Origin of the sequence: Methylobacterium sp. E-066, from assembly GCF_022829635.1 — a bacterium.
Taxonomy (GTDB): domain Bacteria; phylum Pseudomonadota; class Alphaproteobacteria; order Rhizobiales; family Beijerinckiaceae; genus Methylobacterium.
Genome location: NZ_JAKSYO010000192.1, coordinates 1 through 55,601 on the forward strand (window position 1 = coordinate 1; position 55,601 = coordinate 55,601).

Consider the following 55,601-nt stretch of genomic DNA (forward strand, 5'->3'; position numbering starts at 1 on the left):
CCGCGGCACCCGCAACCAGGGTGTCCTGCTCGTCAACGCCGCCAACCTCGCCCCGGCCTATTCCAGCGCGATCGGTCGCCGCGACGACGAGTTCGCCGTCGTCCGCGCCGGCCTGAACTACAAGTTCGGCTCGTACTAAGAACAGCCGACACCGCTTGACCTAAGCATCCCCAGCCCGATCAGACTGGCCGCTTAGGCGAGGAGCGTCCCGGGATTACATCCCGGGACGTCTTTGTATGGGCCGGTCTAGGCGTGAACCGCCTGCGCCAGCTCGGCCTTCGACATCCGCGAGCGGCCGGACACGTTCTGCGCCCTGGCTTTGCGCATCAGCTCGGCCTTCGTCGGTCCCGTCTTTCCGCTCTCGCGCGCCGCCGCAGCCTTCTCGGCAGCGACCTTGGGCTGCTTCGAGAACTGCTTGCCCTTGCGCGTGTCGGCCCGCTTCTTGGCGGTGCTCGCCGCGTATTCCGCGTTGGTCAGGCTCGCGCGGGCCTTCTTGGGTAGGTAGCGCTCGCCGGTCTTGCCGCTCTCTGCGCCCGACTTCGTGCCCCATTCCTCCTCAGTCCATTGCTGGAGGTGGTTGTCGGGGTCCTTCTTGCCGGCGTAGCCGCCGCCGGCCTTCTTGTATTCGGCGGTCGCCATCTGCGCCTTCCGGGCCGACCATTGGCCGGGCTTGCCGCCCTTGTCGGACTGCGTGACCGCATGCTTGACCGTGTCCCACAGCTTCGGATCGGTCTTCTGGGCGGTTCCCGACATCGCTGCGCCTCGCGGATGGAGATGTGGCGATCAACCCGACGCCTGCCGCAGCGTTCCTGTGAGGCTCGTTCGGGCGGTGCGACCGAACGTCGGACGCCTGCCGGAGAGACAGTCCGACGGGCTTTCCCGTCATCCCGGCCGGATACCGCGGGCATCTCGCGCGGTTGTCCCTGAAAGGGAGCCTCCGCATGCCCGACGCGCCGACGACCAACACGCAAGACCTCGCCAACACCGAGTACGACGCCCAGCGCCGGGCACGGGCGGCCGCCACACCCCCAACCAGCCCGCCCGACGCTTCCCCAACCTCCTCGGACGAGCGCGCGGAGACGGGCCAGCCTGACGCGAAGGAAAAGCAGCATGGCTGACGTGCCGACCGACACGCAGGCGCAGCGGATGCCCCAGGGCAAGCCGAAGAGCGAGGGGCTGGCCAACGCGCCGCTGGACACGGCCACCGGTACGGTCAAGCCCCAGGACGGCCCGATGGACCGGGCCGGCACCGAGGCGGAGGAGGCGGCCCGGGGCGGCCGGAGCCTCGGGGCGGAGCGCGACAGGCCTGGCAAACCGTGAACGACGCCCCGGCGGCGGCAACTTTGTTTCTCGGCGGTTAAAGCCAAGGTCAGCCGCTATTCAGGCCGCAGGACCAATCTCCCCCGCGCCTTGCGCCGGGCGGATCCGGTGCAGGCTCGCACAGAGGGTCTGACCATGATGCACCTGAAGATGCTCGCGGCAGCCGCAGCCGTCGCCGGCGGTCTCGGCCTCGCCTCCGCCAGCGCCGCGCCCTTGGCACCGCCGGCCGCCGACACGATTACCGGCGCCGCGCCGGTCACAGACGTCGCCTATGGGTGCGGTCCCGGCTTCGCCCCCGGGCCCTACGGCCGTTGCCGTCCGATCTACCGCCGGCCGCGCTTCTACGGCCCCCGCTGCTTCTTCCGCCCGACGCCCTTCGGGCCGCGACGGGTCTGTCGCTACTGAAGCGGGCGCGCGCCGGGGCATCCCGCCCCGGCGCCTCGCGACGGCTCCGCGCCGCCGGCCAGCCGGATTTCGTTTCCGATCGCCGCCCCTCCGCGGCAACCCCTGCCCAGACCCCGCCGGCCGGCAGCGACGCAAGTCCGGCGCAAGGAAGCGCACCGAGCATACGGAGCTCTGGGCGATCTCCGGTCCAGACCGGTCCGTTGTCGAGGCTTGGCGCGTTTCTTCCATTGGGCGCCCGCCGGCCTCGAGACATGGACCGCGGCCCCTGACGGGGTCCCACGGCTGGAACGGGCAGAAAAATGTTTCTCAGCGTGTTCGACGTGTTCAAGCCGGGCATCGGGCCCTCCTCGTCCCACACGATGGGCCCGATGACGGCGGCCGCCGACTTTTTGGATCTCCTGCGCCGGCACGAGGCCCGCACCGCGGCCGCCGCACTCCGGGTGAGCCTGCACGGCTCGCTGGCCTTCACCGGCCGGGGACACGCCACCGACCGGGCGGTGGCGCTCGGTCTCCTCGGCTTCCGGCCGGGCGATGTCGCGATCGACGAGGCGGAGCGCGGGCTCGAAGCCCTGCGCATCGAGAAGCGGCTCGCCCTGGCGGATCTGCCAAGCCTCGTCTTCGATCCCGCGACCGCGATCGTGTTCGATTACGGGCCGCCGCTGCCCGGGCACGCGAACGGCCTGGTGATCAGCGCCCTCGACGCGGGCGGTGCGCCGATCCTGTCCGAGACCTACTACTCGATCGGCGGCGGCTTCGTGGTTACCGCGGCCCAGCGGGAGGCCGAGGTGCCGCCGCCCAGTGCGGCCGCGGATCTGCGGCTGTGGCCCTATCCGTTCGAGACCTCGGCCGCGATGCTGCGCATGGCGCGCGACAGCGGCCTGTCGGTGGCCGCGATGAAGCGCGCCAACGAGGTCGTCGGCCGCCCCGAGGCGGAGGTCGATGCGGGCCTCACCCGGATCTGGCGGGCCATGAACGCCTGCGTCGAGCGCGGCCTGTCCCGGGAGGGCGAATTGCCGGGCGGCCTGCGGGTCAAGCGCCGGGCCAAGCGCATCCGCGACCAGCTCGACCGCGAGCAGGGCTCCAACATCGCCCAGCCGCACGTCATGACGGATTGGCTGAGCGTCTACGCCATGGCGGTCAACGAGGAGAACGCGGCCGGCGGCCAGGTCGTGACCGCCCCGACCAACGGCGCCGCCGGGGTCGTTCCGGCGGTGATTCGGTACTACACCGACCATTGCATCGGGGCCGACCCCGCGCGGATCCCGGAATTTCTGCTGACGGCCGCGGCGATCGGCGGGCTGATCAAGCACAACGCCTCGATCTCCGGCGCGGAGGCCGGCTGCCAGGGGGAGGTCGGCTCGGCCAGCGCCATGGCGGCGGCCGGCCTCTGCGCCGTGCTCGGCGGAACGCCCGCCCAGGTCGAGAACGCCGCCGAGATCGCCCTGGAGCATCACTTGGGCATGACCTGCGATCCCGTCGGCGGACTGGTGCAGGTGCCCTGCATCGAGCGCAACGGGATCGGTGCCACCAAGGCGGTGGCGGCGGCCTCGCTGGCTTTGCGCGGCGACGGCTCGCATTTCATGCCGCTCGACAATTGCATCGCGGCGATGCGCCAGACCGGCGAGGAGATGAGCGCGAAATACAAGGAGACGAGCCTGGGCGGGCTCGCGGTGAACCTGCCGGAATGCTGACCGCGCCTCGCGTCAGGCGGGTCGCGCCGTCACCGGTCCGGGATCAGGATTTGAGGTCGGCCGTGACGCGGTCGGCACTGCGCACCGGGCTGTCCTGACCCGCGACCAGCGCGCGGAGCTCGGCCTCGGACAGGAGCTGCCCGTCCGGCCCGGTGATGCTGATGCTGTCATGGCCCGCGGCCTGGAAATCGCTCAGTTTCTTGAGCGCCCATTCCGGCGTCGGGCAATTGTAGGTCGCGGTCCCGTGCGGCTTCCGCGCCCGCACGACGAAGGGCGGCGCGGTCGTCATTCGAGCTCGATGCCCGCCGCGCCGAGGATGACGCGCTGCTTCAGGATGGCGATGCGATGGGTCCGGATCGTCTGCTCGATCTGCGTGACGCCCGGATCGCCGGTGGCGTTCAGGAGCACGAGCGCGTCCGACAGCGCCGCGATCGCGAACTCGTCCAACAGGATGTTGAACGCGAGGCGCTCCCGCAGGGTCGTGCAGGTGCAGTCAGGCTGGTCTTTCCGCTGCGACATGTTGGACAACGAGCGGGACCGCCGTTGGTTCTCCAGTCGCCGCCCACGCTCCGGTCGGCCGCGCGCGCCTGTCAGCCCGCCACGGGGCGGGCCGCAGGCGTCGCGGCTGATTCGGCGCGCCTCGGATCCAGGGATCGTGAGGCGCGGCCGCCGGGTTCAGGCGCTCAGCGACGGCCGCCGTCGGCGCCCGGCTTCATAGCGCGTTCGATGGCTTCCATGGCGCTCTCGAACGCCTTCGCCTCGCTGCGGTGCGGACGATCGGATCGCTCGATCAGCTTGCCACTCCGGCGGATGGCCCATTGGAAATGGCCCTCCGGCTTCGCGATGGGGGAGACCTCGATGGAGTAGGGGTGTGGTACGTCTGACATAAGTGCCCTATGCCAGCCTTGCCGCGCGGATGCCAGTCACCTGCGGGCATTCCGCGGCGCAATCTGTCATGGGCTGGGGGCGACGCACCGGCACGGCACCGCGGGCCCGGGCATCCGGACCGGCGCGTCCGGCCGTTGCCCGCCCCGGCGGCGGCCCCTTCGGACCCGTGTCGGTCGGGGCGGGCCACCGGGCGCCGTCCTGTGCTACACACCGTCGAAACCACGCCGGCGATCCGGCATCGAACACGTTCTAAGGAGAGTTGCAGTGGCGCGTCCGGACCTTGGTACAAAGCGGATCTGCCCGACGACGGGGAAGAAATTCTACGACCTCAACAAGGATCCCGTCGTCTCCCCCTACTCGGGCGAAGTCGTCCCGACCGCCGTCGCGACCTCGTTCGGCCGGGCGGCCCCTCCCGTCGTCGCCCGCAAGGAGGCGCCGGCCGAGGAGGAGGACGAGGCCGAGGGCCCCGAGCTCGTGTCGCTCGACGAGGTCGAGGCCGAGGAAGCCGACAAGGACACCGATACCGAGGGCGACGACGCCCTGGACATCGAGGACGACGGCGAGACCGTCGAGGACGACACCCTCGTGGTCGACGAGGACGACGACAACACCACGGACCTCGTCGAGGTCAGCGACGACGACGACGAGTAGGGCCGCCCGAGCGCGATGACGCCGGCATGGGCGTCATCGCGCGATCGGCCGCGCCATGAGCAGGGCCGACCGCACGGCCATGCGGCGCGCCGGCTCATCGGCCTCGGCATCGACCATCGCGGCGGACGCGAAGGCGTGCGCCGCGACGGAAGCGGCCAGGTCCAGGACGTGATCCGGACCGATGGCGTGCGTCCGCGTCGCGGGCTCCGCCAGATAGGCGTCGACCGCGGAGCCGACCGCCTCGATCGCGATGCGTTCGTCGGTCACGAGGTCCCAGAGCGTGGCGGTCTCGGGCATCGGCAGGGTCCTGCACCGCTGGCGGTGATCGCAACGTTGTAACAGCACGGATGGCCGCCCCGTGTGGCGTCCGCCCCTCACAGGATCGGCATCGATGACATCCTCGGTCGCGGCTCCCCGCGCTTGACGGCTTCCCACGCCGCAGGCGCTCTCGTTCCCGGCCGATCCTGCGGACCGTGTACGGCCTGTTGCCGGATCCTGGAGATCAAGGCCCTCGACAAGCCGGCGGGCACGCTGTGCCGGCACAGCACCGGCCGGGCCTGCGGGATCTATCCGGACCGTCCCGAGGCCTGCGCCCAATGGCACTGCCTGTGGCGCCGGATCGGGGCCCTGCCGGACGCGCTGCGGCCCGACCGATCGGGCGTGGTTTTCGGGCTGGAACGCCGCCCACCCGGTGCAGACACATCCGAGGGGGCCTGTATCGTGGGCCGCGCCCTGGACGACGAGCAGGCTTTCGAGCGCTGGGAGGCGGTCGAGGCCTTCGCCATGTTCGTTCGGGAGGGCTCCCTGCCGGTCTGGAAGGCGCATGACCAGCACGCGACCCTGATGAACCCAAGCCGGTAGATCCCCGGTCGCCGCGGTTCACGCTACGCGTGACGGGCCCCCGCGGCCCGATCCGATCACGGGCCAGCGGGGGAGGTCGTCGAGGTCACCGGCGCGAGCCGATACGCAACGTGGCTCGCGGGACCGGTGATAGCCGGCTCCGGTTAGCCAAAGCGCAAGCCAGCGCCCACGCTTCGGTCCCGGATCGGGAAAGCTCAGTCGGCCTTCAGGTTGGCCGCGCTCTCCTTGCCGCTGCGCCGATCGGCCTCGACGTCGTAGGAGATCTTCTGCCCCTCGATCAGGTTGCGCATGCCTGCGCGCTCGACAGCCGAGATATGGACGAACACGTCCTTGCCGCCATCATCGGGCTGGATGAAGCCGTAGCCCTTGGTCTCGTTGAACCGCTTGACGGTACCGGTAGCCATAGAGTTGTCCTAGTCGTCTCCGGCTCGCCAAAGCGACGTGCCGCAGGGGCCGAACGAGCCGCCTTGGCCGACTGTTCCCAAAGTTCCGCGCATGCGCAACCGCCAAGCCGTCCGAAAGCCGTCCGAAACCGCCCTTCACGGCAGCGCCCGCCGGCGCAGCCGGCCGCTGCGCGAGGTGCGCGACAGGCCGTGCGGGGTCTTGTTCCAGCGCACGGGAGCGCGGACCAGCTCGATCAGGGCCATCCAGGCGGCCAGGCTGACGAGGAGGAAATAGACCGGCATGCAGGGGGCCACCTGCGCGAGATCGCCCCAGCCGCGCCGGGCGCAGCCGACCAGGGCCGGCAGAGCCATGGCGGCGAGCCCGACGCCGAACAGGGTGATGGCGAGACCGGCGGCGAGATTATCTTGGAAGGACGGGGCGGCCTGGATCTCCAGGATTAGGAAGTTCCACACGGCGCCGGCCAGGCAGACGGGGTAGGCCAGCGCCGAGACCACCGTCCCGGGCACCAGCGCCACGGCACCGAGTGTCTCCAGGCCGCCGAGGCGACAGGCATTGGCCAGCGGGTGACGCCCATGGGCGAGGCTGGTCTGCATCAGGCCCTTCAGCCAGCGGGTGCGCTGGGCGAGCCAGGGCCCGAGCCGGGCCGGGGCCTCCTCGATCGTGGCGCTCGGCAGGTCGCCCACCGCGTAGCCCGCCAGCGCCAGCCGGATCCCGAGATCGGCATCCTCGGTGACGTTCCAGGGATCCCAGCCGCGCAGGTCCCGCAGCACCCGGGTGCGCAGGTGCATGGAGGTGCCGCCCAGCGGAATCGGCAGGTCGAGGCGTGCGAGCGCCGGATTCAGCACGTCGAACAGGCCCGCATATTCGAGCGCGAAGGCGCGGGCCAACAGGGAGTCGTCGGCATTGTCGATCACGAGGCGGCCCTGGAGGCAGGCCGTGCTCTCCGGCAGGCGCGCGAACAGCGATGCGGAGAGCCGCAATTGCCCGGGATCGGGCAAATCCTCGGCGTCGTAGACCGTCAGAAGGGCGCCGCGGGCGAGCGGCAGGGCCGCGTTGAGCGCCCGCGGCTTGGTGCGGGGCATCCCCGGCGGCACCGTGATCACCTCGAACCGGGCGGGCAGGGCGCTTCGCGCCACGGCCGCCGCGGTCTCCGGATCGTCCGCCTCGAGCAGGAGCTTGATGTCGAGCTTGGCCGCCGGATAATCGAGGGCCATGAGCGCTTCGATCAGGCTAGGCACCACCGCGGCTTCGCGGTGGAGGGCGACCAGCACCGTGTAGACCGGCAGGTCAAGGTCGGCGAGCAGGTCCACCGGGTCGGTCGCCACCGGCGCCGGGATGACCAGGGCGGTCAGCCGGAACGTCGTCATCGCCAGGAACAGGCCCTGACCCGCCAGGGTCACCGCACGGGCCAGCGGCGGCGGCAGCACCGCGAACAGGCACAGCGCCGCGATCGACGCGAGGACGAGGAGCAGCAGCCACCGGCTCGCGGGCTCACGCGGCACGGCCCGCTCGGGCGCGTGGCGCCGCAGATCCTGCGCGGCGTGATCCGCCACCGCCCCGGGGATCGCGGCGAACACCGCCTCGCGCAGATGCGTCGGGCTGATGATCGCCGGCATCGCGGCGCGGTGGGGGGCGTCGAGGAGCTCCGCGATCAGCCGGCCGCGGGGTGCCAGCACGCAGGGGGCGACCGACCCGGGCGCCAGGGGCGCGAGGCCGGCGACCAGGCTGTCGGGAAAGCGCAGGCCGAGGCCGAACGCGATCGGCCCGTCGAGATAGGGGGCGCCGAGTTTTCGGGCGAGGGCGCGGTAATACGCCGTCTCGTCCATCAGACCGGCACTCAGCAGCGCAGTCGCCGAATCGGTCCCGGCAGCGGCGGCCTCCCGGGCCGCCCGGATCAGCAGGCGGGCCTCGACCCCTTCGGCGAGCAGGAAGGCGATCTCCGGCGGCAGGGAGAGCGCGTGGGTGATGTCGGCCGTGGGCAGGCGCTGCACCGACACGCCGGCGCTCCCCCGGTGGCCCCAGGACGTGCTAGGGGAGGGGCGTGAGCCAGACCCCGTCCCCGCCCTCCGAAAGGAGCATCGCCGTCATCCGATCGTCAAGAGCGGGCGGCCGACGGGCTCGATCGTCCCTTGGGATGGCGGCGCTCGCCGCGATCCTGTGGTCCGGATCCGGACCCGCCTGGGCGGCGGCGCCCGCGGAGCCGCAGGCCGCGACGCCCGCCGTGACGGTCCCGAATTTCTGGAACCCCCGCAGCCGCGGCGAGCGGGTCGAGGCGCCCCAGACCGGCCGGGCGATTCGGTTCCTGACCGACGACGAGTTCCCGCCGCTGCACTTCGCCGGTCCGGACGGCAACCCCACCGGCTTCGCGGTCGAGCTCGCCCGCGCCGTCTGCGAGAAGCTGACGATCACCTGCACGGTGCAGGCGCGCCGGTTCGATACGCTGCTGGACGCCCTGGACGGCCGGCAGGGCGACGTGATCGCCGCCGCCATCCCGCTGACCGCGAATGTGCGCGAGAAGTTCCTGGCGACGCGGCCGTATTTCCGCTGGCCGGCGCGCTTCGCCGCCCGCACCGACAAGGGCCTGCCGGTCCCCTCGGCCGCGGCGCTGGCTGGCCGCAGCGTCGGCGTGATGGGCGGCAGCGCGCACGCCGCCTACCTCAAGGCCTTCTTCCCGAAGGCTGTCCCGAAGGAATTCCTCGACCTCGCGGCGGCCGAGGGCGCGCTCAAGCGCGGCGAGGTCGATTACCTGTTCGCCGACGGCCTCAACCTCGCCCTCTATGTCGGCGGCCAGGAGGCGGAGAATTGCTGCGCCCTGATCGGCGGCGACTATCTGGAGAACCGCTATTTCGGCGAGGGCATCGGGCTGATCACCCGCCAGGAGGACGCGGCCCTCTCCCGGGCGCTGGACGACGCGCTTCAGCGGGTCTGGGACGACGGGAAATACACCGAGCTGTACCTGCGGTTCTTCCCGGTGAGCCCGTTCTGAGGGGCTTTCTTCCCGACAGCGAATCGGGGATCCTGCACTGCACCGGGTCTCCCCGACAGGATCGAGGCATGACGGATCTTCTGGAAAAAGCGGTGGCCAAGGCGCGGGATCTCGCACCGGAGATGCAGGACGAGATCGCCCGCGTGATGCTGGCCTTCGTCCATGAGGACGCGCCCCTCTACCAGTTCACCCCGGAAGAGGAGGCGGAACTCGACGAATCCGAGGCCGCGGCCGCGCGGGGTGATTTCGCGACCGAAGCGGAGGTACGCGCCATTTGGGCCAAATATGGCCTGTGAAGCTGCGCCTGACCCGACCTGCGGCATCCCAGCTCGACAAGGTGCTCGCCTATCTTAACCGCCGGAACCCGCAGGGCGCGCGCAAGGTGCAACAGCGCCTTCAGGCGGCCATGGACCTTCTGCTGCACCACCCCTTTGCGGGCTCCATCACGGCCCGGCCCGGCATCCGGCGCCTCATGGCACGTCCCTACCCCTACGCGATCACGTATCAGGTCGCGGCGAACGAGATCGTCATCCTGGGTATCCGTCACACCGCGCGGCGGCCGCAGCCCTGAAAGCTCTGAGCCGCCCACACCGCCCCGGGACACCGGATTGCGCCCGCGGGCGTTCCGCTGGGGCTCGAACCGCTCTAGGGTGCGCGCTCCCAGCGTTCCGTCACCCACGAAATCATGCCCACCGCACCTGCCCTGATTCTTGACCCCGACCTGATCGAGGCCGCCGCCAATGCCGCCGCTTGGCCGTTCGAGGAGGCGCGCAAGCTCGTCGCGCGGCTGGAGAAATCCGGCAAGACCGAGGTGCTGTTCGAGACCGGCTACGGGCCGTCGGGGCTGCCGCATATCGGCACCTTCGGGGAGGTCGCCCGCACCTCCATGGTCCGCCACGCCTTCCGGGTGCTGACCCGGGACGCGGTGCCGACCCGGCTGCTCGCCTTCTCGGACGACATGGACGGGCTGCGCAAGGTCCCGGACAACGTGCCGAATCGCGAGATGCTGGCCGCCCATCTCGGCAAGCCGCTGTCGCGCATCCCGGACCCGTTCTCGAACGAGCATCCCTCCTTCGGGGCGGCCAACAACGCACGGCTGCGCGCCTTCCTCGACAGCTTCGGCTTCGACTACGAATTCGCCTCCGCCACCGACTACTACACGTCGGGCCGGTTCGACGCGGCGCTGCTGCGCGTGCTGGAGCGCTACGATGCCGTGATGGAGATCATGCTGCCGTCGCTGCGCGCCGAGCGCTCGGCCTCCTACTCGCCGTTCCTGCCGCTCCACCCGGTCACCGGCCACGTGATGCAGGTGCCGATCGACGAGGTGCGGGTCGAGACCGGCACCCTGGTCTGGCGCGACCCCGCCACGGGCGAGCGCTACGAGACCCCGGTGACCGGCGGCCATGCCAAGCTGCAATGGAAGCCCGACTGGGCGATGCGCTGGGTCGCCCTCGGCGTCGATTACGAGATGGCCGGCAAGGACCTGATCGACTCGGTCAAGCTGTCGGGCAAGATCGCCCGGGCGCTCGGCGGCGAGCCGCCGGAGGGCTTCAACTACGAGCTGTTCCTCGACGAGAAGGGCCAAAAGATCTCGAAGTCGAAGGGCAACGGCCTGACCATCGACGACTGGCTGAAATACGGCACGCCGGAATCCTTAGGCCTGTTCATGTACAACAAGCCGCGCGAGGCCAAGCGCCTGTTCTTCGACGTGATCCCCCGGCACGTCGACGAGTATATCGGCTTCCTCGACCGCTATGCCGGCCAGGACGCGAAGCTGCGCCTCGGCAACCCGGTCTGGCACCTGCATGCCGGCAACCCGCCGGAGCCCGAGCGGGTCGAGGGCGCGAGCCTGACCTTCGCGATGCTGCTCAACCTCGCGGCGGTGGCCAACACCGAGGATCCGGCGGTGTTGTGGGGCTTCATCCGCCGCTACGCGCCGCAGACCGGGCCGGAGACCCATCCGGGCCTCGACCGGCTGGTGGTCCACGCCCTGAAATATTTTTCGGATTTCGTGCGCCCGGCCAAGACCTACCGGGAGCCCACGTCCGAGGAGCGGGCGGCCCTCGAGGACCTGTCGGAGACGCTTGCGGCGCATGCCGGTTCCACCGACCCGGAGGCCCTGCAGGCGGCGGTCTACGAGGTCGGGCGGCGGCACTTCCCCGATACGTCCGGCAAGGCCAAGAGCCCGGACGGTCGCCCCGGCGTGTCGCAGGCGTGGTTCACGAGCCTGTACAATGTGCTGTTCGGCGAGGCGCGGGGGCCGCGCTTCGGCTCCTTCGTGGCCCTCTACGGGGTCGCGGAGACCCGGGCGCTGATCGCGGCGGCCCTGTCGGGCGCCCTGGTGGCCGAGCACGCCGCGTTCACGGCCGGTACCGCCAAGGTCGCGTGAGGCCGCGATGATCGTCGAGACCGAAGCGCAGCTGGAGGCGATCTACGCCGCGTCCCTGGCCCCGGCCTCCGTGGTCAAGGTCACGGCGACGATCACGCCGGACTACGCGGCGCTGATCGCCGCCTCGCCGTTCGCGGTGCTGGCCACATCCGGCCCCGAGGGGCTCGATTGCAGCCCGCGGGGCGACCGGCCGGGCTTCGTGCGGGTCGCCGACCCGCGCACGCTGATCCTGCCCGACCGGCGCGGCAACAACCGGATCGATTCCCTCCGCAACGTCGTGCGCGACCCGCGGGTGGCGCTGCTGTTCCTGATCCCGGGCTCGGGCACGACCTTCCGGGTGAACGGCAGGGCGGTGATCTCGGTTGATCCGGATCTCCTGGATTCGTTCCGGGTGGACGGCCACGCGCCGCGCACGGCCCTCGTGATCACGGTCGAGGCGGCGTATTTCCAATGCGCCCGGGCGATCGTCCGCGCCCGGCTGTGGGAGCCCGAGGCCCGGGTCGATCCGGCGGACCTGCCGAGCCCCGGCGCGATCCTGGCCGCGCTCACCGCGGGCGATGTCGGCGGCCAGGCCTACGACGCGGAATGGCCGGCCCGGGCCGCCAAGACGCTGTGGTGAGCCGCGTCAGCCCACCAGGGCGAGGCCGGGTTGGGCGAGATCCTGCGTCTCGGTCTCGGGGATCACGTCGACCTCGACCTTGAGACGCTGCCTGCCCGAGCCGCTGACGATGCCGTCCACCGGCGCCACGTCGCCGTAATCGCGGCCGCGGGCCACCACGATGTGGTCGTCCCGCACCGGCACGCCGTTGGTCGGGTCGAGGCCGAGCCAGCCCTCGCCGCACCAGACCGCTACCCAGGCGTGGCTCGCATCCGCCCCGCGCAGGCGCGGCCGGCCCGGCGGCGGCACGGTGCGCAGGTAGCCGCTGACATAGGCCGCCGGCAGGCCCATGCCGCGCAGGCCCGCGATCATCACGTGGGCGAAATCCTGGCAGACCCCGGCCCGCAGCGCGAAGGATTCGGCGAGCGGCGTGCGCACGTTCGTGGCCTTGGCATCGAACCTGAAATCGGCGCCGATGCGCAGCATCAGGTCGTGGGCCGCCCCGTAGGCGCTGCGGCCGGGCGAAAAGCTCGCCCGGGCATAGTCGGTCACCTCGGCGACGAGGGGCACCCGGCCGCTCGGGAACAGGAAATGGACCGGCGCCCGGCCGCCGAGGTCGCGCGAAGCCACAACGGCATCGCGGACCCGCTCCCAGGGCTGGCCGGCCTCGGGCTCTGGCGGGGTGCGGCGCTCGACCCGCACGGTGGACAGCGCCTCGACGCTGAAGGTGGTGTGGGGCGTATCCAAGGTGATGGCCACCGCCTCGATCCCGAAATAGTCCCGCCGCATCAGCGCAGTGGTCGGGCTCGGATCGATGGTCACGGCGCTCGCCAGCACGCTCTGGCCCTCGCCGTCCTGGGGTTTCAGCCGCAGGGAGCAGCGGGCGAAGCGCACCGGCTTGCCGTAGCGGTAGGTGGTGCGGTGGCGCAGCGTGTAGATCATCCCGGCGGCCGCGCGATTCTTTCTCTGTCGCACGCATCATAGGCCGAAAGGGTCACCGATTTTGCGGCGACCCTGATGCAGGAACAGGAATCCAGGCCGGATTGCGCGGTGCCCCTCATCACGCCAGGCCCGTCAGCTTTTCCGGGCGCAGCGCGTTCGGCCCGGCCGGGAAGTAGCGCACCGCGATGCCGTCGGCGAGGCGTTCGAGGTCGGTCTCCAGGGCGGTGAGGCGCACGGCGTCGAAATCGGCGGCCTCGCCGCTGCGCAGCTCCGCCAGGATCCGGGAGGCGATGCGGCGATGCGGCTCCGGGATGCCGTCGGCCGACAGGGCCGGCAGGTCGTCGAGATGCCGGGCGATCGCCTCCGCCTGGAAGGCGATCGAGCGCGGGTTGTAGGGGTCGAGCAGCACCATGTCGCGCACGGGGTCGAGGGCCGCGCCCTGCATATAGCGCCGGCCGTAGCTGATCTGCGAATCGCACAGCGACAGCATCACCCCGAGGCAGCCCGGCGTCGCCTCGTCGTTGGCGAAGGACAGCGCGAAGGTGCAGGTGTTGATCGCCCGCTCGACGCGCCGGCCGAGCTCGACGAAGTGCCAGCCCTCCGCCCGGCTCATGTTCTCGTGGGTGAGGCCGGAGAGCGCGGCCAGCTGGCTCAGCGCCCGCTCGGCGCGGCCGGCGAGCTGCGATTCGGTGAAGGTCCGCTCAGTGTCGAGCGACAGGAGCTCGATCAGGTCGGCCAGCACCCGCCAGGCTTCGCCGGACAGGCGGGCGCGCAGCGCGGCGGCGTTGCGCCGGGCCGAGACGATGTGGGCGCGGGCCGAGCCCGAGCGCTCGCGCCCGGTGAGCGCCTCCTGGGCGAGCCGGGCGGTGGGCAGGTCGGTGGCGCCGGTGGCGCCCCATTCGTGCAGCAGCGCCCGCAGGGCGAGGGCCGCCGGGGTGTCGAGGGCGCCGGAGATGTCGGCCCCGACCGCGTCGCCGACGCTGCGCAGATGGGCCAGGACCAGCCGGATCACCGCCTCGGCGCGCTCGAGGTAGCGGCCGAACCAGAACAGGCCGTCGGCCGCCCGGGAGGGCAGGTGACCGCCGACCCGGCGCACCCGCGGGGCCGCGTGGGAGCCGATCAGCGGCGCCTCGACCGGGCTCTCGGACAGCACCCACAGGTCGGCCGAGCGGATGCCGAGCCGCATCTCGATCGGGTCGACATCCTCGCCCTCCGAGACCCGGCAGAAGCCGCCCGGCATCACCTGCCAGCCTGACGGCGTCCGGGTGGCGAAGACGCGCACCACGAAGGGGCGGGGCACCAGGGTGAGGCCGGTCTCGCCGCGCTCCCAGCCGGGCATGGTCGAGAGCGGCGCGGCCTCCTGGGCGACGTAGTCGAACGGCCGGTCGCGCAGGGCCGCCACGACCCGCGCTCTCTCGGCCGCCAGGGCGTGCGGGGCCAGCATCGCGTCGCGGCCCGCCCCGCGCTGGGGGGTGGCCGCCGGGCGCAGGGTCAGGCTGTCGAGATTCGCCTGGGCATGGGCCAGGCCTTCGAGGTCGCCGCACCACCAGGCCCGGGGATGCCCGAGCCGCAGGGGCTCGCCCAGCAGCCTTCGGGCGATGCCGTCGAGATAGGGGGCGAGCGCCGCGGACTCGACCAGCCCCGAACCCGGCATGTTGGCCATCACCACGGAGCCGTTGCGCAGGGCCTCGATCACGCCGGGCACGCCCAGCCGCGAGGCCGGATTGAGTTCGAGGGGATCGAGATAGTCGGCATCGATCCGCCGCCACAGGGCGTCGGCCCGCTTCAGCCCCGAGACGGTGCGGACATGCAGGGCGCCGTCCCGCATGACGAGGTCGTCGCCCTCGACCAGCATCAGGCCGAGATAGCGGGCGAGCGCGGCCTGCTCGACATAGGTGCTGCTGTAGGGGCCGGAGGTCAGCAGGCAGATGCGCGGGTCGGCGCGCTCGGCCCCCAGCGCCAGGCCTTCGCGGAACGCCTGGAAGAAGGCCGGCAGGCGCTCGACATGGAGGTCCTGGAAGAAGTCCGGGAAGGTCCGGGCCAGGACCATCCGGTTCTCCAGCGCCCAGCCGAGGCCGGAGGGCGCCTGCGTCCGGTCGGCCAGGACCTGCCAGCGCCCGTCCGGCCCCCGGCCGATATCGGCGGCGTAGAGCTTCAGGTAGTGGCCCCCGGGGGGGGCGACCCCATGCAGGGGGTGGAGGAATTCGGGCGTCCCGGCCACGATCGCGGCGGGCAGCAGCCCATCCGCGACCAGCCGGCCCTCGCCGTAGGCATCGGCGAGGATCGCCTCCATCAGCTCGGCGCGCTGGACGATGCCAGCGCTGAGCTCCCGCCACTCGGCGGCCTCCACCACCAGGGGCAGGCAGCCGAGCGGCCAGGGATGCTCACGCTGGTCGCCGGAGATGCGGAAGGAGATGCCGGCATCGCGGATATGCCGCTCCGCCGAGACGAAGCGGGCGAGGATCTCCGGCTCGGTCAGCGCGCCGAGATGGTCGAGCAGGCGCGGCCACGCGCCGCGCGGGGCGCCGTCGTCACCCAGAAACTCGTCCGGCCGGCCGGGGACGGGCCGGTAACCCGCGGTCCAGCGCGCGATGCGCTCCCGCGGGCTTTCCGCCGCCTCGGCCCGGGCGGCGCCGGATGCGAGCGCCGCCTCCATCACCGAACCCCGGTCATGTCGGGGCCGGCGTGCGCAGGTCGAGGGTCAGCGGGAACTCGGCGCTCGTCTCCGCGCGGGGCATCTCGATCCGGCCCGGCGTGTGGCCGAGGGGCTCGAAGCGGGCGAGGCGGCGCCCCTCCGCCTCGTAGGCGTTGACCGGGTGGGTCTCGTAGTTCCGGCCGCCCGGATGAGCGACGTGGTAGCGGCAGCCGCCGAGCGAGCGCCCGCTCCAGACATCGAGGATGTCGAAGGTCAGCGGCGAGTGGGCCGGAATGGTCGGGTGCAGCGACGAGGCCGGCTGCCACGCCTTGAAGCGCAGGCCGGCCACGGCCTCGCCGGCCCGGCCGGTGCCGGTCATGGGCAGCCGGCGGCCGTTGCAGGCGATAACGTGCCGCTCGGGCACGAAGCCCTCGACCTTGATCTGAAGCCGCTCGACCGAGCTGTCGACGAAGCGCACCGTGCCCCCGCTCGTCCCTTCCTCGCCCATCACGTGCCAGGGCTCCAGCGCCTGGCGCAGTTCCATCCGGACCCCGCCCTGCTCGACCACGCCGAAGACCGGGAAGCGGAACTGGGCCTGCGCCTCGAAGGCGACCGGATCAAAAGCGTAGCCTGCCGCCCCGAGATCCTCCAGCACCCCGAGGAAGTCGGCCCAGAGGAAATGCGGCAGCATGAAGCGATCGTGGAGCGTCGTGCCCCAGCGGACACAACCGCCGGTCTGCGGCTCGCGCCACAGCCACGCCACCAGGGCCCGCAGCAGCAATTGCTGCGCGAGGCTCATGCGGGCATCCGGCGGCATCTCGAAGGCCCGGAACTCCAGGAGACCGAGGCGCCCGGTCGGGCCATCCGGCGAGTACAGCTTGTCGATGCAGATCTCGGCCCGGTGGGTGTTGCCGGTGACATCCACCAGGATGTTGCGGAACACCCGGTCGACCAGCCAGCGCGGGATGTTGGGGGCGTCGGCGGCCGGGATCTGGGCCAGCGCGATCTCCAGCTCGTAGAGCCCGTCATGGCGGGCCTCGTCCATGCGCGGGGCCTGGCTGGTCGGGCCGATATAGAGGCCGGAGAACAGGTAAGAGAGCGCCGGGTGGCGCTGCCAGTAGAGCACCAGGCTCTTGAGCAGGTCGGGCCGGCGCAGGAACGGCGAATCGTCCGGGGTGACGCCGCCCATGACCACGTGGTTGCCGCCGCCGGTGCCGGTATGGCGCCCGTCGACCATGAACTTTTCCGCGCCGAGCCGGGTCTGCCGGGCCTCGGCGTAGAGGTCGGTGGTGATCGCCACCGCCTCGCGCCAGGAGGCAGCCGGGTAGACGTTGACCTCGATCACGCCGGGATCGGGGGTGACCTTGATCAGGCCGATGCGCGCATCGTAGGGCGGCTCGTAGCCCTCGATATGGATCGGCAGCTTCAATTCGGCGGCGGCTGCCTCGAGATGGGCGGCGAGTTCGAGATACTCGTCGGCGCGCTGGGTCGGGGGCATGAACACCCGCACGATCCCGTCCCGGGGCTCGATGGCGAGCGCCGTGCGCACCGCGACGCCGGTGATGCCGGCGCCGTTGACGACGGTCTTGGCCATCGGGTCGTCGGGGAGGGGGCCGCGGGCCTCCAGCGGGTCCTGCGGCTGGTAATAGGGATAGTGCTCCGGCGGCACGTAGGGCAGGGACGACAGGGGCAGCCGGAAGCCGAGGGGCGAATCGCCCGGCACCAGGAAGGCCTGGCCCCGGCGGAAGTCCCACTTCTCCGAGATCCAGACCCGGTCGGCATCGCCGTCCTTGCCGGTGGGCAGGCTCGCGAGCGGCAGGACGTAGCCCGCGGCTTCCCCGAGCCCGCGGGCGTAGACGCGCCGGATCCGAGCGTCGAACTCCACCGAGCCGGACTTGGCCGCGGCCGGCGTGACGTTGACCGGCAGCTCCGCGGCTTTCTTCTCCCAGAGCTCGCCGTCCTCGAAGGCCGGGAAGACGTAGTCGGACAGGCCGAGCCGGCGGGCCAGGGTGTCGGCCAGTGCCTTGGCCTGGGCGATGGTGGCGGTCCCCTCAGACCCCTCGCCCGCCTCCGGGGCGATCAGCGCAGAGTCCTTCCAGATCGGCTTGCCGTCCTTGCGCCAGTACAGGGCGAAGGCCCAGCGCGGCAGGCTCTCGCCGGGATACCACTTGCCCTGGCCGTAATGCAGCAGGCCGCCCGGGCCGAAGCGGTCGCGCAGGCGCCGGATCAGCGTGTCGGCGAGCCGCCGCTTGGTCGGGCCGACGGCGGCGATGTTCCATTCCGGCGCCTCGAAATCGTCCACCGACACGAAGGTCGGCTCGCCGCCCATGGTCAGCCGGACGTCCTGGGCCACGAGGTCGGCGTCGACCCGCTCGCCGAGCGCATCCATGGCCGACCAGACCGCCTCGGAATAGGGCTTGGTGATCCGGGGCGTCTCGGCGACCCGGGTGATCCGCATCTCGAAGCCGAACTCGGTCTTGGCCGGCTCGGCCGCCCCCGAGATCGGCGCGGCCGAGCGGTAATGCGGGGTCGCGGCCAGGGGGATGTGGCCCTCGCCGGTGAGCAGGCCGGAGGTCGCGTCCATGCCGATCCAGCCGGCGCCCGGTAGGTAGACCTCGGCCCAGGCATGCAGGTCGGTGAAGTCCGCCGACGCGCCGGCGGGGCCGTCGACCGCAGTGGTGTCGGGCACGAGCTGGATCAGGTAGCCGGAGACGAACCGGGCGGCGAGACCGATCCGGCGCAGCACCTGCACCAGCAGCCAGGCCGAATCCCGGCAGGACCCGCTCTTGAGCCGCAGCGTCTCGGCGGGCGTCTGGACGCCCGGCTCCATGCGCACGCCGTAGGCGATCTCGCGGGCGATCATGCCGTTGAGCGCCACCAGGAACAGGACCGTGCTCTGCTCCTCGGGAAGCCGAGCGAGCAGCGCCTCGATCTCCGGCCCGTCCGCGTCGACCGCCACCAGGTAGGGGGCCAGCTCCTCCGACAGGTCAGGCTCGTACGCGAAGGTCCGGACCTGCGCATAATCCTCCACGAAGAAGTCGAACGGGTTGATCACCGCCATCTCGGCGGTGAGGTCGACCTCGATCTTCAGCTCGTCGGTCTTCTCCGGGAAGACGAGGCGGGCGAGCCAGTTGCCGCTCGGGTCCTGCTGCCAGTTGAGGAAGTGGTTGGCGGGCGTCACCGTCAGCGCGTAGGCCGGCACTTTGGTGCGCGCGTGCGGGGCCGGGCGCAGGCGCACCACCTGGGGACCGAGGCTGATCGGCCGGTCGTAGCGGTAATGCGTGACGTGGTGCAAAGCGGCTTTGATCGACACGATGGCTCCGTCTGAAGATCGAATGCGGTCTCGTAGCCGATACTGGGCGCTACAACGGGTCGATCGTCCCGGGCCCCAGCATGGTTATGTGCCAAGGATGGGGCCACAAGCAATTTCCGTGCGGCGGCCACGGCTTCCGTGGTTCGCCGCCGACCTTGGCCGGAACTTTGCCGGTCGCGCCTATTTGATCGAGAGGTGGGTCGGTAGCCGGCCCGGGACCGCGCGATGAAGCTCTTCCAGTGCCAAGCCTGCGATCAGCCGGTCACCTTCGAAGCGACCGCCTGCGAGAGCTGCGCGCGCAGGCTGGGCTATACCTGCATCGTGCACGAGGTCTCGGCCCTGGAGCCCGTGGCGCTCTCGGCCCATCCGGCCATGGGCGGGGCCCAGACCTTCCACGCCTACGCCGATTCGGGCCAGCGCTACCGCTACTGCAACAACGCGCTCTCGGGCGCCTGCAACTGGCTGGTGCCGGAGGACAGCCCCGACATCTTCTGTACCGCCTGCCGGCACAACCGGGTGGTGCCGGACCTGTCGCAAGCCTGGAACCTCACCCGCTGGCGCCAGATCGAGGCGGCCAAGCGCCGGCTGTTCTACTCGCTGCTGCGCCTCGAACTGCCCCTGGCGACCCGGGCCCAGTACACGGACGGGCTGGCCTTCGATTTTCTGGTCGATCCGTCGGAGAGCTTTTCCTACGGGACGCCGGTGCTGACGGGCCATATCAACGGCCTGATCACCATGAACATCGCCGAGGCCGACGACGTCGAGCGCGAGCGGCGCCGGATCCTGTTCGGCGAGCATTACCGGACCCTGCTCGGCCATTTCCGGCACGAGATCGGGCATTACTTCTGGTACATGCTGGTGATGAACGGGCCGCACATGGCCGAGTTCAGGGCGCTGTTCGGGGACGAGAGCCGGAACTACGTCCGGGCCCTGCAGGATCACTACGCCCACGGCGCCCCGGCCGACTGGGAGGATTCCTACGTCTCGGCCTACGCCACCGCCCACTCCTGGGAGGATTTCGCCGAGACCTTCGCGCATTACCTGCACATCGTCGACACGGTGGAGACCGCCTCGACCTTCGAGCTGCACGTGCGCCCGCGCCTGCGCAACGCCACGGCGGCGCCCACGGTGATCGACTTCGACCCCTACGACACCCAGGACCTCGACCGGCTGATCGAGGCGTGGCTGCCGCTGACCTACGCGATCAACTCCCTGTCCCACAGCATGGGCCAGCCGGCGCTCTACCCGTTCAAGCTGACGCCGACGGTGATCGCCAAGCTCGCCTTCGTGCACGAGCGGATCTACGCCTCCCGCTCCGGCACTCTGCCGGATCCCGGCGAGGCGGGGGCGGAGATGCTCCGCGCGGTGATTTTGGGTTTGCGGCAGAAGGTGGCGGCGCCGACCGTGTGAGTGCCGGACGGTCGGCCGAGGTTCTAGCGCCGAATTCTCTTCGCGGGCGGCGGGAGTACTTTACCGTCCGGCCGACCGTGAACCTCTGGCGTCGCCGCAAGCACGTCCCTCGCCTCTGGTGCCAACCAAGGGAGATCAGCGGCCATGAAAGCCGCCGCTGCCTGCTCGATGTCAGGCAGGCGTCGACGCTCCCGCCTGAGGATACGGCCGCGGGTTACCTTGCGGTTGGTCACCGTCGGTTCCGTCACGGGCGCAGCTTTCGGCACTGAGATCACCTCCGGACCATATGATGCGAGTCAGCCAGATCAGGCGCAAGCGCAAAGCCTTGCCTTTTGTACAAGGGGATAAGGTCCGGGTCGACGTGATGAAGCCGAAGCTCCGGCACACCGATCAGCTGCCTGTAGGCTTCCGCCATAGTCAGGGCGATCGCGATCACCTGCCCTTTGAGCGGATGCGTCGGATCCGGATTGCCCTCAAGGAAATCCAGGGCAACGAACCTGTCTTGGTTCACGGCACCGATCGCCAACCCACACAGCGTCCCGTCGTGCCAGATCGCAGCGTTGAAGCACTTTGGATGGTTGTTCTGGAAGTCGGCCGACAGCCCGGCCCAGTCCCAACCCACCGCTCGGCCTTGGTGCCCGAGCCAGGTATCCGTGAACGCGGATCGCGCTGCGCCAGCGATGATTTCACAGCGTACGTCCGGGCCAAGACCCAACTTGGCGACCGCCAGCGCACCGGCAAGCGTCAGGCGTTTCGCGTGGGCGGATCTGACCACAGGGCGTTGCATCAGGTGCCCTCAGTCACCCCTGCCGCCACCCGTCGATCCTGCCGAGCGCCATCGGCTCATCCGAATCAGCCCCGATAGGCGGCGGCACGTGCGACTTCGGAAGCCGAGCCCGCATGGGGCACACGGTGCTTCTCTGTCCCTCGGATGCAACGCGGTCCGTGGCCGATCACGTCTCCTGCCGCCCCTCCACGAAGGCGCGGAACGCCGCCAGGGTCTCGGCGCTGACATGGTGCTCGATCCCCTCGGCATCCCGCCGGGCGGTCTCGGGGCTGACGCCGAGGGTGCACAGGAAGCGCTCGACGATGCGGTGGCGCTCGCGGGCCTGGGTGGCGAGCCGGCGACCGGCCTCGGTCAGAAACACACCGCGATAGGGCCGCTGCTGGACGAAGCCGTCCTCGCACAGGCGCTTGAGCATCTTGGCGACGGTGGGCTGGGCCACACCGAGGCGCGCGGCGATGTCGACCTGGCGGGCCTCGCCGCCGTCGCCGATCAGGTCGTCGATCAGCTCAACGTAATCCTCGACGAGTTCGGAGCGGCGGGCCTCGCGGGCCTGACGGAAGCTCTCCACGTGCCGCTCGGGATCGACCAGCACGGTCTCCGATAAGCCTTGGGTTTCAGAGGCGCTCGGCTCGGACGGTTCCTGCATCGGCTCTCCCTCTCGCCGCCCCCGGCGCCGCCCGACCCCTGTTTAGCAAAGTCCGCCCCCGAGAGGGGAGTCCCGCGATGCCCCTTAAGTCCCCTCTTGAAACCCGCGGCCGATGCCCTGAATATAGCCCAAGCTATATCTTTGAGGGAAGGGTGAGGCATGGCAACGCCGGACGCGGCGACGGTCCCGGAGGGCCAGAGGCCCGGGGGAGGCGCGGCCCAAGGTCGTGCGCCTGGGGCGATGAGCCGGCGGACGGAGCAGGCCATCCGCGACGCCCTCGACGGGCGGCGGGGCGGCCGGGGCCGGTTCCTGCTGTTCGTCGGCCCCGCCGTGACGGCGTCGATCGCCTACATGGACCCCGGCAACTTCGCCACGAACATCCAGGCCGGCGCTCGCTACGGCTACGGCCTGCTCTGGGTGGTGCTGATCGCCAACCTCACCGCGATGCTGTTCCAGGCGCTCTCGGCCAAGCTCGGGATCGTCACGGGCAAGAACCTCGCCGAGCATTTTCGCGACACCGTTCCCCGGAGCGGGCGGTTCGCGGCCTGGGGCATCAGCGAGGTCGCCGCCATGGCCACCGACCTCGCGGAGTTCTTGGGCGGCGCGATCGGGCTGTCGCTGCTGACCGGCATGCCGCTGATGGCTGGCATGGCGATCACCGCGGTCGTCACCTACGCGATCCTGCTGCTGGAGCATGAGGGATTCCGGCCGCTCGAGATCGCGATCGGCGTCATGGTCGGCACCATTGGCCTCTGTTACGCGGTCGAGCTCGCCATCGCCCCGGTGGCCTGGGCGGACGCCGCCAAGGGTCTCGTCACCCCAAGAATCCCGGACGCGCAGGCGCTGACCATCGCGGTCGGGATCATCGGCGCCACCGTGATGCCGCACGCGCTGTTCCTGCATTCGGGTCTGACCCAGGGGCGGGGCAATCCCCGGACCGATGCCGACCGGCGCCTGCTGGTGCGGTACTCGAACCGCGAGGTGGTGGTGGCGCTGCTGCTCGCCGGCCTCGTCAACATCGCGATGGTGATCATGGCGGCGGCCGCCTTCCATGCCGGCCACAGCGAGGTCGCCGAGATCGACCAGGCCTACCGCACCCTGACGCCGCTGCTCGGGCCGGCGGCCGGGGCCGCCTTCCTGGTGTCGCTCCTCGCCTCGGGGATCTCCTCCTCGGTGGTGGGGACGCTCGCCGGGCAGATGGTGATGCAGGGCTTCACCGGCTGGCGCATCCCGCTCCTGGTCCGCCGGCTGGTGACCATGCTGCCGGCCTTCGTCGTGGTGGCGATCGGCATCGATCCGACCCGGGCGCTGGTCCTGTCCCAGGTGGTGCTGTCGCTCGCCCTGCCGGTGCCGATGGTGGGCCTAGTGGTGTTCACCCGCCGCCGCAGCGTGATGGGGGCCTTCGCCAACGGCCCGTTGACCCAGGCGGCGGCCATGGCGGGGGCGGCCGTGGTGCTCGCCCTCAACATGGTGCTGCTGGCTGCCGCCTTCGGGCTGCCGGTCCCGGGGTTGGAGTGAACCCATCCGGTTCACACAGCCTCGGCCGAAAGCAGCCCTCAGCACAACGCCAGGGCGGGCGTGTCGACTCTTATCCCGCCACGTCCAAGCTCCGCGCCTCACTCACGAGGTGGTAGAACCGGCCGTCGAACATCTGCATCACCGCCTCGGTGGCGGCGTGGGATTCCGGGCGGATCGACGAAGCCAGGCAGGCGTCGAGCGCCGCCTGATCGAAAAAGTCCATCTCCAGGATCATGGCGATCGGCCGCGCGTCGGCATCCTTGGAGACCAGGCGCTGCACCCGCACCGCGGTCACACCCGGGAAGCGCCGCCAGAACGGCTCCAGCTCGTCCCGGACCCGGCGGAAGAACTCGTCCTCGCGGCCGTCGCGCACCGTGCCCTCGTAGATCGCGGTCCTGGTCAGCATCGGGGCGTCTCCGGGGGATTGTCTGCGTCGAGCGGTCAACCGGCGAGGGCCGGGTTCGCTCCCGGCGGGTGACAGGGCGGCCGCGCTGTCCGCCGGGGCGAGGGGTCCGGCCTTCACCGGGGCGGCCGAATCGGGGTATCGATACCCCAGCCCATCGCGACGATGCGGGAGAGACCGGGATTCCCCCACCAGAGGGGGACCCGGCGCCGACGGAGCAACCGCCCCGGAAACTCTCAGGCACCGGAACCGTGTCGTCAGGGCGATCTGGAGAGCGGTGCAGCGGATCCGTCCGTGGGCACCCGCCGAAGGGGACGTCCGTGCCAGCCTCGCCAGGGCCGGCCGGATCAAGCTCTCAGGCACCGGGACAGATGGGGCGCGAAAACCGGCCAACCCGCAGGGGAGGGCCTCACCGCGTCCGCACGTCCTGGAGTCCCACACCATGACCCACATCGCCGTCATCGGCGCCGGAATCACCGGCGTGACCACCGCCTATGCGCTCGCCCAGCGCGGCTACAGCGTCACCGTCCTCGACCGGCAGCGCTACGCCGCCATGGAGACCTCCTTCGCCAATGGGGGCCAGCTCTCGGCCTGCAACGCCGAGGTCTGGAACAAGCTCTCCACCGTGCTTCACGGCATCCAGTGGATGATGCGCCGCGACGCGCCGCTGCTGATGAACCCCACCCCCTCCTGGCACAAGCTGTCCTGGATGGCGGAGTTCATGCGCGAGATCGCCCATTACCGGCAGAACACCGTGGAGACCGTCCGGCTCGCCCTCAAGGCGCGCACGGCCCTGTTCGCCATGGCCGAGGCCGAGGGCATCGATTTCGACCTCAAGACCCGCGGCATCCTGCATTTCTACCGGGACCGGGCGAGCTTCGAGAAGGCGCATGCCGTCAACGCCCTGCTGCGGGAGGGCGGGCTCGAGCGCTACGCCGTCACCCCGGAGGAGATCCGGGCGATCGAGCCGACGCTCGCCGGCGCCTACGCGGGCGGCTACTACACCCCGTCGGACGCCACCGGCGACATCCACACCTTCACCCGGGGCCTCGCGGCCGCCTGCGCCCGCAAGGGCGTCCGCTTCGTCCACGACGCCAGCGTCGAGACGATTGTGGCCGGGGAGGGGGGCTACGCCATCGGCTGGCGTCAAGCAGGCCATCTTGCTGATCGGCCGGCCGCCGACGCGCAGGTGCTGCGCGCCGACGCGGTGGTGATCTGCGCGGGCTGCGCCAGCCGGCGCTTCGCCGCGATGTTGGGCGACCGGGTCAACGTCTACCCGGTGAAGGGCTACTCGATCACCGTGAACCTGCTGACCCCGGAGGCGCAAGCTGCGGCCCCGGAGGTGAGCATCCTCGACGAGGCGGCCAAGATCGTCACCAGCCGGCTCGGCGACACGCGTCTGCGGGTCGCCGGCACCGCCGAGTTCAACGGCTTCAACCGCGACATCCGCCACGACCGGGTGCAGCCGCTGATCGACTGGACCCGGGAGCAGTTCCCGCTTGTCGACACCGACCGGGTGGTATCCTGGAGCGGCCTGCGCCCGATGCTGCCGAACATGCTGCCCAAGGTCGGTCGCGGCCGCCGGAAGGGCGTGTTCTACAACACCGGCCACGGCCATCTCGGCTGGACCCTCTCGGGCGCCACCGCCGAGCTCGTCGCCGAGGCGGTGGCCGCGGAGCACGCGCCGGAGGCCGTGGGCCTGCCGCTCGCCGCCTGACGGCGGACCCGAATCCCGGCCCGGCAGCAAGGCCGCGGACCGGGACGAAACGCGCCGTCGGTTTCGGGGGGAACGGACGGCGCGTTTCCCAAGATTATTTTGTATACTGCGCCCGAGCCGCCCCGGATCCCCGAGCCGTGATGCGCATGCCTGCTGCCAATATGCCCCCTGCCTATATCGACCCCGCCACCGGCGCCTCCTACCCGATCGAGATCCCGCGCTGGCGCGGCGATTCGGGCGGCCCGCTGATGATCTCGCCGCTGCCCGGGATCGACCGGGGGCAGATCGATACCGGGGAGCGCTCGCTCTGGCGCTACGCCGCGTCCTTGCCGGTGGCGGTCACGGATCCGGTCTCGCTGGGGGAGGGCTGCACGCCGCTGGTGCGCCGGCCCTGGCGCGGGCGCCATGCCCATTTCAAGCTCGAATGGTTCGCCCCCTCGGGCAGCTTCAAGGATCGCGGCGCCTCCGTGATGCTGTCGATCCTGCGCCAGCAGGGCATCGACGCGGTGCTGGAGGACTCGTCCGGCAACGGCGGCGCCGCGGTGGCGACCTACGCGGCCGCCGCCGGGATGCGGGCCAAGATCCTGGTCCCGGCCTCGACCTCGCCGGCCAAGACCGTGCAGATGCGCGCCGCCGGCGCCGAGGTCGAGCTGATCCCCGGCACCCGCCAGGACACCGCCGACGCCGCCGTGCGGCAGGCGGACGCGATCTTCTACGCCAGCCACAACTGGCAGGCGCATTTCCTCCAGGGCACCAAGACCTTGGCCTACGAGCTGTGGGAGGACCTGGGATTCACCGCCCCCGACGCCGTGATCATCCCGTGCGGGGCGGGCAGCAACGTGCTCGGCTGCGATATCGGCTTCTCGGAGCTGCTGCGCCGGGGCTCGATCGCCCGCCTACCCCGCCTCTACGCGGTGCAGCCGGCCCAGTGCGCGCCCCTGCATGCCGGCTTCCAGGCGGAGGCCGAGGATTTTCTGCCGGTCACCCCGGGCCCGACGCTGGCCGAGGGCGCGTCGATCGCCCAGCCGGTGCGCGGCCGTGCGGTGCTGGCAGCGCTCCGCCGGTCCGGGGGCGGCACCGTGGCGGTGTCCGAGCCGGCGATCGAGGCGGCGCTGATGGAGCTCGCCCGCTCCGGCCTCTACGTCGAGCCGACCTGCGCGATGGCCGCGGCGGCGCTGACCGACCTGACCGCCAGCGGCGCGATCGGGCCCGACGAGACCGTCGTGGCGGTGCTCACCGGCACCGGCATCAAGGCGACGCCGCGCATCGCCGAGCTGTTGGGACTTGCCCCGTGACCCGCTGACACGACCGCGAAACGAAAAAACGCCCGACCAGGAGGAGACACCCCATGCGCAACAACATTCCCGCCCGCGTCGGCATGCCGGTCGAGGAGGTCGACACCCCCTGCCTGATGGTCGATCTCGACGCCTTCGAGCGCAACGTCGACAAGCTCGGCCGCTTCATGAAGGAGAACGGCCTGCGCCACCGGGCCCATGCCAAGACGCACAAATCCTCCGACATCGCGACCGTGCAGATCGAGCGCGGCGGGGCCTGCGGCGTCTGCTGCCAGAAGGTCAGCGAGGCCGAGGCCCTGGTGAGTGCCGGCATCCGCGACGTGCTGGTGTCGAACCAGGTCGTGGCGCCCCAGAAGATCGAGCGCCTGGCCGCGCTCGCCAAACGGGCGCGGGTGCTGGTCTGCGTCGACGACCTCGGCAATGTCGATGACCTGTCGGCAGCCGCGGTGAAATACGGCGTCACCCTCGAGGCCCTGGTGGAGATCGATGTCGGCGCCGGCCGCTGCGGCGTCGCCCCCGGCGAGCCCGCGGTGGCGATCGCGAAAAAAATCGCGGCGGCGCCGGGGCTGAAATTCGCCGGGCTGCAGGCCTATCAGGGCCGGGCGCAGCACGTGCGTGACTACGATGAGCGCAAGGCCCTGATCCAGACGGCGATCGACGACACGAAGCGCACCGTCGACCTGCTGAAGGCCGAAGGGCTCGCCTGCGCCATCGTGGCGGGCGCCGGCACCGGCAGCTTCGCCCTGGAGGGCGGCAGCGGCGTCTACAACGAGCTGCAATGCGGCTCCTACGTCTTCATGGATGCCGACTACCAGCGGGTGAAGGATGCGAGCGGCCAGCCGATCGGCGACTTCGAGAACAGCCTGTTCATCGTCACGTCGATCATGAGCAAGGCCAAGGCCGATGTCGCGATCTGCGATGCCGGCCTGAAAGCCCAGAGCATCGACAGCGGCCTGCCCCTGGTGTTCGGCCGGAGCGACGTGGAATACGTCAAGTGCTCGGACGAGCACGGGGTGATCAGCGATCCCGGCAACGTGCTCAAGCTCAACGACCGCCTGAAGCTGATTCCGGGCCATTGCGACCCCACCGTCAACGTCTACGACTGGTATGTCGGCGTGCGGGACGGCCGGGTCGAGGCGGTCTGGCCGGTCACCGCCCGCGGCATGACGTTGTAGGGTAGGGGGCGGCTCCCACCCATCCCCCTCATCCTGAGGTGCCCGCGCCAGCGGCCCTCGAAGGAGGGCTCCAGAGGTCGCGCGGCCGCTGGAGGGCTCCTTCGAGGCCGAGCGATCGTCGATCGCCCGGCACCTCAGGATGAGGGCGCGGATGGGAGAGGCCGAATCACAGGAAAGGCTTGCCGCTCATGCGCTTCATCTCGGAAGAGGAATCCGCCGCCCTGGTGGATCACGCCCTGGCGTTCGAGGCGGCCCGGGAGGCGCTGATCGCCGCGGTCGCCCCCGGGACCACCCTGTTCCCGGCGGTGCTCGGGCACGGCTCGGAGCCGACCAACCGGTTCTCGATCAAGTCGGGATCGACGGCCGATTATGCCGGCCTGAAGGTCGGCTCGTTCTGGCCGGGCAATCCCGATCGGGGCCTGCCGCGGCACAATTCGGTGATCCTGCTGTTCGACCAGGCTTTCGGCCGGGTCGACACGGTGATCGAGGCGGGCCGCGTCAACGCCTACCGCACCGCCGCCGCCGACGCGGTGGCGGCGAGCGTCCTGGCCCGGCCGGATTCGGCGGTGCTCGCCGTGTTCGGCGCCGGCAACCAGGCGGAATTCGAATGCGCGGCGCTCGCCCGGGTCCTGCCGATCCGGACCGTGCTGGTGGTGGCTCGCGACGCGGCCAAGGTCGCGGGGTTCGGCGAGCGCCTGCGCCGGCAGGGGGCCGCGGTCGAGGTGCGGGCCGCCTCGGCACAGGAGGCCTGCCGGGCCGCCGACGTGATCGTGACGGCGACGCCGGCCCGGGCGCCGTTGTTCGAGGCCGATTGGGTCCGCCCCGGCACCCATGTCGCCGCCATGGGGGCGGATGCCAAGGGCAAGCAGGAGCTGCCCCCGGCTTTGCTGGAGCGGGCGGCCCTCTACTGCGACCTGCCCGAGCAATCGCGCACCATCGGCGAGTTCCAGCACGCCCCCGCGGCGGCGGAGCTGCGGGCGATCGGCGCCGTGCTGGGGAGCGGGCAGGGGGCCCGGACCGACCCGGAGGCGATCACGGTGTTCGATTCCTCCGGCATCGCCCTCCAGGACCTGACCATCGCCCGGGCGATCCTCGCCAAAGCGGACGGGCGCGGGTAGGGGACGCCGACGCCGGCCCTCCCCCGCCCCGGCGGAGGACAGCGCGGCATGCAGGACAGGCAGATCCGGGTCATCGGCATCGGCACGGGCGATCCCGAGCACCTGACCCTCCAGGCGGTGCGGGCGCTGGCCGATGTCGACGCGGTGTTCGTGCTCGACAAGCGCGCCGACACCGCCGACCTCGTGGACATCCGCAAGCGGATCTGCGCCGCCCATATCCGAAACCCCCACCGGGTCGTCACCGTCGAGGATCCGCCCCGGGAGCGCCGCCCGGCCGATTACGGCGCCACCGTCGAGGCCTGGCACGCGGCCCGGGCCGAGCGGCTGGAGGCGGCCTTCGCGGCGGAGCTCGAATCCGGGCAGGTCGGGGCGATCCTGGTCTGGGGCGACCCGGCCCTCTACGACAGCACCCTGCGGATCCTCGACCGGATTTCTTCGCGCGGGCGTCTCGCCCTGAGCTACGCCGTGATCCCCGGCCTCTCCAGCGTGCAGGTCCTGGCTGCCCGCCACGGCGTGCCGCTCAACGCCATCGGCGGGCCGGTGCTGATCACCACCGGGCGCCGCCTCGCCGCGGGCTGGCCGGAGGGGGCCGACAGCGTGGTGGTGATGCTCGACGGCGATCCGAGCTTCGCCCATCTCGACCCGGACCTGACGATCTACTGGGGCGGCTATCTCGGCAGCCCGGACGAGATTTTGGTCTCCGGCCGCCTCGGCACGGTCGGCGACGAGATCCGGCGGGTCCGGGCCGAGGGCCGGGCGCGGCATGGCTGGATCATGGATATTTATTTGTTACGACGGCTCTGAGCGAGGGAGGCTGCGCCCCCCGGCCCCGGTGCTGCGCTGCGCGCGCGAATATCCCATTCTCGTCCCTCATCCTGAGGTGCCGCGCAGTGGCCTCGAAGGAGCCCTCCAGGGATCGCGCGGCCGGCTGGAGGGCTCCTTCGAGGCCCGGCGATCTTCGATCACCGGGCACCTCAGGATGAGGGGGAGGATGGGAGGGGTCCGGTCGAACACGCCCCGTGAGAACGCCGGTCCCCGCCGTGACCCCGCCGCCACGGACAGGACAGCCCGACCGGGCTAGACCGCCGCCATGCTGCGCTTGCGGGACTACCAGCGCGCCAGCCTCGACGCGCTCGCGGCCGCCTGGGGGCGGGGAGGGGGCGACGCGGCGGCGCCCGGCCATCTGGTCGTGCTGCCCACCGGGGCCGGCAAGGCCCTGGTCATCGCCGCCCTCGCCCGGGAGGCGGTGACAAAAAACCCCCTCGCCCGGGTGGCGATCGTCACCCACAGCCGCGAGCTCGTCGCCCAGAACTTTTCGGAGTTGACCCGCTACTGGCCGGAGGCGCCGGCCGGCATCTTCTCCGCCGGGCTCGGGCGGCGGGAGGCCGGGGCGCAGGTCCTGGTCTGCGGCATCCAGTCGGTGGCCGACCGGCTCGACGCGGTCGGCCCGCGCGACCTCGTGATCGTCGACGAGGCGCACCTGATTCCGCGCGCCGCCCAGACCCGCTACGGCCGGTTCCTGGCGGGCCTGCAGGCGCTGACGCCCGGGATGCGGGTGGCGGGCTTCACCGCGACCCCCTACCGGCTCGATTCCGGCCGGCTCGACACAGGGGCCGGCCGCCTGTTCGCCGGGATCGCCTACGAGGCCGATACCGGCGACCTGATCCGGCGCGGTTTTCTGGCACCGCTCGTGTCCAAGGCGACCCTGACCCAGCTCGACGTCTCCGGGGTCGGCCGGCGCGGGGGCGACTACATCCCGGGGGAGCTGGAGGCGGCGGTCAACCGCGACTGGATCACCCGGGCCGCCGTGGCGGAGCTGACGGAATACGGCAGCGGGCGCCGGGCCTGGCTCGCCTTCTGCGCCGGCCTCGCCCATGCCGATGCCGTGCGCGACGCGGTGCGGGCCGAGGGGTATTCCTGCGAGACGGTCTCGGGCGAGACGCCCCGCCGGGAGCGCGACCGGATCGTGTCGGCGTTCCGAGCCGGAAAGATCCGCTGCCTGACCTCGGTGGGCGTGCTCGGCACCGGCTTCAACGCCCCGGAGGTCGACCTCGTGGCGCTGCTGCGCCCGACCCGCAGCACCGGCCTCTACGTCCAGCAGGTCGGCAGGGCGCTGCGCTGCGCGCCCGGCAAGGAAGACGCGCTGATCCTCGACTATGCCGGCCTGGTGCGGATGCACGGTCCGGTAGACGCCGTCACGGCGCAGAGTGCCGCTCAGGTGCTCGGCGGGGCAGGGGGCCTGCGCGCCAAGCCCTGCCCCGGCTGCGGCGCCCTGATTGCCCTGAACGCCTCCACCTGCGAGGCCTGCTGGACCGAGCCGGAGACGGAAGAGGAGGGCGCCCCCCTGCACGACGCCGCGGCCGAGGACGAGCTGCCGATCCTCTCGGCCGACATCGTGCCGGCCTCCGAACCGGCCGGCCCTGCCCCGGAGGCGGAGGCGCCCTGGCATCCGGTGACGGATCTAACCCTGGAGGCGGCCCCGGACGGCCTCGACCTCGTGCTCGGCTGGCGGGACGGCGCCGCAGCGGCCGATTGGCGGGTGCGCCTGCGGCCCGAGCGCAGCGGCTACGAGCGGGAGAAGGCGGTGCTGTGGTGGCGCGGGCTCGGCGGCGGCCGCGACGCGCCGATGGATGCCGCCGGCTTCCTGGAGCAGGCCGAGGCCCTGGCCCGGCCGGCGGCGATCCGGATCCGGCCGGGCCGGCTGTCGGACCAGATCGAATGCCGCGCCCAGGACGGCCGGATCTTCGCCGACCAGAGCCGGCTCGCCGGGCGCACCGCGTGACGCCGCGGGGAGGGCGCTTTCGGCTCGAGTTCCTCGAACCGCCCTCACCCGGTTCCGCTGCTTCGCTCACGTGGCGCTTCTCAAGCGTACCGCCGTTCGGCAGTGCCGAGGATCGGGCCGGCCATCGGAGCCAGAGCTCGGGTTTGCCGCTCCGCATCCAGCGGCGAACCCGGCCATCTGGCATGCCAAGCCCCCTCACCCGACCTTTCTGATGGCCTTAGTTCCATAATATATCTTATGCGAACTCTGGATGGGGGTCGGGAGGGGTGTGGTCGGGCGGTTGGTGGCCTGTTGTTCTGAGATGCCTCGAGGCGCTGGTGCAGGATCAGGCGGCGGCTTTGAACCCCGCCCCGTCATCCCGGGGCCGCGAAACGGAGCCCGGGATCCAGATCCGTCGGCAGCAGCCCGCGGTTGCGCGCCGTCGACGACGCGCGACCGCCGCCTCTCCGGATACGCCTGCGGCGCCGCGGCTGGGCGACCGGCGGAGGCCCGAGCTACGGTCCCACGGCACCGCATTCCGGCGGCGCGGGCGTTACGGCAGCTTCGAGCGCAGCCAGCCGAACAGGCGGCGCCCCGGGAAGCGGGCAGGCGGCATCCGGACTGTGGGTTCGGCCCCCTCCTCCGGGATCGGGCCTTCGTGGAAGCGCGCGCCGAACGACCAGAACTGGTCTCGCCTGGTCCCGATCATGCCGAGCCCCACGGGTTCGCGGTCGACGTTCGGGCGCATCCGCCCGCCGGCCCAGACGCGCTGCCAGCAGCCGCGCCGGGACAGGTCGGCGTCGCGCCAGCCCAGGCGGCCATGACCGGCGACGGCGAAGACCCGTTCGCCGCTGAACGCCTCCGGGATCCAGACCCAGGTCGAGAACACGTAGGCCTTGTCGGTGCCGAGGCGGGCCGGGTCGACCGCCCGCGTATAGGCGCTGAGCGCCAGGGTCGGGTGCCGCCCGGCATGCCGGCGCAGGCCGCCCGGCAGCGTCAGGGCGTCCGCGAAGGCCCCCGCCCCCAGGTCGGTCGGCGCCTGGCCGTGCTCCAGCGCGTAGGCGCTGTCGACCAGGTGGAGCCAGGGTTCGAGATCGACCTCCCAGGCCTGCTCGGTGGGGGCGAAGCGGCGCACCTGCCCCGCGATCACCCGGTCGGCGACCCGCCTTGCGGGCTCCGGGCGCCAATCCGGCCCGGCCTCGGTGACGCGCAGCAGCGTCGAGGGACCGTGCGCCCAGACTGCCTCGGACAGGTGCGCGAACTCGGATTCCGGAGCGTCGCGGCCGACCTTGCGGACCAGGATTTTTGACCCGTCGGCGAGGTCGTCCAGCATCTTGCGCTTCAGGTGGGCGAGGCGGCCGTATTCGCGTTCGACCAGCACCTCCGGGTCGATCGAGCCGGCGGCATGGCCGGTGTTCGCCCAGATGTTGTAGGCCACGCTGTGGCAGTAATAGGTGCCGCCGTCGCTCACCGCGATGCGCAGGTCGCCCGGCACGCCGAAATCCGAGAAGCCGCAGCGCAGGCCGCGGATCAGATCCGCCATCGGCGTGTAGGAGAACCGCAGCAGCCCGGACGGCTCGACGCCGCCGTAGCGCTGCACGAAGCCGAACTCGCAATTGTCACCCAGGCTCCGAAACCCGTGGAGCCGCTCCGAAAGCCTTGCGGCCGCCGCGTTCCTCATCCCGGTCACTGTCGTTCGCTCTGATCCACCGAGCCCTTTCGCGACAGATCGCGGTGTCCGCCCGGGTTTGTCCAGCCCCGTGCGCACATGGGCGCCGCCGCGGGGCCGGCGCGACCGGCCCGGGAGGAGGGGGTGTTTTTTGGTCTCCGGTGCCCTGGAGCCCCCTCCCCGGCCCCTAGCGGATTCCCGGAATGCGCGCTCCTTCCCCTTGCGGGGAGGGGGAAACGCACAGGGCTTCAAGCGCTTACTGCCCGATGCGGCGGGTGAATCCCGTTGCCCTGGCCTCAGGGCGCGATCGCCGCCTCCAGGGTCTGCAGGCTCGAATCCGCGCCGATCGCGTGGCCGCTCTCGGCCAGCCAGCGCTCGGCGGTGGCGCGGCCGAGGTCGCGCAGGGCGCCGATCGTCGACCAGCGGGTGTCGAGCTTGCTGATCTCGCCCCCGGCCAACTCGCAGGGCGCCTGGAGCAGGTGGATGTTGATGTCGGCGATGGCGCGCATCCGGGCATCCTGCGTGTCCGTCTCCCGGGCGTAGCGCTGCAACTCGGTCAGCGCCTTCAGGTCGCGCATCAGGCAGGCGTTGAAGCTGATGTCGCTGACTCGCCCGGCGATCTCGGAGGGCAGCAGCCCGATCGCATCGGTCACGAACGGCGTCAGCTGCAGGACGATCAGGTCGGTGGCGCCGTGGCCGTTGAACACCAGCGGCTCCAGGGCCGGGTTGGCGGCGTAGCCCCCGTCCCAGTAGCGCCGGCCGTCGATCTCCACCGGGGCGAACAGCTCCGGCAGGCACGAGGAAGCCATCAGCGCCTTCAGGGTGACCTCGGGACCGGTGAACAGCCGCGCCGCGCCGGTCAGGATGTCGGTGGCCGAGACGTAGAGCGGCACCCGCTCCTGCCGGGCGACGGTCTCGAGGTCGATGCTGGCGCGCACCACCGCCTGGAACAGGTGCATGTCGCGCAACGTCGGCAGGAACGGCGAGACATAGGCCGAGGCCTCGCGGAACAGGGCCAGGGACCGGGCGACGAACGGGTCCAGGAACGGGTCGAACGCGGCCCCGAATCCCTCGAAGCCGCGCAGGGGCGAGCGCTCGGCGGTCGCCCGCCACAGCCGCTCCAGGGCCTCCCGGCCGCCGTCGTCGCCGCCGGTGGCCAGCCCTGCCACCAGGGCGGCGCCGTTCAGCGCGCCCGCGCTGGCGCCGCTGACCGCGACGATCTCGATATGCTCCTCCAGCAGCCGGTCGATCACCCCCCAGCCATAGGCGCCGTAGGAGCCGCCACCTTGCAGCCCGAGGGCCACGCGCGGTTTCATCTGTGCCATCGTCCCTGCCGATCCTGCGCGCGCGGCCATCATCCCGAAAGGTGCATCACCCCGAAAGGTGGTTGTCGGCTTTCGGGATGATGCGCAATGAAAGACCCGGCGCCGGCGGCAACGCGCCTGCCCGCCGATCGCTGCAACTCCCGCGACCTGTTCGCCGAGTCATTCGCCAGGTCAGGTCGCCAGCGGCACGTCCAGCCGGAAGCAGGTCCCCTGCCCCGTCCGAGGCACCGTGAGATTGCCGCCGAGCTGCCGGGTGAGGCTGCCGACGACCCGCATGCCGAGGCTCTTCGAGGCGCGCCCGATCTCGAAATCCGCCGGCAGCCCGACGCCGTCGTCGGCGACCTCGACCACCAGGGTGTCGAGTTCGCGCTCGGCCCGGACCCGGATCGCGCCGCCCTCCGGGTGCGTCTCGGGCGGGTAGGCGTATTTGAGGGCGTTGGTGACGAGCTCGTTGACCAGGAGCCCGATCGGGATCGCCCGGTCGGCCGAGATCCGCTGCGGGGCCGCCGTGCAGGTGAGGTGCAGGCCCGGCGCGCCGCTGTCGAGATTGGCCACCAGCTTCTCCAGGAAGGGCGCGAGATCGAGCTCGCCGGGCACGCCCTCCCCCTCCCCGTCCCCGGCTTTATCCCCCTGGCGCCAGAGCTGGTCGTGGACGCCGGCGATCGCCTCGACGCGGCTGCGCGCATCTGACAGGGCCGCCTGCACGGCGGGCTCGGCCTCGGCGGCCCGGGCCTGGAGGGCGAGCAGGCTCGCCACGATGGCGAGGCTGTTCTTGACCCGGTGGCTCATCTCGCGGGCCAGAAGGTCCTGCCGGGCGAGCGCGGCGCGCAGCAGGTTCTCGGTCCGCTGGCGCTCGATCGCGCCGCCGAGCAGGTTGGCGAAGCCCTGCATGAAGGCGATGTCGGCCTCCTCGAACATGCCCTCGCGGGTGTCGTCCACCTCCAGCACCCCGAAGGCGCCGTCCCGGTTCTCGATCAGCACGTTGATCGCCCGGCGGATGCCGTGCTCAGCCATGAGCTGGGGCGTGCGGAAGCGGGTCTCCTCGGCGAGGTGGTTCGAGATCACCGGGCTGCCGGTCTTGAGGGCGAAGCCCGCCGGGGAGGCGAGGTCGGCCCCGACCCGGGCCTGCCCGATCACGTCGGGTCCCCAGCCGACGCCGGCGCGCACCAGCAGCGTGTCCTCGCCGCGGCGGTATTCCAGCGCCTTGCAGAACTCGGCGCCCATCCCCTGCGCGCACAGCTCCGCGGCCCGCTGCAGCAGGTGGTCGACATCGGTGCCGCGCAGGGCCTCGACGCCGAACTCGGACAGGATCACCTGCTGGCGCAGGCGGTAGCCGAGATCGGGCGGCGCGAGGCCCGGCGCGGCGGGGTCCTCGGGGGCGTCCGGGCTGGGTTCCACGGCGGTGCGATCGATCTGTGCGGTCATGGGCGGCGGCAGAGTAGCAGGAAGGTGGTCCCAGGGCGACGCGGGTCCGCCTAGCCCCCGGGGGCGCCGCCGTCGTCGCACCGGATCGTCGCACCTGCGCCCATCCTCGGACCCCGCAGCGCCGGGCGGCGTTCCGTCAGTCCAACCCGTCTCGATGGAGGGCCCCATGGCCGACGAAGTGAACGGACTCTCCGACAAGGCGCTCTCGATCTTCGCCTTCGCGGCCTACCACCGCCTGGTCAGCGGCGAGCGGGTCACCTCGGTCATCCGCAAGGACGGCGCCGGGCACGAGGCCGATCCGCAGGGCGTGAAGGAGCTCGAGGAGCGCGGCCTCGTCACCGCCGGCGAGACTGATATCGACCTCGGCGACACCGCCCAGGCGACCGTAGAGGCGATGGTCGCAGCGTTGCGTGGGGAAGTCGGGCGCTGAGGCCCGCCCGCTGCGTCTCGGATCGACTCATCGATCGGTGATGGGACGGGAGCGTATAGATCACCGTGTCATTCCGGGGCGCCGCAGGCGAGCCCGGAATCCGGAGCCTCCGAAGCTGCAAGACCTGGCACACCTGTGCGTCTCTGGATTCCGGGCTCCGCTGCGGTGCCCCGGAATGACACGGTGGGTGTTCGGAGGTCGATGCAACCGCTGATTAGGGAAACGAACAAGACCTTCCCCCGCGATCATCCTCCGTCGATGGGAAGCGGTCCGCAAGCGCGCGGTCCACGGCGTCCAGAGCCGCATCGAGTTCGGCCTCGCTCACAGAACCGCCGGCCGCGATGGAGGCGTCGAGCGTCTCGCACAAGGCCTGGATCCGCGCCTCACGGTTGGCAATCGAGAGATCCATGGCGCCAACCTCCTCAGGATCCCCGGCAGGATAACAGACATCGCGCATGCGGGAGCCCCCCCCCCGCGCCCGAACCTGCGGCATTCCGGCCGGGGATAGGCGGGAACGCCCCCGCCCGCGTCGGCCTTCTCCCGCACCGACACGATGGAGCGCGCGGATGAGCAAGGCGGACGTGAAGACCGGGGACGACGTAACCTACAAGTGGGGCAAGGGCACCGTCGAGGGCGAGGTGACCAAGGTCCACACCAAGGATGTCGAGAAGACCATCAAGGGCAATACGGTCAAGCGTGAGGCCTCGAAGGACGAGCCTGCCGTGGAGATCAAGACCGAGAAGGGCAAGACCGTCCTCAAGTCCGTCTCCGAGGTGACGGTCAAGTAAGCCGATCCGCGCAGGCAGGCGGCGTTGTGAGGTGGCGCACATGAGCCCCGCCCCGGGCCTCGCCGGGGGCGGGGTGCCGGCTATCTGTAACGGTTCCAGCCTTTGCCAGCCGGGACCCAGCATGAATATTCCCCTCAGGCTCACCCTGAACGGGCAGGCCCGCGAGATCGCCCTTGACGATCCGCGCGTCACCCTCCTCGACCTCCTGCGCGAACGCCTCGGCCTGACCGGCGCCAAGAAGGGCTGCGACCGCGGCCAGTGCGGCGCCTGCACGGTGCTGGTGGACGGCCGGCGGATCAATGCCTGCCTCACCCTCGCCGCGAGCCTCGACGGCGCCGAGATCCTGACCATCGAGGGGCTGGCCGAGGGCGACCGGTTGCACCCGGTCCAGGCGGCCTTCATCGCCCATGACGGCTTCCAGTGCGGGTTCTGTACCCCCGGCCAGATCATGAGCGCGGTCGGGCTGATCCGAGAGGGCCAGGCCGGCACCGATCCCGAGCGCATCCGCGAGGGCATGAGCGGCAACCTCTGCCGCTGCGGCGCCTATGCCGGCATCCTCGATGCGGTGCAGGAGGCATCGCGCCCCACCGGACAGGTCGAGCAGCGGGAGGACGCGGCGTGAGGAATTTCGACTACATCCGCCCCGCGAGCCTGCCGGAGGCCGTCGCGGCCGGGCAGCTTCCCGACACCGCCTATCTCGCCGCCGGCACTAACTTGGTCGACCTGATGAAGGGCGGCGTCACCGCGCCCGCCCGGATCGTCGACATCACCCGGCTGCCGGGTCTTTCCAGCATCGAGCACCTGCCGGACGGCGGCACCCGGATCGGCGCGCTCGTGCGCAACAGCGACCTCGCCTACGACCCGAGGATCGAAAAAACCTACCCGATGGTGGCCGAGGCCCTGCTGGCCGGCGCCTCGGCGCAGCTGCGCAACGCCGCCACGGTGGGCGGCAACCTGATGCAGCGCACCCGCTGCCCGTTCTTCACCGACGCGGTCTCGGCCTGCAACAAGCGCGAACCCGGCTCCGGCTGCGCGGCGCTCGGGCACGCCACCCGGATCCATGCCGTCCAGGGCTGGAGCGAGCACTGCATCGCCACCAACCCGTCCGATTTCTGCGTGCCGCTCGCCGCCCTCGACGCCGTGGTCGAGATCGCCGGGCCGGACGGCGCCCGGGAGGTGCCGCTGACCGCGTTCCACAACCTGCCTGGCGACCACCCAGAGCACGAGACGGCGCTCCGCCCGGCCGAGCTGATCACCGCCCTGCGCCTGCCCCCCGAGGCGGCGGCGTTCCGGGCCAATGCCCGCTACCTGAAGGTTCGCGACCGCACCTCCTACGCCTTCGCGGTGGTCTCGGCCGCCGCCGCCCTCACGTTCGAGGGCGAAAAGATCGGCCGGGCCCGGCTCGCCTTCGGCGGGCTCGCGCTCAAGCCCTGGCGGGTGGAGGCGGCCGAGGCCACGCTCGCCGGCCAGGCGCCCTCCCCCGAGGCCTACGCCAAGGCCGCCGCCCTGGCGCTCGACGGCGCCAAGCCCACCGGCGAGGCCAACGCCTTCAAGATCGAGCTCGCCCGCCGCGTCGCGGTCCGGGCGCTGACCCTCGCGGCGGCCGGCACCCCCGCCCGGATCCCGGCGCTCCCCGCCTCCCCGTTCGGCATCGTCTGAGGACAGACCGCATGACCGCGACCGCCACACCCCTGAATCCCGCCGCCGGCACCCGCCACGGCTCCAGCATCGGCCAGCCGCTGACCCGGCGGGACGGCCCCCTCAAGGTGACCGGCCAGGCCCGGTTCTCCGCCGACAACCTGCCCCCCGGCACGCTGCACGCCGCGCTCTGCGTCGCCCGGATCGCCAAGGGCCGGGTCACCGGCCTGAACCGGTCCGCCGCCGAGGCCCATCCGGGCGTCGTCGCGGTGATGACCCCGGAGAACGCCCCAAAACTCGCCCAGGACCCGGACGCCAAGGCCGGCCCGTTCATCTTCCGCCTCGACCTGTTGCAGAACGACCGGGTCCGCTACGCCAACCAGCCGATCGCCGTGGTGATCGCCGAGACCCTGGAAGCCGCCACCGAGGGCGCGCGCCTGCTGGCACCGACCTACGCGACCGAGACGCCGCGCATCGGCCTCGATGCCGGCGAGGTGTTCACCCCGGATTCGGTGGGCGTCGGCGCGGCCCCGTCCGAGAGCGACGGCGATGTCGAGGCGGGCCTGGCATCCGCGTCGCGCACCATCGCGGCCACCTACGAGACCCCCGCCCAGTACCACAACGCCATGGAGCCCCACGCCGCCCTGGCCCAGTGGGACGGCGACCGGCTGACGCTCCACATGCCGACCCAGGGCCTTGCGATCTCGCAGGGGCGGCTCGCCGGGCTGTTCGGGATCAAGCCCGACGACATCCATATCGAGAGCCCCTATCTCGGCGGCGGCTTCGGCTCGAAGGGGGTGCCCTCGGGTCCGCAGGTGCTCGCCTGCATGGCGGCCCGGATGGTCGGGCGGCCGGTCAAGCTGGTGCCGACCCGCTCCCAGATGTACGGCCCGATGGGCCATCGCGGCCCGACCCGCCAGACGCTGCGGCTCGGCACCGACGCGGCCGGCAAGCTCACGGCTTTGGACCACCACATCCTCACCGCCTCGTCGAGCTTCGACGACTTCTTCGAGCCGGCGGGCCGGGCCACCAGCACCCTCTACGCCAGCCCGGCCATCGCCATCCGGCACGAGGCGGTGCGGCTCGATACCGGCACGCCCCTGTTCATGCGCGCCCCCGGCGAGGCCACCGGCAGCGTCGCCCTCGAGAGCGCGCTGGACGAGATGGCGCACGAGCTCGGCATGGACCCGCTGGAGTTCCGGCTGGCCAACTACGCCGAGGTCGAGCCGATCACCGGCAAGCCGTTCTCCTCGAAAGCCCTGCGCGAGTGCTACCGGCGCGGCGCCGAGGCGTTCGGCTGGGCCGGCCGCCCGCTTCAGCCCCGCCAGACCCGGGACAAGGACGGCCTTTTGGTCGGCATCGGCATGGGCACCGCCACCTTCCCGGCCCTGATCTTCGAGGGGCTAGCCCGGGCCGAGATCCGCGCCGACGGCACCGGCACGGTGGAGCTCGGGGCGATCGACATGGGCCAGGGCGCCTGGACCGCGCTCGCCCAGATCGCCGCCGACGGGCTCGGGATCGGCATGGAGGCCCTCACCTTCCGGATGGGGTCTTCCGATCTTCCGAATGCCGGCATCGCGGGCGGCTCGGGCCACACCGCCACGGCCGGCAACGCGATCCATGCCGCGGCCGGCGACGTGATCGCCCAGCTGGCCAAGCTCGCCACCGACGACCCCGCCTCCCCGCTCTACGGCGCGGGCAATGCCGGCGTGACCGCCGCGGACGGCCGCCTGACCCGGCGCGACGACCCCAGCCGGAGCGAATCGTTCGCCGACATCCTGAAGCGGGCCGGACGGGCCAGCATCGAGGGCCAGGGCAAGGCCGGGGCCGACGCGGCCGCTCAAAAGTCCTACGCGATGCACGCCCACGGCGCGGTTTTCGCCGAGGTGAAGGTCGATCCTGACTTGGGCCAGATCCGGGTCAGCCGGCTGGTCGGCGCCTTCGCGGCCGGGCGGGTGATCAACCCCCGGCTGGTCCAGAGCCAGTATTACGGCGGCATGATCTGGGGCCTGTCCTTCGCCCTGCACGAGCGGGCCGAGATGGACCCGCGCACCGGCCGCTTCCTCAACGACAACCTCGCCGAGTACCATCTGCCGGTGAACGCCGACATCCCGGCCATGGAGGCGATCCTGGTCCACGAGGAGGATTCCGTGGTGAACGCGCTGGGCGTGAAGGGCGTCGGCGAGATCGGCATCACCGGCACGGTGGGCGCCATCGCCAACGCGGTCTGGCACGCCACCGGCGTGCGGGTGCGCGAGATGCCGATCACGCTGGACAAGCTCCTGGGCTGATCCCGCCGGGCCGGACGGATTTTTTCCGTCTGGCTCCCCGCTTCCGACGACTCGAACGGCCAGAACCCTGCCCCGTCGGGCAGGGTTTTTTATTGTTTGCCGGGCCGCTTGCCCCGACCGAGGGACGACACGGGTTGGAGGCGCCGCCTCTCCCGTGCGGGGGACCAAATTTACTGATCGCGCTCGGTCGTAAGCGCCTGAAACATCACGCATTTTCCCCTCCCCCTTGCGGGGAGGGGTTAGGGGTGGGGGTGGTGCCGGATGGGGCGTATCGGTGCCCCCTGAACCACCCCCACCTCGAACTTCTCCCCGCCAGGGCTACGGGCGACACAGGTTGGGAAATTCATCTCCCGAGGATTGATAACCCCATACCTGATAACCCGCGCCGTCATTCCGGGTCGCCGCAGGCGAGCCCGGAATCCAGAAACACGCTCGGTGCAAGAGTTTGGCACGTCGGCGGCTCTGGATCCCGGGCTCCGCTGCGCGGCCCCGGGATGACGGCGCGGGGCGGCATCGGTCGGGTCTTCGTTTGAAGAAGACGACTGAGCCTTCCGCCCTGAGGAGAGATGAAAATTCCAACCCGTGTAGCCCGTCGCCCCTCTGCGGGGGAGGGAAAGGCGCGTGATCTCATTCGGCCCCTCGTAAACTCATACAATTCGATCTGCGGAAAACCATCCGCTCGGCGAATCGCCGGCTCGGCACCTGCCGGAAAGCCGATCGCTGCGCGGCGACCAGCCTCTCGGAACGCGCGGCGGCAAAGGCGAATAGCGCTTGTCGGGAACCCGGTGCGGCAAGGCGGCTTGCCATCTCCCAAAATCGTTCACCGATAGCAAAGCCCTGGAAGAGAAAGCTGTTTCCCTGGGCGGGCAGCCGATGTGCCGAGGCGAAGAGTGCCGGCGCCCCAGCCTCGGCCGCTCGGTCAACAACCCCAGGGATGCGTTGCGAGACCGGCTGTTCAACGCGCCGCGCATATGTCATACATATGCCGACCGATCGCTCTGAAGAGGCGGCGGACGCATTCACATGGGGGGACGTCGATGAGAGGCACCATTTCCATCAAGGCCATGCTCGCGGGCATGATCCTCGCGTGGGGCGGCGGAGCCCAGGCGGCTTCGCTGACCGTCGGGTTCTCGCAGATCGGGTCCGAATCCGGCTGGCGCGCCGCCGAGACGACTGTGACCAAGGACGAGGCCAAGAAGCGCGGCATCACCGTCAAGATCGCCGACGCGCAGCAGAAGCAGGAAAACCAGATCAAGGCGATCCGGTCCTTCGTGGCCCAGGGGGTCGACGCGATCCTGCTCGCCCCGGTGGTCGCCACCGGCTGGGATGCGGTGCTCAAGGAAGCCCGCGACGCGAAGATCCCGGTGATCCTGCTCGACCGCGACATCGATCCCGCCGGCAAGGACCTCTACCTGACCGCCGTCACCTCCGACAGCGTCGAGGAGGGCCGCGTCGCCGGCACCTGGCTGACCAAGACGGTCGGCGAAAAGCCCTGCAACGTGGTCGAGCTCCAGGGCACGGTCGGCGCCAGCGTCGCCACCAACCGCAAGAAGGGCTTTGACGCCGCCATCGCGCCCCATGCCAACATCAAGCTCGTGCGCAGCCAGACCGGCGACTTCACCCGGGCCAAGGGCAAGGAGGTGATGGAGAGCTTCATCAAGGCGGAGGGCGGCCGCTCGATCTGCGCGGTCTACGCCCACAACGACGACATGATGGTCGGCGCCATCCAGGCGATGAAGGAGGCCGGCTTGAAGCCCGGCAAGGAGATCCTGACGGTCTCGATCGACGCGGTGCCCGACATCTTCAAGGCGATCGCCGCCGGTGAGGCCAACGCCACCGTCGAGCTCACCCCCGACATGGCCGGCCCCGCCTTCGACGTGCTCAAGGCCTACAAGGACAAGGGCACCGTCCCGCCCAAGTGGATCCAGACCGAGTCGAAGCTCTACACGGCCGCGGATGATCCGCTGAAGGTCTACAACAGCAAGAAGAACCTCGGCTACTGACCGACTCCGACCACTGCGATCGCATCGTGTCCGATTCCGTCCTGCTCAGCGTCCGCGGGCTCTCCAAGAGCTTCGCCGGGCACCAGGCCCTCGCAGGGGTCGACTTCACCTTGCGCCGGGGAGAGATCCACGCCCTCCTCGGCGAGAACGGCGCCGGCAAGTCGACCTTCATCAAGACCCTGACCGGCGTCGTCCGGCGCGATGCCGGCGAGGTCTGGCTCGACGGCGCGCCGATCGCGCCGCGCTCGGCGGAAGCCGCGGCGCGGGCCGGCATCGCCACGGTCTACCAGGAGGTCGGCCTGCTGCCGAACCTCACCGTGGCCCAGAACCTGTTCCTCGGCCGCGAGCCGACCCGGTTCGGCCTCGTGCGCACCCGGGAGATGCGCCGGCGCTCGGCCGCGCTGCTCGCGGATTTCGGCCTGTCGATCGATGTCGGGGCGCCGCTCGGCCGCTATCCGGTGGCGGTGCAGCACCTCGTGGCGATCGCCCGGGCGGTGGATCTCTCGGCCCGGGCGCTGATCCTCGACGAGCCGACCGCGAGCCTCGACACCCACGAGGTCACGGTGCTGTTCGGCGTGATGCGCCGCCTCGCCGAGCGGGGGATCGGCATCGTCTTCGTGACCCACTTCCTGGAGCAGGTCTACGCGATCACCGACCGGATCACGGTCCTGCGCAACGGCCGGCTGGTGACCGAGCGCGAGACCGCGCACTTCCCGCGCATCGAGCTCGTGCACACGATGCTGGGCCACGACCTCGCCGAGACCGAGGCGCGGGCGGAGCCGGCGGACCGGGCGTCACAGAAAGAATCCGGGACGCCGGTCCTGCAGGCGGAAGGGCTCGGCAAGGCCGGCTACCTCCAGCCCGTCGACCTGGCCGTGGGAAGCGGCGAGGTGGTGGGTCTCGCGGGCCTCCTCGGCTCCGGGCGGACGGAGACCGCACGCCTGCTGTTCGGCGCCGAGCGGGCCGATCGCGGCCGCATCCTGCTCGACGGCAAGCCGGTCCGGATCACCGGCCCCCGGGACGCCCTGCGCCACCGGTTCGGCTACTGCCCGGAGGAGCGCAAGACCGAGGGCATCGTCGCCGACCTAACGGTGCGGGAGAACATCGTGCTGGCCCTGCAGGCCCGGCGCGGCCCGTTCCGGCCCCTCGGCCGGGCGGCCCAGGACAAGATCGCCCGTGACTTCATCACGATGCTCGACATCCGCCCGCCCGATCCGGAACGGCCGATCGGGCTCCTGTCCGGGGGCAACCAGCAGAAGGCCCTGCTGGCGCGCTGGCTCGCCACCGAGCCGCGCCTGCTGATCCTCGACGAGCCGACCCGCGGCATCGACGTCGGGGCCCATGCGGAGATCATCCGGCTGATCCGCCGGCTCTGCGACGAGGGTCTCGCCCTCCTGGTGATCTCCTCGGAGCTCGAAGAGATCGTGACCTATTCCGACCGGGTGATCGTGATGCGCGACCGCGCCCAGGTGGCCGAGCTCGCCGGCAGCGCGATCGACCTCACCGCCATCCTCCGGGCGATCGCCGCCGAGGCGGCGTCCGCACCGGTCCCGGAACCCGCCTGATGCGCGTCCTTCGCTCCGGAGCGCCCCAGCTCCTCGCCTTCGCGGCCGTGCTCCTGGCCGACCGGCTCGCCTCGCCGCAATTCCTCGCGGTGCATCTCCAGGATGGGCGCCTGTTCGGCAGCCTCGTCGACGTGTTCAACCGCGGCGCGCCGGTGGCGCTGCTGTCGCTCGGCATGGTGCTGGTGGTCGCCACCGGCGGCATCGACCTGTCGGTGGGCGCCGTGATGGCCATCGCGGGCGCCGTCGCGGCGAGCCTGGCGGACAGCTATCCCCTGCCGGTGGTGCTCGCCGCCGCCCTCGGCACCGGGCTCGCCTGCGGGCTGTGGAACGGGTTTCTGGTGGCGAGCCTGCGGATCCAGCCGATCGTCGCCACCCTGATCCTGATGGTCGCCGGCCGGGGCATCGCCCAGCTGATCACCGAGGGACGCATCGTCACCTTCGCGTCCTCCGAGCTGGCCTTCCTGGGCGGCGGCGCGCTGCTGGGGGTGCCGATGCCGGTGGTGCTGGTCCTCGCCATGCTGCTCCTGACGCTGGCCCTGGTGCGCGGCTCTGCGCTCGGCCTGATGATCGAGGCCACCGGCGGCAATGCCCGCGCCAGCGCGCTCGCCGGCATCGACACCCGGTCGGTGACGGTGGCGGTCTATGCCTGGAGCGGCCTCTGTGCCGCCCTCGCCGGCGTGGTCGCGGCGGCCGACATCCTGGGGGCGGATGCCAACAATGCCGGGTTGTGGCTGGAGCTCGACGCGATCCTGGCCGTGGTGGTGGCCGGCTCGTCCCTGCTCGGCGGGCGGTTCAGCCTGTGGCTGGCGGTGCTCGGCGCCTTCATCATCCAGGCGATGAACACCGGCATCCTGCTCTCCGGCCTGCCGCCGGAACTGAACCTCGTGGTCAAGGCCGCGGTGGTGCTGGCGGTGCTCCTCGTCCAGTCGCCCCGCCTGTCGGGCCTCACCCTGCTGCTGCGGAAGCCGTGATGAGCCGCAACCTCCCGGTCCTGGTCGCCGCGCTCCTGTTCGCGGCCGGCTACATCCTCTGCGCCACGCAGTTCCCCGCCTTCCTGACCACCCGGGTCGTCGGCAACCTGCTCACCGACAACGCCTTCCTGGGCATCGTCGCGGTCGGCACGACCTTCGTGATCATCTCGGGCGGCATCGACCTCTCGGTCGGCTCGGTGGTCGGCTTCACCACGGTGTTCCTGGCGCTCGCCATCGACCGCTGGGGGATCCCGCCGCTGGCCGCCTTCGGGATCGTGCTCGGGGCCGCCGCCTTGTTCGGCGCCGCGATGGGCGCACTGATCCACGTCTTCGAGATGCCGCCCTTCATCGTGACGCTGGCCGGCATGTTCCTGGCCCGGGGCGCCGGCTTCCTGCTCTCCACGGAGTCGGTGCCGATCAACGCGCCGCTCTACAGCGCGGTCGCCGACCTGTCGGTGAGCCTGCCCGGCGGCGGGCGGCTGACCCTGACGGCCTGCGTGATGCTCGCCGTGTTCCTGGTGGGCGGGGTGCTGCTCCACGCCACGCGCTTCGGCGCCACCGTCTACGCGCTGGGCGGCAGCCGCCACACCACCGGGCTGATGGGCGTGCGGGTCGGGCGCAACACCATCGCGATCTACGCCCTGTCGAGCCTGCTCGCGGCGCTGGCCGGCATCGTGTTCTCCCTCGACACCGCCTCGGGCACCCCGCTCTCCGCGGTCGGCGTCGAGCTCGACGCCATCGCCGCCGTGGTGATCGGCGGCACGCTGCTCACCGGCGGCCAGGGCGGCATCCTGGGCACGTTCCTCGGCGTCATGATCGGCGGCCTGATCCAGACGGCCATCACCTTCGACGGCACCCTGTCGAGCTGGTGGACCAAGATCGCCACCGGCCTGCTGCTCTTCGCCTTCATCGCCCTGCAGCAGGGCTCGGTAGCCCTCGCCGGGCGCCCAGGCCGGGCCGCCCGCCCCCGCCCGGAACAGCCGGTCGGCCGGCCGGTCGAAGCCCGCCCCTGACAGGGGCGGATCTTTTTGGCAAAGCCGGCGACCACCTTTCGGATGGATGCCCTATGATCCCCGCTCGCGCGGCCGCCCCCTCGGCTGCCCCCTTGCCGCGCGACGGAGGACAGGACCGGCATGCCCCTCACCAGCGATCTCCGCGGCGTCGTGCCGATCGCCCCGACGCCGTTCCACCCGGACGGCCGGATCGACGCGGTCTCCCTCGACCGGATGACCGATTTTTTTGGGGCTTCGGGGGTCGATGGCTTGACCATCCTCGGCCAGCTCGGCGAGGCCGGCAAGCTCGACCATGAAGAAGGGCTCGCCGTCGCGAAGCAGGTCCTCGGGCGCACCCGGCTGCCGGTGATCGTCGGCGTCACGGCGCCGGGCTTCGCGGCCATGCGGGCGCTGGCCCGCGAGGTGATGGCGATGGGTGCGGCCGGCGTGATGATCGCGCCGCCCAACACCCTGCGCACCGACGACCAGGTGGTCGGCTATTACCGCAACGCCGTCGAGGCGATCGGGCCGGACGTGCCCTTCGTCCTGCAGGATTACCCCCTCACCTTCTCGGTCCAGATGACCCCGGGCGTGATCCGCCGGATCGTGTCCGAAAATCCCTCCTGCGTGATGCTCAAGCACGAGGACTGGCCGGGGCTGGAGAAGATCTCGACCCTGCGGGGCTACGAGGCCGACGGCTCGATGCGCCACATCAGCATCCTGGTCGGCAATGGCGGCCTGTTCCTGGATTTCGAGACCGAGCGCGGCGCCGACGGGGCCAATACCGGCTACGCCTTCCCGGAGATGCTGGTCGACGTGGTCCGCCTCGGCCGGGCGGGCGAGCGCGACGCCGCCCACGACCTGTTCGACGCCCACCTGCCCTATCTGCGCTACGAGCAGCAGCAGGGTCCGCTGGGGCTCGCGGTGCGCAAATACGTGTTCCAGCGCCGGGGAATCTTTGCCTCCGACGCCCAGCGCAAGCCGTCCCAGGCGCTCACCCCGCAGGCCAAGGCCGAGGTGGAGTACCTGCTGGCCCGCCTCGCCCGCACGGATGCGCGGGCGAAACTCCTGGATTCACAAGGTCTGTGACCGTGTGCGGGTGCAGGGCGGCGCCCTGCATCATCGGGGCTCCGCCCCGATACCCCGCCAAAGGGCTGAGCCCTTTGGAATCTCGGCTCAGTCGAGCCGGTAGGCGATGACCGAGTCGCCGGGCGTGGTGCCCAGCGAGCCGTGGCCGCCGGCGGCGATCACCACGTATTGCTTGCCGTCCTTGCCCCGGTAGGTCATCGGCGTCGCCTGGCCGCCCGCGGGCAGCTTCATGGTCCAGAGGGTCTCGCCTGTCTGCATGTCGTAGCCACGGATCAGGTCGTCCAGGGCTGCCCCCGCGAAGGCGACGCCGCCGGCCGTGGTCAGGGTGCCGCCATGGGCCAGCATCCCCATCTCGAACGGGATCGGGAAGGTCACGCCGGCGACCTTCTGCCCGGCCACGGTGCCGTTGCGGTGCTTCCAGACGGTGGTGCCGTCCGCGAGGTTCACCCCGACCCGCACGCTCCAGGGCGGCGCGTTGCAGGGCACGCCGAGCGCCGAGCGCATATGGGCGATCGACACCGCGTAGGGGCCGCCGAGATTCTCGTTGCCGGGCTTCGAGTCCGGGTCGGTCGAGAACAGGCGCTTGCTCAGCTCGCCCGGCTGGCGCCGGTACAGCTGGTAGATGTAGGGCAGGTATTGCGGCGTCGCGATCATCCAGTGGTTGACCGGATCGACGGCCACCGAGCCCCAGTTGAACACCCCGATATTGCCCGGCCACACGATCGAGCCGCCCGAGGCCTGCGGCGGCGTGAACGGGTTGCCGTCGTAGCGGTTCGACCGGAACGTGATCCGGCACTGGATCTGGTCGAACGGCGTCGTGCCCCACATGGCGGCCTCGGTCAGCGGCGCCGGGGTGAAGCGGAGCGCCGACATCGGCTGGGTCGCCGAGAGCGTCTCGCCCGGGATGTCGGTCTCGGTGGAGACCTTGACCTGCTCCACCGGCACGATCGGCTCGCCGGTGCGGCGATCCAGGACCCAGACGTTGCCGATCTTGGTCGGGATCAGGATCGCCGGCACCGCGGCGCCCTTGTGCGGCAGGGTCAGCAGCACCGGCTGGGACGGGTTGTCCCGGTCCCAGAGGTCGTGCGACGCGGTCTGGAACTTCCAGATCAGCCGGCCGGTCTTCAGGTCGAGGGCCGCCAGGGCGTCGATGAAGGCCTCGTCCTCCTTGGAGCGCGACACGCCGACCTGGTCGGGCGACCGGTTGCCGAACGGCACGTAGACTTGGCCCAGCCCCTCGTCGGCCGCGAGCTGGGTCCAGGCCACCGCCGAGTTCGGCTCGTAGAGTTCACCCGCCTTGAGCGGCGCGGTGTCGTCGGGCTTGCCGGCGTCGAACTTCCACACGATCGCGCCGGTGCGCACGTCGTAGGCGCGGATCGCCCCCGACGGGTTGGTCTCGTAGTAATTGTCGGCGATGGCGCTGCCGAGGACCACGAGGTCCCGGGTCACCAGCGGCGCCGAGGTCTCCTGGTAGGTCGCCCGCTGCAGGCCGGGCATCTGCGCCTTCAGGTCGACCGCGCCGTCGGTGCCGAAGCTCCTGCACGGCACGCCGGTATCGGCGTTCAGGGCGTAGAGCTTGGCGTCTACCGAGGCCGCGATGATCCGGCGCGGGCATTCGGCGATGGCCGCGGCGACCGCCTGGGCGGTGGCCGGATCGGCCTCGGCCGGCGGCACGAAGCCGGTCGAGTCGTTGTAGGACACGCCGCGGCAGGTCTGGTGCTGGTACTGGGCGTCCCGCTGCATCTTGGGGTCGAAGGACCAGGCCAGCTTGCCGGTCTCGGGCTCCGGCGCCTGGACGATGCTGTGCGGGGTGCAGACATACAGCAGCCCGTTCACCTTAATGGGCGTCGCCTCGAAGGTGTATTCCTTTGAATCCTTGCTGTCGCCCTCGCGCAGGTCGCCGGTATGGTGCTCCCAGGCCACCTTGAGGCCGCGGACGTTGCCGGTGTCGATTTCCTTCAGCGCCGAGTAGCGCTGGCCGAGATTGGTGCCGCCATACGCGACCCAGTCGTCGGCCGGATAGGCGACGCCGCTCGGATCGACCGCTGCGTTCCCGGCCTGCGCGACCTTCGGCAGGCTGCCCTTCGTCTCCACCGGATCGACGAACCACGCCGCGACGCCCAGGATCGCCAGGAGCGCCACGACGGTGCGCAGCGCCAGCGGCCCGTTCCGCAGGCCCGGCGCCCAGGGGCTTTTCGGCGTGTTCCGCAGGCCCCCGGGCACGAACGGCAGGGACAGAAGCAGGCCGAGGAACAGGATCAGCGCGCCGCGCGGGATCCACTGCCACTTGTCGAACCCGACTTCCTGGATCGTCCAGCCGAAGGCGGCCGCGAGGGTGAGGGCGTAGAGCCAGAACCCGCTCTGGCGGCGCCGGGCGAGCTGGATCCCGGCGGCGAGCAGGCCGAGGCCGATCACCATGTAGAACGGCGATCCGCCGACGGCCGCAAGCTTGTATCCGAAGCCGATCAGGGATAATCCTAGTATTGCAGTCACCAAGCCCAGAATTTTGACTGCCATGGCGCTGGAATCCGCTCTCGTGATTCGGATGATGATGATTGATCTTCGGGGAGTCCGGGCGGAATACGCGCGCGGAACCCCCGAGTCGCGCGGCTTATCTTCGCTGTAGCTGGCCCCAAGCTGTGCAGCGCACCATGGCTGCCAGGCTCGGATCGCAGGCTCAGATCGGAAGCAGGGCCTCTGACCGATAGGCACGATGCAGCGTTGCGACGAGCGTATCGGATTGCGGGAACGTCGCCGCGCCAATCGCGCTCACCGCGACGGCGGGCGTCCAGGAGTTCATCACGACGCAACCGGTCAGGGATCCCAGCGCGTCCGCCCGAACCGGGGCGCTGCGCTGGACGACCCCCAGCCCGGAGAGCTGCCGTCGCAGGATGCCCATCGTGATGCCGGGCAGCAGGTCCGCCTCCGGCCAAATCACCGCCGCGCCGTCCCAGAAGGCCAGGTTCCAGATCGTCGCCTCGCTGATCCGGCCCGTGCGGTCGACGAACAGCGCGTCGTCGTAGCCCTGTTTCACGGCCTCGCGGAGGAAGTAAGTCTTTGCGGATTCGCCGACATGCTTGATCCCGGGACGCCAGCGCTCGTGCGCGACCGCGGCCAGCCGCAGGGGCCCGGCGGGCCCGTCCGAGGCCGGACCGGTCCGGACCAGGATGCTCGGATCAGAAGGGTCGCCGACGGGCGTGAACTCGCCGCGGCGCGAGAATAGGGTGGCCGTCAGCGACATCGCCGCCGGCCCATGCGCGACGGCACCGCGAATCGACTGCCGCACAGACTCATCCGGCATCGCACGGCCGAACAGGGCCAGGGACGCCGATCGCAGACGGTCCAGATGCAGGTCGAAGCCCCGGACCCGGCCGTCACGCACCTGCAGGGCGGTGAAATGGGCAAAGCCCGCGCATGCGAGCGGGGCCAGGTCGGACGCCTCCGCGATCCGATCGTCGATCAGCGTGTGGAATTGGGGGGTCTCGTGCATGGGCTGCTCCCGCGTGCTTCACGTCGGCGAGCCCTGGCCATAGACCGTGACAGCGCTGTCAGGGTCAAGGGCGATGCGGATCGGCGAGCTGTCACGAAAGTCGGGCGTCAGCATCCGCATGCTGCGCTTCTACGAGGCGCACGGCCTCCTGACGCCGAGCCGGACGGCCTCCGGCTACCGGGATTACGGTCCGGACGAGGAGGAGGCCGTCATCCGGATCACCCTGCTTCGGGCCGCCGGCATGACGGTGCCGGTCATCCGCGACTTCCTCCCCTGCGCGCTGGAGGCGCGCGGAGCGTTCGAGCCATGCGACGCATTGCGGATGACGGTGCGCCGCCAGATCGGGCGCGTCGATGACCGCATCGACAGCCTGAAGCGGAGCCGGGCGGCGTTGGAGGCGATCCTCGTCCAGCTCACGCTGCCGGAGACGCGGGCGCCGGCCTCATGACGGCCGCCTCTCATGGCCCGGCCTCTCACGTCCCGGCCTTGCCCTCCGGCCGGAGGGCGACCGGGTCGCCGTCGCGCAGGGAGGCCGGCGGCCCGACCACGACCTGCTCGCCGCCGTCGAGGCCCGTGCGCAGCTCCAGCACGGTTCCGGTCTGGCGGAAGATCGTGACCGGGCGCATCCGCACCACCTGGCTGCCGTCCTGGCCCGCCTCCACCACCGCCACCCGGGTGCCGGCCTGGTCGAAGATCAGGGCGTCGTTCGGCACCGACACGGCGGGGGAGACCCGCGGGATCGCCAGCGTCAGGGTGATGTAGAGGCCGGCCTGCAGGGCGCCGTCCGGGTTGGGGATGTCGACCTGCGTCACCAGGGTGCGCGAGGCGTAGAGCAGCGTGGACGACGAGCGCGAGACCCGGCCGGGAAAGACCTTTCCGGGGAGCTGCGCCACCTCGGCCTTGGCCTCCAGGCCGTCGCGGACACCGTCGGCCGCGTAGAGCGGCACGTTCACGGCCATGCGCAGCACGTCGTCCCGGGCCAGGGTCAGCAGCGGCAGGCCGGTATTGGTGTCCGCCGTGACCGCGTCGCCGACATCGTTGTTGCGGGTGGTCACGACCCCGTCGAAGGGCGCGCGGATCTCCTCGAACCCGGTCAGGACCTTGAGCCGGGCGACCTGGGCCTCCTGGGCGGCGATGTTGGCCTCGGCGACCTTCACGGCCGCCTTGACGGCGTCGACGTTGGCGGTCTGGGCCAGCACCCCGGCCTGCGAGGTGTCGGCGTTCTGCCGGGTCTCGGCGCCGCTGCCGGCCAGCGTCGAGGTCCGGCGGTTGGTCACGTCCGCGAGGTGGCGGTTGGCCTCGGCCTGATCGACCATGGCGCGGGCCTGGATCAGCGCCGCCTGCAATTGCAGGATCTGCGACTGTGCCTGGACGAGCTGCTGGTCGAGGTCCGGAGCGCTGATCCGGAACAGCAGATCGCCCTTCTTCACATGCGTGCCGATATCGACCTTGCGCTCGACGATGTAGCCGGTGGCCCGGGGATAGAGGCTCGCCGTGTCGAAGGCCTGGGTGGTGCCGGTCTGGGTCAGGCTGAGGGTGTCGGAGGCCCGCTGGGCCTTGGCGACCCGCACGGTCTGCGGTTTCTTGGCGGCCGCCTGGGACGGCGGGCTCGCCGCCCGGGACGGGTCCGGCCAGTGGCGGTAGCCGAGGAGGCCGAGGCCCGCCAGCGCCAGCAGGCCGACCCACAGGCGGCCGCTTCGCGCGGGGCCGCCGGCCTCGCCCGCCGCTGAACTGTCCCGGTCCGCCATCCTGGTCCTCGGGTCGCGCTGCGCGTCCTGCGTCACGCCGGCGACCCACCCTGCGGCCGGCCGAGACGCATCCGATCATGTATTCAATTCATAGACCACGCCCGGGGTCCGGGCGAGATGCCGCAGCGCACGATCATGTGCTGGATCCTCCGGTAACCCGGCCGGTTACTTCCGCGACGGGGCTGGATTCCGGCTCCTGTTCCCATGCGCGCGCCGACGCCGGAACACGCTCCGCTTCGACGGCGCGCGCTCAACAGACCGAGACGCGATGACCGAGATTTCCAGGCGTTCCATGATCGCCGCCGCCGGCGGCGCGATGATGGCGTCCCCCGCCCTGGCGCAGACCGCCGCCCCTGTTGCCGCCCCCCTGCCCCAGCGCGGCTCCAAGGGCGCCGACATCCTGGGCCCGACCAACGACCCTCGTTCCGCCGAGGAGCCCTTCACCCAGGCCCCGCCGGCCACCGACCACGGCACGATGCCGAACCTGAAATGGTCGTTCAGCGACAGCCACATGCGGCTCGAGGAAGGCGGCTGGGCGCGCCAGACCACGGTGCGCGAGCTGCCGATCTCCAAGGCCATGGCCGGGGTCAACATGCGGCTCAAGGCCGGCGTCGTCCGCGAGATGCACTGGCACAAGGAAGCCGAGTGGTCCTACATGATCAAGGGCAAGGCCCGGATCACCGCGGTCGACCAGGACGGGCGCACCTTCGCGGACGATGTCGGCGAGGGCGACCTCTGGTACTTCCCGGGCGGCATCCCGCACTCGATCCAGGGGCTTTCCGCCGACGGCATCGACGGCTGCGAGTTCCTGCTGGTGTTCGACGACGGCGGCTTCTCGGAGGATTCGACCTTCCTGCTGACCGACTGGCTGGCGCACACGCCGCGGGACATCCTGGCCAAGAATCTCGGGGTGCCCGAGAGCGCGCTGGCCAAGATCCCCGAGAAGGAGCTCTACATCTTCCCCGGGCCGACGCCCGGCCCGCTCTCGGCCGACCTCATGGGCGGCGCCGGCCAGATCCCAAAGACCTTCAGCCATCGGATGCTGGCGCAGGAGCCGATCCGCACCAAGAGCGGGCGCGTGCGGATCACCGATTCCACGGTGTTCCCGGCCTCGGCGACGATCGCGGCGGCGCTGGTCGAGGTCGAGCCCGGGGGGATGCGCGAGCTGCACTGGCACCCCAACGGCGACGAGTGGCAGTATTATCTCTCGGGCAAGGGCCGGATGACGGTGTTCGGCTCGGAATCGAAGGCCCGCACCTTCGACTACCAGGCCGGCGACGTCGGCTACGTGCCCTACGCCATGGGCCACTACATCGAGAATACCGGCGACACGACGCTGACTTTCCTGGAGATGTTCAAGAGCCCGCGCTACGCCGACATCTCGCTCAACCAGTGGCTGGCGCTGACTCCGCATCCCCTGGTGCAGGCCCATACCGGGCTCGATCCCAGGCAGATCGACGCCCTAAGCCAGACCAAGGCGCCGGTCGTGCCGGGTTGACGCGGCCGAAGCGCTCGCCGACGAAGTGGATGCCGGTTCGGCGTCAGCGAGCGCGTCACCATACCGCTTGGAACTTGATCGAGCCTCGATGCGTCGATGTGATGGACAGTATTCGGACTTGATCACGGAGAGACAGATGCGCGCCCTCGCCCGCGCGTTCCTCGTCCTGGCGCTCGCCCTCCCGGCGGGCGCCGCCTGGGCGCAGGTGCAGCCGAACGACCCGAACGCGGCCAATTCCTCGTTCGCCCTGCAGAGCCAGATCCGCACCCTCAACCAGCAGCGGGTCTCCGACTACAACACGCTGAACCAGCAGTTCCAGCGCAACGTCCAGTACCAGCCCTACGGGCCGTATTACGGCGCCTATGGCGGGCGCCGGGTCGGCCGGCACGGGATCGCGCGGGCGCCGCGGGGCGGGCTCAACACCAGCGTGTGCATCGGCTGCTGACAGTCACGAGTCCGGGCATAGCGGGGACAGCCCGAAAAAAACCTTTCCCCGTCCGCACGCTTGGCCCAGAAGCTGGGCCCATGGTGGCGCGCGCATGAACATTCTGCTGATCGGCTCGGGGGGACGCGAGCACGCGCTGGCCTGGCGCCTGGCCAAGAGCCCGCTCTGTACCCGCCTGTTCACGGCGCCGGGCAATCCCGGCACCGCCCGGCACGGCACCAACCTGCCGGACCTCACGATCACCGACCATGCCGCGGTGGCAGCCTTCTGCGCCGCCGAGTCCATCGGCCTCGTGGTGGTCGGGCCCGAGGCGCCTCTGG

The 55,601-nt window shown here is 71.1% G+C and carries 53 protein-coding genes, 1 pseudogene and 2 riboswitches (1 of these 56 running past the window's edge); of the genes and pseudogenes, 34 read left to right on the forward strand and 20 right to left on the reverse strand.

Annotation, left to right across the window (positions count from 1 at the left end):
* Window positions 1-139: pseudogene (locus MKL20_RS28400) on the forward strand (porin family protein); the annotation flags it as partial.
* 107 nt (window positions 140-246) lie between these two features.
* On the opposite strand, the gene MKL20_RS28405 reads toward MKL20_RS28400, so the two are convergent.
* Entirely contained in the window at window positions 247-753 is a 507-nt protein-coding gene (locus MKL20_RS28405) for a hypothetical protein (protein ID WP_244039485.1), read from the reverse strand.
* A gap of 188 nt (window positions 754-941) precedes the next feature.
* Here MKL20_RS28405 and MKL20_RS28410 point away from each other — a divergent pair, with 188 nt between their 5' ends.
* From MKL20_RS28410 to MKL20_RS28425, 4 genes are all read left to right on the forward strand, one after another.
* Window positions 942-1,118, forward strand: a complete 177-nt coding sequence (locus tag MKL20_RS28410) for a hypothetical protein (RefSeq protein ID WP_244039486.1) — start codon at window positions 942-944, stop codon at window positions 1,116-1,118.
* Entirely contained in the window at window positions 1,111-1,320 is a 210-nt protein-coding gene (locus tag MKL20_RS28415) for a hypothetical protein (RefSeq protein ID WP_243961792.1), read from the forward strand. Before MKL20_RS28410 ends, MKL20_RS28415 begins: the two co-directional genes overlap by 8 nt.
* Before the next feature lie 135 nt (window positions 1,321-1,455).
* Window positions 1,456-1,725 carry a GCG_CRPN prefix-to-repeats domain-containing protein gene (locus MKL20_RS28420; protein WP_243961795.1) on the forward strand — a complete coding sequence of 90 codons (270 nt, stop codon included), beginning with the start codon at window positions 1,456-1,458 and terminating at the stop codon, window positions 1,723-1,725.
* A gap of 299 nt (window positions 1,726-2,024) precedes the next feature.
* Complete coding sequence (locus MKL20_RS28425; protein ID WP_244039487.1) at window positions 2,025-3,416, forward strand: L-serine ammonia-lyase; 1,392 nt, start codon at window positions 2,025-2,027, stop codon at window positions 3,414-3,416.
* Window positions 3,417-3,459: 43 nt separating this feature from the next.
* Here the strand turns inward: MKL20_RS28425 and MKL20_RS28430 are convergent, their stop codons facing one another.
* The 3 genes from MKL20_RS28430 to MKL20_RS28440 form a co-directional block, all read right to left on the reverse strand.
* Window positions 3,460-3,705 carry a hypothetical protein gene (locus MKL20_RS28430; RefSeq protein WP_243961808.1) on the reverse strand — a complete coding sequence of 82 codons (246 nt, stop codon included), beginning with the start codon at window positions 3,703-3,705 and terminating at the stop codon, window positions 3,460-3,462.
* A complete protein-coding gene (locus tag MKL20_RS28435; protein ID WP_243961810.1) occupies window positions 3,702-3,935 on the reverse strand; it encodes a hypothetical protein in 234 nt (77 codons plus the stop codon). The genes MKL20_RS28430 and MKL20_RS28435 overlap by 4 nt, the downstream gene beginning before the upstream one ends.
* Window positions 3,936-4,099: 164 nt before the next feature.
* On the reverse strand, window positions 4,100-4,303 hold the full coding sequence (locus MKL20_RS28440; protein WP_058192874.1) for a hypothetical protein: 204 nt from the start codon (window positions 4,301-4,303) through the stop codon (window positions 4,100-4,102).
* A gap of 265 nt (window positions 4,304-4,568) precedes the next feature.
* Between MKL20_RS28440 and MKL20_RS28445 the strand changes: the two genes are divergently transcribed.
* Window positions 4,569-4,955, forward strand: a complete 387-nt coding sequence (locus MKL20_RS28445; RefSeq protein WP_243961817.1) for a TIGR02300 family protein — start codon at window positions 4,569-4,571, stop codon at window positions 4,953-4,955.
* Window positions 4,956-4,988: 33 nt separating this feature from the next.
* Here the strand turns inward: MKL20_RS28445 and MKL20_RS28450 are convergent, their stop codons facing one another.
* The gene (locus MKL20_RS28450) at window positions 4,989-5,252 is read right to left on the reverse strand and encodes a hypothetical protein (protein WP_244039488.1); all 264 of its coding nucleotides are present in this window, start codon (window positions 5,250-5,252) and stop codon (window positions 4,989-4,991) included.
* Window positions 5,253-5,375: 123 nt separating this feature from the next.
* Here MKL20_RS28450 and MKL20_RS28455 point away from each other — a divergent pair, with 123 nt between their 5' ends.
* A complete protein-coding gene (locus MKL20_RS28455; RefSeq protein WP_244039489.1) occupies window positions 5,376-5,816 on the forward strand; it encodes a hypothetical protein in 441 nt (146 codons plus the stop codon).
* A gap of 194 nt (window positions 5,817-6,010) precedes the next feature.
* On the opposite strand, the gene MKL20_RS28460 is transcribed toward MKL20_RS28455, so the two are convergent.
* Together MKL20_RS28460 and MKL20_RS28465 are read right to left on the reverse strand one after the other, a co-directional pair.
* Window positions 6,011-6,220 carry a cold-shock protein gene (locus MKL20_RS28460; protein ID WP_244039490.1) on the reverse strand — a complete coding sequence of 70 codons (210 nt, stop codon included), beginning with the start codon at window positions 6,218-6,220 and terminating at the stop codon, window positions 6,011-6,013.
* 135 nt (window positions 6,221-6,355) lie between these two features.
* Window positions 6,356-8,218, reverse strand: coding sequence for a glycosyltransferase (locus MKL20_RS28465; protein WP_244039491.1), 1,863 nt, complete (start codon window positions 8,216-8,218; stop codon window positions 6,356-6,358).
* 137 nt (window positions 8,219-8,355) lie between these two features.
* On the opposite strand from MKL20_RS28465, the gene MKL20_RS28470 reads away from it, so the two are divergent.
* The 5 genes from MKL20_RS28470 (at window position 8,356) to MKL20_RS28490 (ending at window position 12,215) form a co-directional block, all read left to right on the forward strand.
* Window positions 8,356-9,207: a transporter substrate-binding domain-containing protein gene (locus MKL20_RS28470; RefSeq protein WP_244039492.1), complete on the forward strand. Its 852-nt coding sequence runs from the start codon at window positions 8,356-8,358 to the stop codon at window positions 9,205-9,207.
* 68 nt (window positions 9,208-9,275) lie between these two features.
* On the forward strand, window positions 9,276-9,503 hold the full coding sequence (locus MKL20_RS28475) for a hypothetical protein (RefSeq protein WP_244039493.1): 228 nt from the start codon (window positions 9,276-9,278) through the stop codon (window positions 9,501-9,503).
* Window positions 9,500-9,778 (forward strand): type II toxin-antitoxin system RelE/ParE family toxin, encoded by a 279-nt coding sequence (locus MKL20_RS28480; RefSeq protein WP_244039494.1) that lies wholly within the window; start codon window positions 9,500-9,502, stop codon window positions 9,776-9,778. The genes MKL20_RS28475 and MKL20_RS28480 overlap by 4 nt, the downstream gene beginning before the upstream one ends.
* Window positions 9,779-9,892: 114 nt before the next feature.
* Complete coding sequence (locus tag MKL20_RS28485; RefSeq protein ID WP_244039495.1) at window positions 9,893-11,596, forward strand: lysine--tRNA ligase; 1,704 nt, start codon at window positions 9,893-9,895, stop codon at window positions 11,594-11,596.
* A gap of 7 nt (window positions 11,597-11,603) precedes the next feature.
* A complete protein-coding gene (locus MKL20_RS28490) occupies window positions 11,604-12,215 on the forward strand; it encodes a pyridoxamine 5'-phosphate oxidase family protein (protein ID WP_244039496.1) in 612 nt (203 codons plus the stop codon).
* 6 nt (window positions 12,216-12,221) lie between these two features.
* Here the strand turns inward: MKL20_RS28490 and MKL20_RS28495 are convergent, their stop codons facing one another.
* From MKL20_RS28495 to MKL20_RS28505, 3 genes are all read right to left on the reverse strand, one after another.
* Complete coding sequence (locus MKL20_RS28495) at window positions 12,222-13,136, reverse strand: transglutaminase family protein (RefSeq protein WP_244039497.1); 915 nt, start codon at window positions 13,134-13,136, stop codon at window positions 12,222-12,224.
* 118 nt (window positions 13,137-13,254) lie between these two features.
* Window positions 13,255-15,792 (reverse strand): circularly permuted type 2 ATP-grasp protein, encoded by a 2,538-nt coding sequence (locus MKL20_RS28500; RefSeq protein WP_244039498.1) that lies wholly within the window; start codon window positions 15,790-15,792, stop codon window positions 13,255-13,257.
* 13 nt (window positions 15,793-15,805) lie between these two features.
* A complete protein-coding gene (locus MKL20_RS28505) occupies window positions 15,806-19,084 on the reverse strand; it encodes a DUF2126 domain-containing protein (protein WP_244039499.1) in 3,279 nt (1,092 codons plus the stop codon).
* A gap of 225 nt (window positions 19,085-19,309) precedes the next feature.
* Between MKL20_RS28505 and MKL20_RS28510 the strand changes: the two genes are divergently transcribed.
* Entirely contained in the window at window positions 19,310-20,494 is a 1,185-nt protein-coding gene (locus MKL20_RS28510) for a putative zinc-binding metallopeptidase (RefSeq protein WP_244039500.1), read from the forward strand.
* Window positions 20,495-20,765: 271 nt separating this feature from the next.
* On the opposite strand, the gene MKL20_RS28515 is transcribed toward MKL20_RS28510, so the two are convergent.
* On the reverse strand, window positions 20,766-21,281 hold the full coding sequence (locus MKL20_RS28515) for a hypothetical protein (protein ID WP_244039501.1): 516 nt from the start codon (window positions 21,279-21,281) through the stop codon (window positions 20,766-20,768).
* Between the two features lie 166 nt (window positions 21,282-21,447).
* Entirely contained in the window at window positions 21,448-21,927 is a 480-nt protein-coding gene (mntR, locus tag MKL20_RS28520; protein WP_243961872.1) for a manganese-binding transcriptional regulator MntR, read from the reverse strand.
* A 159-nt stretch (window positions 21,928-22,086) separates the two neighbouring features.
* On the opposite strand from mntR, the gene MKL20_RS28525 reads away from it, so the two are divergent.
* Window positions 22,087-23,445, forward strand: a complete 1,359-nt coding sequence (locus tag MKL20_RS28525) for an Nramp family divalent metal transporter (protein WP_409568211.1) — start codon at window positions 22,087-22,089, stop codon at window positions 23,443-23,445.
* Between the two features lie 70 nt (window positions 23,446-23,515).
* Here the strand turns inward: MKL20_RS28525 and MKL20_RS28530 are convergent, their stop codons facing one another.
* Entirely contained in the window at window positions 23,516-23,851 is a 336-nt protein-coding gene (locus MKL20_RS28530) for a hypothetical protein (RefSeq protein WP_244039502.1), read from the reverse strand.
* Window positions 23,852-24,006: 155 nt separating this feature from the next.
* Window positions 24,007-24,110, forward strand: a riboswitch (glycine riboswitch).
* 3 nt (window positions 24,111-24,113) lie between these two features.
* Window positions 24,114-24,221, forward strand: a riboswitch (glycine riboswitch).
* Between the two features lie 69 nt (window positions 24,222-24,290).
* Between MKL20_RS28530 and MKL20_RS28535 the strand changes: the two genes are divergently transcribed.
* From MKL20_RS28535 to MKL20_RS28560, 6 genes are all read left to right on the forward strand, one after another.
* A complete protein-coding gene (locus MKL20_RS28535) occupies window positions 24,291-25,565 on the forward strand; it encodes a D-amino acid dehydrogenase (protein WP_244039503.1) in 1,275 nt (424 codons plus the stop codon).
* Between the two features lie 161 nt (window positions 25,566-25,726).
* Window positions 25,727-26,860 carry a pyridoxal-phosphate dependent enzyme gene (locus tag MKL20_RS28540; RefSeq protein ID WP_409568212.1) on the forward strand — a complete coding sequence of 378 codons (1,134 nt, stop codon included), beginning with the start codon at window positions 25,727-25,729 and terminating at the stop codon, window positions 26,858-26,860.
* 53 nt (window positions 26,861-26,913) lie between these two features.
* Window positions 26,914-28,035 carry a DSD1 family PLP-dependent enzyme gene (locus MKL20_RS28545; RefSeq protein WP_244039504.1) on the forward strand — a complete coding sequence of 374 codons (1,122 nt, stop codon included), beginning with the start codon at window positions 26,914-26,916 and terminating at the stop codon, window positions 28,033-28,035.
* Window positions 28,036-28,223: 188 nt separating this feature from the next.
* A complete protein-coding gene (locus MKL20_RS28550) occupies window positions 28,224-29,153 on the forward strand; it encodes an ornithine cyclodeaminase family protein (protein ID WP_244039505.1) in 930 nt (309 codons plus the stop codon).
* A gap of 48 nt (window positions 29,154-29,201) precedes the next feature.
* Complete coding sequence (cobF, locus tag MKL20_RS28555; protein WP_244039506.1) at window positions 29,202-29,957, forward strand: precorrin-6A synthase (deacetylating); 756 nt, start codon at window positions 29,202-29,204, stop codon at window positions 29,955-29,957.
* A gap of 286 nt (window positions 29,958-30,243) precedes the next feature.
* Window positions 30,244-31,935, forward strand: a complete 1,692-nt coding sequence (locus MKL20_RS28560) for a DEAD/DEAH box helicase (protein WP_244039507.1) — start codon at window positions 30,244-30,246, stop codon at window positions 31,933-31,935.
* A 532-nt stretch (window positions 31,936-32,467) separates the two neighbouring features.
* On the opposite strand, the gene MKL20_RS28565 is transcribed toward MKL20_RS28560, so the two are convergent.
* The 3 genes from MKL20_RS28565 to MKL20_RS28575 form a co-directional block, all read right to left on the reverse strand.
* Complete coding sequence (locus MKL20_RS28565) at window positions 32,468-33,595, reverse strand: hypothetical protein (RefSeq protein WP_244039508.1); 1,128 nt, start codon at window positions 33,593-33,595, stop codon at window positions 32,468-32,470.
* Between the two features lie 284 nt (window positions 33,596-33,879).
* Window positions 33,880-34,908 carry a patatin-like phospholipase family protein gene (locus tag MKL20_RS28570; RefSeq protein ID WP_244039509.1) on the reverse strand — a complete coding sequence of 343 codons (1,029 nt, stop codon included), beginning with the start codon at window positions 34,906-34,908 and terminating at the stop codon, window positions 33,880-33,882.
* Between the two features lie 171 nt (window positions 34,909-35,079).
* A complete protein-coding gene (locus tag MKL20_RS28575) occupies window positions 35,080-36,333 on the reverse strand; it encodes a sensor histidine kinase (protein ID WP_244039510.1) in 1,254 nt (417 codons plus the stop codon).
* A 166-nt stretch (window positions 36,334-36,499) separates the two neighbouring features.
* Between MKL20_RS28575 and MKL20_RS28580 the strand changes: the two genes are divergently transcribed.
* Window positions 36,500-36,763, forward strand: coding sequence for a hypothetical protein (locus MKL20_RS28580; RefSeq protein WP_243961897.1), 264 nt, complete (start codon window positions 36,500-36,502; stop codon window positions 36,761-36,763).
* A gap of 214 nt (window positions 36,764-36,977) precedes the next feature.
* On the opposite strand, the gene MKL20_RS28585 is transcribed toward MKL20_RS28580, so the two are convergent.
* The gene (locus MKL20_RS28585; protein ID WP_244039511.1) at window positions 36,978-37,172 is read right to left on the reverse strand and encodes a hypothetical protein; all 195 of its coding nucleotides are present in this window, start codon (window positions 37,170-37,172) and stop codon (window positions 36,978-36,980) included.
* A 157-nt stretch (window positions 37,173-37,329) separates the two neighbouring features.
* Here MKL20_RS28585 and MKL20_RS28590 point away from each other — a divergent pair, with 157 nt between their 5' ends.
* From MKL20_RS28590 to MKL20_RS28630, 9 genes are all read left to right on the forward strand, one after another.
* A complete protein-coding gene (locus MKL20_RS28590; RefSeq protein ID WP_243961901.1) occupies window positions 37,330-37,551 on the forward strand; it encodes a DUF2945 domain-containing protein in 222 nt (73 codons plus the stop codon).
* 121 nt (window positions 37,552-37,672) lie between these two features.
* The gene (locus MKL20_RS28595; RefSeq protein WP_244039512.1) at window positions 37,673-38,173 is read left to right on the forward strand and encodes a (2Fe-2S)-binding protein; all 501 of its coding nucleotides are present in this window, start codon (window positions 37,673-37,675) and stop codon (window positions 38,171-38,173) included.
* Window positions 38,170-39,210 (forward strand): FAD binding domain-containing protein, encoded by a 1,041-nt coding sequence (locus MKL20_RS28600; protein ID WP_244039513.1) that lies wholly within the window; start codon window positions 38,170-38,172, stop codon window positions 39,208-39,210. Before MKL20_RS28595 ends, MKL20_RS28600 begins: the two co-directional genes overlap by 4 nt.
* Before the next feature lie 11 nt (window positions 39,211-39,221).
* Entirely contained in the window at window positions 39,222-41,480 is a 2,259-nt protein-coding gene (locus MKL20_RS28605) for a xanthine dehydrogenase family protein molybdopterin-binding subunit (RefSeq protein WP_244039514.1), read from the forward strand.
* A gap of 1,064 nt (window positions 41,481-42,544) precedes the next feature.
* Window positions 42,545-43,483 (forward strand): galactofuranose ABC transporter, galactofuranose-binding protein YtfQ, encoded by a 939-nt coding sequence (gene ytfQ, locus MKL20_RS28610; RefSeq protein ID WP_244039534.1) that lies wholly within the window; start codon window positions 42,545-42,547, stop codon window positions 43,481-43,483.
* A 26-nt stretch (window positions 43,484-43,509) separates the two neighbouring features.
* On the forward strand, window positions 43,510-45,048 hold the full coding sequence (locus MKL20_RS28615) for a sugar ABC transporter ATP-binding protein (RefSeq protein WP_244039515.1): 1,539 nt from the start codon (window positions 43,510-43,512) through the stop codon (window positions 45,046-45,048).
* Entirely contained in the window at window positions 45,048-46,019 is a 972-nt protein-coding gene (locus tag MKL20_RS28620; RefSeq protein WP_243961924.1) for an ABC transporter permease, read from the forward strand. Before MKL20_RS28615 ends, MKL20_RS28620 begins: the two co-directional genes overlap by 1 nt.
* Window positions 46,019-47,032 carry a galactofuranose ABC transporter, permease protein YjfF gene (gene yjfF, locus MKL20_RS28625; RefSeq protein ID WP_244039516.1) on the forward strand — a complete coding sequence of 338 codons (1,014 nt, stop codon included), beginning with the start codon at window positions 46,019-46,021 and terminating at the stop codon, window positions 47,030-47,032. The genes MKL20_RS28620 and yjfF overlap by 1 nt, the downstream gene beginning before the upstream one ends.
* Before the next feature lie 120 nt (window positions 47,033-47,152).
* Window positions 47,153-48,100 carry a dihydrodipicolinate synthase family protein gene (locus MKL20_RS28630; protein WP_244039517.1) on the forward strand — a complete coding sequence of 316 codons (948 nt, stop codon included), beginning with the start codon at window positions 47,153-47,155 and terminating at the stop codon, window positions 48,098-48,100.
* 87 nt (window positions 48,101-48,187) lie between these two features.
* Here the strand turns inward: MKL20_RS28630 and MKL20_RS28635 are convergent, their stop codons facing one another.
* Window positions 48,188-50,617 (reverse strand): membrane-bound PQQ-dependent dehydrogenase, glucose/quinate/shikimate family, encoded by a 2,430-nt coding sequence (locus MKL20_RS28635; RefSeq protein ID WP_244039518.1) that lies wholly within the window; start codon window positions 50,615-50,617, stop codon window positions 48,188-48,190.
* A gap of 160 nt (window positions 50,618-50,777) precedes the next feature.
* Window positions 50,778-51,590 (reverse strand): aminotransferase class IV family protein, encoded by an 813-nt coding sequence (locus MKL20_RS28640; protein WP_244039519.1) that lies wholly within the window; start codon window positions 51,588-51,590, stop codon window positions 50,778-50,780.
* A gap of 73 nt (window positions 51,591-51,663) precedes the next feature.
* On the opposite strand from MKL20_RS28640, the gene MKL20_RS28645 reads away from it, so the two are divergent.
* Window positions 51,664-52,038: a MerR family transcriptional regulator gene (locus MKL20_RS28645; protein ID WP_244039520.1), complete on the forward strand. Its 375-nt coding sequence runs from the start codon at window positions 51,664-51,666 to the stop codon at window positions 52,036-52,038.
* A gap of 25 nt (window positions 52,039-52,063) precedes the next feature.
* Here MKL20_RS28645 and MKL20_RS28650 read toward each other — a convergent pair whose 3' ends face one another.
* Window positions 52,064-53,338 carry an efflux RND transporter periplasmic adaptor subunit gene (locus tag MKL20_RS28650; RefSeq protein ID WP_244039521.1) on the reverse strand — a complete coding sequence of 425 codons (1,275 nt, stop codon included), beginning with the start codon at window positions 53,336-53,338 and terminating at the stop codon, window positions 52,064-52,066.
* 268 nt (window positions 53,339-53,606) lie between these two features.
* On the opposite strand from MKL20_RS28650, the gene MKL20_RS28655 reads away from it, so the two are divergent.
* The 3 genes from MKL20_RS28655 to purD all read left to right on the forward strand — a co-directional run.
* Window positions 53,607-54,836: an oxalate decarboxylase family bicupin gene (locus tag MKL20_RS28655; protein ID WP_244039522.1), complete on the forward strand. Its 1,230-nt coding sequence runs from the start codon at window positions 53,607-53,609 to the stop codon at window positions 54,834-54,836.
* Between the two features lie 136 nt (window positions 54,837-54,972).
* A complete protein-coding gene (locus MKL20_RS28660) occupies window positions 54,973-55,281 on the forward strand; it encodes a hypothetical protein (protein ID WP_244039523.1) in 309 nt (102 codons plus the stop codon).
* A 94-nt stretch (window positions 55,282-55,375) separates the two neighbouring features.
* On the forward strand, window positions 55,376-55,601 hold the 5' end (the start) of the coding sequence (purD, locus tag MKL20_RS28665; RefSeq protein ID WP_244039524.1) for a phosphoribosylamine--glycine ligase. It continues 1,052 nt past the right edge of the window; 226 of the gene's 1,278 nt are visible here — the first part of the coding sequence; the start codon lies at window positions 55,376-55,378; its stop codon lies off the right edge, out of view.

Coding starts and splice junctions, on each gene's coding strand:
- cobF (WP_244039506.1), top strand. CDS start 29,202: ATGCAGGACAGGCAGATCCGGGTCATCGGCATCGGCACGGGCGATCCC.
- MKL20_RS28530 (WP_244039502.1), bottom strand. CDS start 23,851: ATGCTGACCAGGACCGCGATCTACGAGGGCACGGTGCGCGACGGCCGC.
- MKL20_RS28640 (WP_244039519.1), bottom strand. CDS start 51,590: ATGCACGAGACCCCCCAATTCCACACGCTGATCGACGATCGGATCGCG.
- ytfQ (WP_244039534.1), top strand. CDS start 42,545: ATGCTCGCGGGCATGATCCTCGCGTGGGGCGGCGGAGCCCAGGCGGCT.
- MKL20_RS28410 (WP_244039486.1), top strand. CDS start 942: ATGCCCGACGCGCCGACGACCAACACGCAAGACCTCGCCAACACCGAG.
- MKL20_RS28590 (WP_243961901.1), top strand. CDS start 37,330: ATGAGCAAGGCGGACGTGAAGACCGGGGACGACGTAACCTACAAGTGG.
- MKL20_RS28500 (WP_244039498.1), bottom strand. CDS start 15,792: ATGGAGGCGGCGCTCGCATCCGGCGCCGCCCGGGCCGAGGCGGCGGAA.
- MKL20_RS28540 (WP_409568212.1), top strand. CDS start 25,727: ATGCCCCCTGCCTATATCGACCCCGCCACCGGCGCCTCCTACCCGATC.
- MKL20_RS28645 (WP_244039520.1), top strand. CDS start 51,664: ATGCGGATCGGCGAGCTGTCACGAAAGTCGGGCGTCAGCATCCGCATG.
- MKL20_RS28440 (WP_058192874.1), bottom strand. CDS start 4,303: ATGTCAGACGTACCACACCCCTACTCCATCGAGGTCTCCCCCATCGCG.
- MKL20_RS28605 (WP_244039514.1), top strand. CDS start 39,222: ATGACCGCGACCGCCACACCCCTGAATCCCGCCGCCGGCACCCGCCAC.
- mntR (WP_243961872.1), bottom strand. CDS start 21,927: ATGCAGGAACCGTCCGAGCCGAGCGCCTCTGAAACCCAAGGCTTATCG.
- MKL20_RS28415 (WP_243961792.1), top strand. CDS start 1,111: ATGGCTGACGTGCCGACCGACACGCAGGCGCAGCGGATGCCCCAGGGC.
- MKL20_RS28495 (WP_244039497.1), bottom strand. CDS start 13,136: ATGATCTACACGCTGCGCCACCGCACCACCTACCGCTACGGCAAGCCG.
- yjfF (WP_244039516.1), top strand. CDS start 46,019: ATGAGCCGCAACCTCCCGGTCCTGGTCGCCGCGCTCCTGTTCGCGGCC.
- MKL20_RS28630 (WP_244039517.1), top strand. CDS start 47,153: ATGCCCCTCACCAGCGATCTCCGCGGCGTCGTGCCGATCGCCCCGACG.
- MKL20_RS28525 (WP_409568211.1), top strand. CDS start 22,087: ATGGCAACGCCGGACGCGGCGACGGTCCCGGAGGGCCAGAGGCCCGGG.
- MKL20_RS28475 (WP_244039493.1), top strand. CDS start 9,276: ATGACGGATCTTCTGGAAAAAGCGGTGGCCAAGGCGCGGGATCTCGCA.
- MKL20_RS28425 (WP_244039487.1), top strand. CDS start 2,025: ATGTTTCTCAGCGTGTTCGACGTGTTCAAGCCGGGCATCGGGCCCTCC.
- MKL20_RS28570 (WP_244039509.1), bottom strand. CDS start 34,908: ATGGCACAGATGAAACCGCGCGTGGCCCTCGGGCTGCAAGGTGGCGGC.
- MKL20_RS28550 (WP_244039505.1), top strand. CDS start 28,224: ATGCGCTTCATCTCGGAAGAGGAATCCGCCGCCCTGGTGGATCACGCC.
- MKL20_RS28535 (WP_244039503.1), top strand. CDS start 24,291: ATGACCCACATCGCCGTCATCGGCGCCGGAATCACCGGCGTGACCACC.
- MKL20_RS28485 (WP_244039495.1), top strand. CDS start 9,893: ATGCCCACCGCACCTGCCCTGATTCTTGACCCCGACCTGATCGAGGCC.
- MKL20_RS28515 (WP_244039501.1), bottom strand. CDS start 21,281: ATGCAACGCCCTGTGGTCAGATCCGCCCACGCGAAACGCCTGACGCTT.
- MKL20_RS28595 (WP_244039512.1), top strand. CDS start 37,673: ATGAATATTCCCCTCAGGCTCACCCTGAACGGGCAGGCCCGCGAGATC.
- MKL20_RS28405 (WP_244039485.1), bottom strand. CDS start 753: ATGTCGGGAACCGCCCAGAAGACCGATCCGAAGCTGTGGGACACGGTC.
- MKL20_RS28650 (WP_244039521.1), bottom strand. CDS start 53,338: ATGGCGGACCGGGACAGTTCAGCGGCGGGCGAGGCCGGCGGCCCCGCG.
- MKL20_RS28575 (WP_244039510.1), bottom strand. CDS start 36,333: ATGACCGCACAGATCGATCGCACCGCCGTGGAACCCAGCCCGGACGCC.
- MKL20_RS28450 (WP_244039488.1), bottom strand. CDS start 5,252: ATGCCCGAGACCGCCACGCTCTGGGACCTCGTGACCGACGAACGCATC.
- MKL20_RS28585 (WP_244039511.1), bottom strand. CDS start 37,172: ATGGATCTCTCGATTGCCAACCGTGAGGCGCGGATCCAGGCCTTGTGC.
- MKL20_RS28435 (WP_243961810.1), bottom strand. CDS start 3,935: ATGTCGCAGCGGAAAGACCAGCCTGACTGCACCTGCACGACCCTGCGG.
- MKL20_RS28655 (WP_244039522.1), top strand. CDS start 53,607: ATGACCGAGATTTCCAGGCGTTCCATGATCGCCGCCGCCGGCGGCGCG.
- MKL20_RS28490 (WP_244039496.1), top strand. CDS start 11,604: ATGATCGTCGAGACCGAAGCGCAGCTGGAGGCGATCTACGCCGCGTCC.
- MKL20_RS28430 (WP_243961808.1), bottom strand. CDS start 3,705: ATGACGACCGCGCCGCCCTTCGTCGTGCGGGCGCGGAAGCCGCACGGG.
- MKL20_RS28635 (WP_244039518.1), bottom strand. CDS start 50,617: ATGGCAGTCAAAATTCTGGGCTTGGTGACTGCAATACTAGGATTATCC.
- MKL20_RS28420 (WP_243961795.1), top strand. CDS start 1,456: ATGATGCACCTGAAGATGCTCGCGGCAGCCGCAGCCGTCGCCGGCGGT.
- MKL20_RS28565 (WP_244039508.1), bottom strand. CDS start 33,595: ATGAGGAACGCGGCGGCCGCAAGGCTTTCGGAGCGGCTCCACGGGTTT.
- MKL20_RS28620 (WP_243961924.1), top strand. CDS start 45,048: ATGCGCGTCCTTCGCTCCGGAGCGCCCCAGCTCCTCGCCTTCGCGGCC.
- MKL20_RS28560 (WP_244039507.1), top strand. CDS start 30,244: ATGCTGCGCTTGCGGGACTACCAGCGCGCCAGCCTCGACGCGCTCGCG.
- MKL20_RS28545 (WP_244039504.1), top strand. CDS start 26,914: ATGCGCAACAACATTCCCGCCCGCGTCGGCATGCCGGTCGAGGAGGTC.
- MKL20_RS28460 (WP_244039490.1), bottom strand. CDS start 6,220: ATGGCTACCGGTACCGTCAAGCGGTTCAACGAGACCAAGGGCTACGGC.
- MKL20_RS28510 (WP_244039500.1), top strand. CDS start 19,310: ATGAAGCTCTTCCAGTGCCAAGCCTGCGATCAGCCGGTCACCTTCGAA.
- MKL20_RS28580 (WP_243961897.1), top strand. CDS start 36,500: ATGGCCGACGAAGTGAACGGACTCTCCGACAAGGCGCTCTCGATCTTC.
- MKL20_RS28660 (WP_244039523.1), top strand. CDS start 54,973: ATGCGCGCCCTCGCCCGCGCGTTCCTCGTCCTGGCGCTCGCCCTCCCG.
- MKL20_RS28470 (WP_244039492.1), top strand. CDS start 8,356: ATGGCGGCGCTCGCCGCGATCCTGTGGTCCGGATCCGGACCCGCCTGG.